Genomic DNA, 56,004 nt, shown 5'->3' with positions numbered 1-56,004 from the left:
TCATCAACCTCGCCTACGACTCGCTGATCCGCATCTCACCCGAGGGTGAGCTCATCCCGGACCTCGCGACCGAGTGGGAGTTCCTGGACGAAAGCAACCAGGAGCTCGAGCTCACTCTCCGCGAGGGAGTGACCTTCTCCGACGGCGAAGAGATGACCCCCGAGGGTGTCATCGCATCGCTGGAGTACGCTCGCGCGAGCGGCGTCAACGCTCCCACGTACTGGGACTCGCTCGAGTCCATCACGGTCAGCGGAGAGAACACGATCCTCTTCGAGAGCTCGGCTCCCAACCCCGCGCTGCCCGCCATGCTGAGCAACCGCGTCCTGCTCGGCTCGGTCATCAGCCCGGCTGGACTGGAAGACCCCGAGGCACTCAAGAGCAACACCTTCGGTGCCGGTCCTTACGTTCTCGACAGCGAGCGCACGGTCGCCAACGACACGTACGTCTACACGCCGAATGAGGAGTACTGGGACCAGGAACGCATCGCCTGGGACGAGGTCGTCATCAAGGTCGTCGCCAACTCCGCCGCTGCCCTTCAGGCAGTGCAGAACGGTGAGGCCGACCTGACGCGCGGTGACGCTGCGACCTACGAAGCGGCCACAGCAGCGGGCCTGCACGTCGAGCTGGTCGGTCTCGGTCTTCTGGGTGTCAACTTCGTCGACCGCGCGGGTGAGGTCGTTCCTGAGCTCGCCGACGTGCGCGTCCGCCAGGCGCTGAACTATGCCATCGACCGCGAGAGCATCGCAAAGGCAGCGTTCGGTGACACGGCCACGGCGGGCTCCCAGCTCGCGCTCTCGGACACGCTCGGGTTCGACGAAGAGGTCAACGAGGCCTACCCGTATGACCCGGACCGTGCGCGAGACCTGCTCGCCGACGCGGGCGTCGATGGACTGAGCTTCACCGTCGGCGTGGACCAGACCAGCCCCACGGCTGACATCCTCATGCAGGCCGTGGTCCAGAACTGGGCCGACATCGGGGTCGACGCGACCCTCGAGGTGTACTCCGACAAGGGCCAGGCCGTCGGCGACATCCTCGCCAAGAAGTTCCCGGTGACGTACTACGGTTACGGCCAGCTCACCCCGTTCACGGTGATGAACAGCTTCTACGGTGGCGTGAACCAGTACAACCCGTTCGAGGTCCGCGACCCCGAACTGGACGCACTGCGTCAGGCGTCTCTGGCAGCGCCGGTGGACGAACAGCAGGAAGCCATCGCCGACGTGTACCGCTACGCGACGGAGGAGCTCGCCTGGACGGGCAACATCCTGCACAGCTCCTACCCGTACATCTCGGACGACACGAAGATCACGGGAACCGCGCACGTGCCCACCGCGGGAACCGCGGACCTCGCGTGGTTCGTCGTTCCGGCGAGCTGACGACGGAGTAACCGGCGGGGCCGGGCGAGGAACTCGCCCGGCCCCGCTTTCACGCTTGGAGCCCCGCATGTTTACTGTTCTCAGCGCCCGACGGCTGCTGTTCGACGCGACCTTCGACCGGCTCGTCGATCTCGCCGTCCGTTACGACTACGCGGGCGTCGACCCCTCCGTGCATCTGCTCTCGTCGCTGACCGAGGGTGAGCGCGGTGGTGCCACAGAGGCCGTTCGCGAGGCCGGGCTGGCATGGGGCGTGGGAACCCTGCCGATCCGCGTGGGCGAGGGGTCCGACGGCGATTTCGCCGACCGGCTCGCGGGCTTCCGCAGCCTCGCCCCCCTGCTGTCGGAGGTGGGAGTGACAACCCTCGGAACCTGGTTCGCGCCTGCCGGAGACGTCCTGCCCTACGGGGAGAATTTCCGGTTGCACGTGGACCGTCTCAACCAGCTCGGTCGCATCCTCGAGGAGCACAGGCTTCGCCTGGCCCTGGAGTACGTCGGCCCGTCCACCTGGCGTCGCGGGAAGCGTTACGAGTTCGTCCATGACATGGGCGGGATGCGGGAACTGATCGGCGCGACACAACGGCCTACCGCCTTCGGCCTTCTGGTGGACGCGTTCCACTGGTTCACCGCCGGGGACACCGTGGCGGACATCCTCGCTTTGGACTCCGGTGAGGTCCTGGGCGTCGACCTGGACGATGCGCCGACGGGGGTGCCGGTCGCGGAGCAGCAGGACCTCGAGCGTGCACAGCCGGCGTCGACCGGTGTGATCGACACCGCGGGACTGGTGGGAGCGCTGCGCCGGATCGGCTACGACGGTCCGGTCATGGCGGAACCGTTCAGCACCGCCCTGGCCGCTCAGCCGGAGGAAGATCGCGTACGCGATGCCCGCGCCGGCCTGCGGCGTGCACTGGCGGGATGAGGCCTGTCCGCGGGGCCCGCGTGCTCCGTTCCGCTCCACGTCGATGGGGTACTATTCGGCGCACGCGCCAACCGCGCGGGGCGCCTGCTCTTTCGTGGGCGTCGGACATCCGCACCTGAAACCGCACATGGAGGAACGGCCGCCGTTGCGCAACACTGCGCTACGATCGGTGTGCGCGGGCACGTCCCGCGTCCGAGTTGGAGGTAGAGGGGCCCTTGAGCGACAGTCGCGCCGTCGGTGAGCGTCAGCCGAGTTTGCACGATATCGCCGCATCCGCGTCCGTCTCGGTGTCCACGGTCTCGAGGTATCTCGCCGGCCAGCTGGCACTGAAGGCCCAGACCGAGGCGAGGGTGCTGCAGGCCATCCGCGAACTCGGCTACACGAGGACCCCCCGGACCAGTCGCAACGCCGAATCGCGCCGTGGCGTCATCGGTCTCGTCGTGCCCCAGATCGGCAACTCCTACTTCGGCCGCATCGCCGACGCCGTCGTGAAGGTGGCCGAGCGCCAAGGCGCGTCGGTGCTCATCTGTTCGACGCTGAACCACGCGCGAAAGCAGCTCGACTACGTCGACACGCTGGCCGCGATCAACGTCGCGGGCATCATCTACGCGGGGAATTTCTCCTCCAACCGGCGGCTCGCGGAACTCATCGACGAGGGGCGGCCGGTCGTGGTGATCGACGAGGCCCTCGACGACGCGCCGCCCGTCGATTCCGTGCTGGTCGACGATTATGCCGGGGCCTACCAAGCGGTGACCTACCTCACGAATCTCGGTCACCGACGAGTAGCACTGGTCACCGGCCCCCAGCACCTCCGCTCCGTCCAGGAGCGCACTCGGGCATTCCGGGATGCACTCTCCCGCGCGGGTCTCCCCGTCGAGACCCAGCTGGTGCTGCACGGGACCTTCAACACGGAGTGGGGCGTCACAGCCCTCTCCCACCTGCTGGCCGCCGAGGAGCCGCCCACTGCGGTGTTCGCCGCCAGCGACACGATCGCGTTGGGCGTGATGAGCGCCGCGCGTTCGCTGGGGGTCCGGATCCCGGAAGATCTCTCCGTGGTCGGGTTCGACGACATCCCCGACGCCGCCCTGGTGACCCCGGGGCTGACGACGGTACGGACACCCGTCGACAGCATGGCTGCCAACGCCGTGGAGCTGCTGATGAACCGTATCGACGACGTGCAGCGCCCCGTCACCAATGCCGTGATCGGCGTGGCTCTGGTGCAGCGTGAATCGTGCATCGCGTTCGAAGCGACATGACCCCGACCGGCCGAGCGAGGCTGTTGTGTGCGGACGAAAATCATTGCGCAATGTTTTGACAACACTTGGGTTCTCGGCGAGACTGAGAGCACCAGAACCGGCGTCCTGGTCGACCCGTTGAGGTCGACCGCCCGGTCGGTGCGATCCCGCGGAACAGGAGTGGTTATGGCGTCATGGGGTTTCGAACTCAAGGAGATCGCTCTTCCGGCATTCGAGGCAGCGCGCGACGTGCCCACCGTCCCCGCCGCGACGTACGAACGGCGACTGTCGCGCGTGTACGAGGCGATGGAGCGCCGCGGCCTGGATGCCGTGGTCCTCTACGCCGACCGTGAGCACTTCGCGAACATGGCGTTTCTGACCGGATTCGACCCCCGATACGAGGAAGCGCTGCTGGTCCTCATCCCGGGGCGCACGCCGCGGCTGATCGTCGGCAACGAAGACGTCGCGTACGCAGACATCGTCCCCTACGAGATCGATGTCGTGCGGTTGGCGAAGCTGAGTCTGGTCGGCCAGCCCGACCCCGGCGACGTCACGATGAGCTCGCTGCTGCGCGATGCGGGGCTCGCGGACTCCGCCGTGCGGAACGTCGGGCTCGTGGGGTGGAAGTACTGGACGGGCGCGGAGGCGACCGGCTGGATCGACGTGCCGCACTTCGTCGTGACCGAGGTCGCAGCCTTCGTGGAGTCCTACGTCAACGCGACCGACATCTTCGTGGGTCTGGAAGACGGCATCCGGTACGACAACGACGTTCATCAGATCGCCTACTTCGAGTTCGCGGCCAGCCACGCCTCCCAGGCCGTCTCCCGCGTCATCCACGGCGTGCGTCCGGGCATGACCGAGTTGGAGGCCTCTCAGCTTCTCAACCCGGTGATGCTTCCGTTCAACTACCACCCCACGATGCTGGGCGGTCCGAACACGCGGTACGGGGTGGCCAGCCCCGGCGGGCGCGAACTGCAGGTCGGCGATCCGGTCGCCACGGGGCTGGGACTGTGGGGGAGCAATACCGCTCGCGCCGGGTTCCTGGTCGAGAGTGCGGATCAGCTGCCCGAAGGCGCCACCGATTATCTGGAGAAACTCGTCGTACCCTATTACGCGACGGCAGCCGCGTGGTACGAGACGATTCGCATCGGTCTCACCGCGGGGGAACTCTACGACGTCACGTACTCGCGGATCGGGGACCCGTTCTACGGGGTATACCTCAACCCCGGCCATTTCATCGGGCTCGACGAATGGCCCGGCTCGCCGGTGCGCTCGGGCTCGCAGGTCGCCTTCGCGTCGGGCTCCGCGGTGCAGCTCGACATCATCCCGATGCCCGCGCCCCCCTATCACACGGCCCAGATCGAGGACGGGATCGTGCTGGCCGACGCCGAGCTCCGCGCCCAGCTGGAGAGCACCTATCCCGGCACCTGGGCGCGCATCCAGGGGCGCCGTTCCATGCTCGCAGAGACGTTCGGGATCTCCCTGCACGACGAGGTCCTTCCCCTGTCGAACACCGCGGGCTGGCTCACGCCGTTCTGGCTCGCACCCCACCTCGCCATGGCCCGCAGCTGACGGAGGACGTGTCGATGCGAATCGCAATCGCCGGTATCGGCACCGAGTCGGACACGTTCTCCCTGGACCGGGCTGCCGAGCAGTACTTCCTGCAGCAGCGGGGCGCCGAGCTTCTCGAGCAGTACGAGTGGCCGGCGCGGCTCGGCGAGACCGTCGAGGGGGTCACCTGGATCCCTCTGCTTCGAGCGATGGCCGCTGCGGCGGGCCCGGTCGTGCCGGCCGTGTACGACTCGTTCGAAGAGGAGATCCTCGACGGTCTGCGCCACAACGGTCCCTTCGACGGCGTCTACCTCGATCTGCACGGAGCCATGACGGTCGACGGCCGCGACCGCGCCGAGGAGAACTTCGTCCGGAAGGTGCGCGAGATCGTCGGCCCGGACGCGATCCTGTCAGCGTCGATGGACCCCCACGGCAACATGTCCGAAGAGCTCGCCGGCTTGCTCGACCTGGCTGCGGTGCACCGGCACGCCCCCCACATCGACACGTGGGCCACCCGTGAGCGGGCGGTGCGCGTCCTCATCGAGACGATCCGGCACGGCCGGCCCCCGATCAAGGCGTGGGTGCGCGTGCCTGTTCTGCTCCCGGGGGAGCGGACGAGCACCGTTTACGAGCCGGCTGCGTCGGTGTTCGGGTCCCTCGTCCCCGCTATCGCGCGTCACGGGGTGGTCGACGCCGGGATCTGGGTCGGTTTCGTATGGGCGGATGAGGCACGGTGCACGGCATCCGTGCTCGTGACGGGCTACGACGAGGCTGCCGTCCTGGCCTGTGCGCGGGAACTCGCCGGGGAGTACTGGGACGCGCGGCGCGACTTCGGGATCGTCAGCGAGCGCTATGGCTCCTACGACGAGGCGATCGACTATCTGGTCCAGGAGAGTCCGCCCGCCCCGCTGTATATCAGCGACTCGGGGGACAACATCACCGCGGGGGCGTCCGGCGACGTGAGTTACGCGCTCGCGCGGACCGTCGAGCGCGACGATCTCGCCGCATCCGGCAAGCTCGTCCTGATCGCGGGGCTGTGGGACCCTGCCGCCGTCGACGCAGCGGAAGCCGTCGGCGTGGGCGGGACGATCGACCATCCGCTGGGCTCGATGGTCGATGACCGTTTCTCCGGTCCGGTACCCGGCCAGTGGCGGGTCGAGCGGTACATCGAGGGCGCGTTCGACGACGGCGTCGTGGGGGTGCTCCTGTCCCGGGGCAACGTGCACATCACGGCGCAGCGCTTCCGCAGCCCCTTCCTTCGTGCGACCGAGCCCGCCTTCGTGAAACGGCCGATGCAGGGCCAGGCATTCATCGAGCCCGGCGGCTACGACGCGGTTGTGGTGAAGAACGGCTACCTCTTCCCGGGGCAGACCCAGGATGCGGGCAGTCAGTTCATGGCGATCACCCCCGGCGCCACGGATCTGGACTTCACGCGGCTCGAATACACCCGCCTCGAGCACCCGATCTTTCCGTTCGACGAGGACTTCGAGGCGGATCTGACGCCACGGGTCGTCGCGCGCAGCGGCGCATGAGCCCGCGGGCGCAGGGTCTGCGATCACGGGGGTCGGTATGACAACGAGGACGATCCGCTGGGGTGTCCTCGGGACGGGGCTCATCGCCCACAAGCAGACCGCCGACCTGGTGGGCAACGGCTTCTCGGTGGCGGCCGTGGGGTCTCGAAGCGCCGACACCGCCGAATCCTTCGCGCGTGCCTACGACATACCGCGGGCGCATGCGAGTTATGCGGCGCTCCTCCAGGACGACATGGTCGACGTCGTCTACATCGCCACACCACCCGTGCAGCACTTCGATATCGCGCGGGCGGCGCTGGAGAGCGGCAAGCACGTCCTCCTGGAGAAGCCGTTCACGGTCAATGCGCGACAAGCGCGGCTGCTCGCCGCCATCGCCCTCGAGAACCGCGTCGTGCTGATGGAGGCGATGTGGACCCGATTCCTGCCCCATATGGTCCGCATCCGCGAGATCGTCCGCGCCGGGACGCTCGGTGAGATCCGCCTCGTCACCGCCGACGACGGTCGGCGCCTGCCTCAGGACCCCGGCTTCCGTCTGAACCAGCGCGCGGCCGCCGGTGGCTCGATCCTCGATCTGGGTGTTTACCCCGTGAACTTCGCGCACAGCATCCTGGGCGTACCCGCACGGATTCAGGCCACGGGGATCATCTCCGAGGAGGGGGTGGATCGCCACACCGCGGTACTGCTGTCGTTCGACAACGGCGCGGCGGCTCTGGGGCACTCGGCGATCGATGCCACCGGCCCCAACCGCGCCGCCATCGTCGGTACCCACGGGCGGATCGAGATCGACCCCGTCTGGTATGCCTCGACGTCCTTCCGGGTATGGGATGCGGACGGGTCGGTCGTGGAGGAATTCGAGAAGACTCTGAAACCCCGAGGGATGCAGTACCAGGCCTGGGAGATGGAGCGCCTCATCCAGGAGGGGCGGCTGGAGAGCGACGTGATGCCGCTCGGCGAGACCGTGGAGGTGATGGAGACGCTCGACTCCGTGCGTCGCATCGTGGGCGTGAGGTTCGACGCCGACGAACAGGCAGACCCTTCCACGACGGACATATGACGTCGCCGCGCGGGGACGGCCCTTCGCGGCGCGCGCGTCGAGCGGCTCTCTGGGACCTGGACGGCACGATCCTCGACACCGAGCATCACTGGGCGGCGGCCAAGGCCGATGTGGCGAGCGCCTTGGGGATCCCGTGGTCGGACGAGGACGCGCGGTGGTCGGTCGGTCGTCCGACGAACGCCTACGCCGCGCGGATGGCGGGTCGCGCGGGTGGGGGGTCGGTGCCGGAGATCGGCGCCATGATCTCCGCGCAGGTGGCCGCCCGACTCCAGCGCGAACCGGCCCTGCGTCCTGGAGCCGCCCGCCTCCTGGCCGAGTTGCGTGCGAACGGGTGGGCCTCCGCCCTCGTGACCATGGCGGGCCGGGCCGTGGCCGAAGCCGCCGAGTCCGTCATCGGCCACCGGTTCGACGCCATCATCGCCGGGGAGGACGTGGTCGAGTCGAAACCCCACCCCGAACCGTATCTCCGCGCCATGGAAGCACTCGGCCTGGGAGCGGATGACTGCGTGGCGATCGAGGATTCCGAACGCGGCGCCGCCAGCGCCGAAGCGGCGGGACTCGTGGTGGCGTGCGTGCCCTCCTCCCCTGACGCGATCCGTCCGCGGGAGGGGCGGCGGTTCTTCGGCAGCTTGGACGAGCTCTCCGTAGACACCTTGACCGAGCTGCGCCGGCCGCGCTGAGCGCCGCGCCGTCCGAGCCGGGCGGCGGGCCGCCGTGGGGTCGTGCGCGAGTCAGTCGGGAAACCCGGACGGCTCCTCGAACAGGCTGTCGAACAGCCGGTCGCGCTCTTGGATGCGGCGACGCAGCTCTGTCTGCGCGTCGGCGATCAGCGCCTCGTCGAGCGGGATGCTGTCGACCCTGCTTCGTCCGTGCTGCCGCGCAACGTACGCATCGAGCTCAGGACCAGACTCCCACGACGTGATGAGGCTGTAGCGCGGACCCTCCCCGCGGTGCCACACCGCGTGCCAGAAGCGCTGCGTGTCGACGATGACCCGCGAGCCGGCAGGGAGCGGAAGGCGCACCTCGGACGCGGGATCGAACCTGTCCTCCCGCAGGAGGAGGAGGGAATCAGGGTCGTCGGTGAGGTTGAAGTACCCGCGCACCACCCATCCCGTGCCCTCGGGATTCATTCGGTTGTTGTCATCGTGGTGCAGGTTCCACACCGCATCCGCGTAGGTGTTGGGCTGCAGCTCGACCACGCGGCAGCGTCCGACGTTGGCGCCTGGTTCCTTCGCCCGGGCAGTCAGGACCGGCGCCTTGGCCACCTGAGACGCGATCCACACGCCGTTCTTGTCGGTTCGCGGGGGAGTGTGGTTCCAGAATCCGTTGCACTCGATCTCCCCGGCATAACTCGTCAGGGGAGCGAATCGCGTGATGCCCGACGAGCGCCAGTTCACGTACTCCAGGCCCAACCACTCGGGCGGGTCGGCGGCCTGGTCGTACGCATCGAGAACCGCGTAGCCGGTGTGTTCGAGGATCGGCAGGGTGACGTACGCGGACATCCGCGTTATCCCCTGAGCGACCGCGCCACGGTGGCCAGCGCATCCCCCGAACGACGGAGCAGGGTCAGTTCGTCTTCGGAGAACGACGTCTCCCGGATCGGGACAGCACCGGATGCGCTGACGATCGACGGCACCGACAGTGCGACACCGTCGAGTCCGTGGAAGTCATTCAGAACGGTGCTCACGGGCAGAACCGCGTGCTCGTCGCGCAGGATCGCCTCGATGATCCGGGCGCTCGAGAGGCCGATCGCGTAGTTCGTGGCGCCCTTGCCCTGGATGACCTTGTACGCCGCATCCCGCACGTCGACGGCGATGCTGTCGAGCTCCTCCACGCTCATCCTCGGGTGGCCAGGCGCCTCCCAGTCGAGGATCGGGACAGTGCCGATCGTCGCGCGCGACCACAGGGGGAACTCCGTGTCCCCGTGCTCACCCACGATGTAGGCGTGCACGTTCGACGTGGACACGCCGGCGCGTTGCGCGAGCTTCCAACGAAGCCGCGACGTGTCGAGCACGGTTCCCGAGGAGAAGATGCGCTCAGGCGGCAGGTTGGTGGCCTCCCGTGCGAGCACGGTGAGCACATCGCACGGGTTGGTCACGATGACGTAGATCGCGTCGGGAGCGACCTCGAGCAGCTGCGGCAGCATCGTCTGGATGATCCGGGCGTTCACCTCGGCGAGCTCGATACGGGTCTGCCCGGGGTTCTGCTTCGCGCCGGCGGTGATCACGACGACATGCGAGCCGGCGGCAACCGAGATGTCGCTTCCGCCGACGATGTCGCTCGATCCGGTGAACTGTGTGCCGTGGGCGAGGTCGAGCACCTCGGCCTCCACCTTCGCGGTCGCGATGTCGTAGAGGGCGACGTGGCGGGCTGATCCGCGGATGAGCGCGGCGTACGCCACGCTCGACCCGACGCTGCCCGCACCCACGACGGTCACCTTGGAGTTCTCAATCACGCTCATGGTGTTCAGTCTCGCAGGGGCGTCGTCGCCCGGCTATGGGGTCCCGGGCGGGCGGCATGGCGGTGGGCGGATGCCCGCCGTACGATGCACGCGAGTGCGCCACCATCGGCGCGCGCGAGACGCCGACGTACGGGAGCGATGATGTGTCGCTGGCTGGCCTACTCGGGGGAGCCGCTGGAGCCGTCGGCCCTCGTCCTGGATCCGCAGCATTCGGTGGTCGCGATGTCGCTGAACTCATCGATGGGCACCGAGACCGTCAACGGCGACGGCTTCGGGCTGGGGTGGTATCCCGCGGATGCTGCGCGCCCGCCGCATCCGTCGCTCTTCCGGGGTATCGAGCCGGCGTGGCACGACGAGAACCTCCGCGAGATCTGCCGCTCGGTCCGCAGCCCGCTGTTCTTCGCGCATGTGCGAGCGGCCGCCGGTCCGCCCATCCAACGGACCAATTGCCACCCCTTCCGGCACGACAACCTGCTGTTCATGCACAACGGCTCGATCGCCGGCTTCCCGCTGTTCAAACGCGAACTCGTCCTCGCCATCGATCCCGTGCTCTACCCGCTGATCCTCGGAACCACCGACACGGAGGTACTGTTCCACCTCGCCCTGACCTATGGATTGGCCCACGACCCGATCGGTGCGATGGCCGAGGCGATCCGCACGGTGGAAGAGGCGGGACGTGCCGCCGGGGTGCCGTTTCCCCTGCGCGGCACCGTCGCGATCGCCGATGGCGAGAAGGTGTGGGCGTTCCGGTATTCCTCGAAGGGGCGGTCACCCACCCTGTTCCACTCTGCGGACATGCCGACGCTCCGCCGCATGTTCCCGGATCTCGAACGCCTTTCCCGGTTCGGCGACGAAGCCCGGATCATCGTCTCGGAGCCGCTCAACGATCTCCCCGGCGCCTTCTTGGAGGTGCCGGAGTCGACCGTCATCGTCGTCGACCGTTCCGGATATCACCGCGAGGAGTTCCTCCCCGCGTGAGCAGGATCGGTCGCCGAACAGCGCGGCAGATGCCGATTGGCGGGGCGGCGGCGCGTGACATAAACTCGTCGGCGGTGACGTGTCCGAGCGGCCGAAGGTGCAACTCTCGAAAAGTTGTGTAGGGTAACCCCCTACCGTGGGTTCAAATCCCACCGTCACCGCCATCGTCGAAGCCCCGCGAACCCTTGGAAACACTGGGATCGCGGGGCTTTCGTCTTGCCTCTTTCCGCTTCGTGGGAAAGATTTGGGAAAAACCGCTTCGCGGAGCGCCCAAAGAGTATCCGGCTGACCGGCCTCACAGACCGCGTGCCGCGTCCCCGGGCGAGCCTGGGGAAGGCATCGGAGGCAGTATCGCCGACGGACGTGTTGGTGCGCCCCGCTCCTGCTGTTCCTGGACGACGACGACCGCAGCATGGCGGGCGCTCGTGAGGGCCTGAGCCACGTAGTCGAGGTCATCGTCGAAGAGGTCGGCGTAGGTGTCGAGGGTCATGGCGGCCGATGCGTGCCCGAGCATGCGCTGAACGGCTTTGACGTTCGCTCCGGCGCTGATCGCAAGGCTCGCTGCCGTGTGGCGCAGGTCGTGCGGGGTGATACGAGGGAAAGTTGGGTCGACGCGCATTGCGCGGCGCACGGCAGCGGCAAACCATCCGTCGCGGGAGTTCGGCAGTCGTTGCGGCTCGGAGCCGTTCCCGAAGAGAAGATGCTCAGGGCGCTTGAGGTGCAGTTGCAGTCGGATGAGGTCCTCGAGAAACTCCGGGTACGGCACGGAGCGTGTGGCATGGGTCTTCGGGGTACCCGTCACGACCGCGCCGTTCACCATGACGGCGTTCTCCTGAACATTCACTCGACGACGACTCAGGTTGACGTCGGCAACTCGGAGGCCTGTCGCCTCGCCCCATCGCAGTCCCGTGTACGCCAAGAAGTAGACGACCGTCGGGTGCAGCGCCTGGCTTGCGAGCAGGTCCACCTGGCCATGGCTTAGGTACACCCGCCGCTTGGGGGTTTTCCTGGGCAGCCTGATCCCGCGTGCAGGATTGTCGGTGAGCCGGCGGTCACGCACCGCCACATCGAGGACGGCGGCGAGTACTCCGTAGGCGCGGATCGTGGTCGTCGCTTTGCGTCGGCCAGCGATCTCCGTCACCCACGCACGGATATCGCTATATCTGACGGCGTCGAGGCGTACGTCGGCCCATCGAGGACCAACGTGGGTGCGCCATGCGGATTGCAGGGCATGCATCGACGACGGTTTGAGGACGGCTGCCTGATCCAGCAGCCACGACTCGGCGAGTTCGCCGATGGTCACCCGGGAGTCTGCGGGGTCAACGAAGGCCTTCTTTGAGATGGAGACACTGACTTCAGCAAGGAAGTGCTGCGCATCGACTTTCGTGTGGAAGCCGCGCTTGTTGCCCTGTGAGCCATCTGGCTTTCGGTAGCGCACCAGGTAGCGCATGCCCTGCGTCGTCTTGTACTTGTGGACGCTTCCCACGGCTCGCCTTTCTGCCCGCCACCAGGCCGGTCTGAGTGGTTCTTTCAAATATCCACTCTTGACTAAGTGGATACGTGAGTTACACACTCATGTCAATACCTCCCTCCCCTGGTGAACAGGAGCACCTGATGGTGATGACGAATGGGCATGGGCCGCAGTTGGAACCCGGCGAGTATCTGACCCCGGAACAGGTCGCGGCGATCCTGCCGGGTCTGACGCTCAACTCGCTCGCGGTGCGACGACATCGGCACCAGGAGCCGACCTTCTGCCGCTTGGGCCGGACGATCCTGTATCCCCGGGACGGCATCGAGAAGTGGGTCGAAGCGGCGACGGTGGAGGCGCGTCATCGTGGGCGGTGATACCCCGCGTGTCGTCGCTATCGCGAACCAGAAGGGTGGCGTGGGAAAGACCACCGTGGCGATGCAACTAGCCGCGTCGCTGGCGCGCCGCTTCGCGGTGCTGCTCGTCGACGTGGACCCGCAGCAATCCGCCTCGTGGTGGGCCGAGAACGCCGGCGCAGCGTTGCCGTTCGACTACGCCGCGATCCCCGCGTACGAGGACGTCGCTCGTCTCCGTGGACTCGGCGCTCGATACGACATCGTCATCGCCGACACCCCCGGCAGCTTGGAGGACACCCGCACTCTTGAGACCGTCCTCAGCTCGGCGGACTTCGTCATCGTTCCCCTACCGCCCGAGCCGCTCGCAGTCGGCCCGACGGTGCGCACCATCGATCGGTTGGTCAGGCCGCGTGGTGTGCCGTACGCGGTGTTGATGAATCGGATCGATCCGCGCGTGCCACACCAGTTGCTGGATCTCGAGCGCCTCATCGATACCCGTCTCGAGTCGCCCCGCTTCGCGGCGTATCTCCGTCAGTATCTGCTGCACGCGCACGCATCCCTGAGCGGGGAAGTGATCACGGCGGTCCCGGATACACGTCGTACCTCGAAGGCGATCTCGGACGTCACCGCCGTCGCCTACGAGCTGGTGGGCCGGCTTGCTTCTACACGGATGGCGGGGTGACGTGTGATGGCTCGCATCGATCTAGCCAGCCAGTTCACCGACGTGCGCTCACGGGTCGCGACGCAACCGACGACCCCGACGAACGCGGACACGACCGATGGCCCGAGGTACCGGCTTCTCACCCGCAAGGAGACTCTCCTTCGCGCCGATCAGCTCACGAGTCTGGCTGCCCTGGCCCGGCACAGGATGAGGCAGCGACGTGTGCGGACGGAGCGCATCACCGAGAACACCCTCGTGCGCATCGCAGTCGACCTGCTCCTCGATAACCAGGATCTCCTCGATGGCTCCACCGAGGAGGAACTAGCCGACTCAATCCTCGGGAACGTCGCCCGCCTCGGCGACCGACACAGCAGCTCCACGCCGCTCCCGACATCGGACAGCTCGGAGGAGACCCCGGCAGTCCCGGACTACGGGGGTGCCGGACTTTCGGAGCCCGATCCTTCGCAACTGGCGAAGGGTCGGCGATCATGACGATCTCTGTCACGGTCTACTCGACTGGGCCACAGTGCAAACAGTGCTGGGCGACCTGCGTCGCCCTGGACCGCCTCGGTGTGAAAACAACGGTGGTCGATCTTTCGGACTCCGGAAGTGACGCAGCCCGGGAGTTCGTGACTTCGGACCTCGGGTACTCCCAGGCCCCCGTCGTGGTGGTCGATGGCGAGCCGGGGAACCACTGGAGCGGATTCCGGCCGGACCTGATCGAGAGACTCGCGGAACGCGCCGGCGGCCCGATACGGACCTCGCTTGCGGTACCGCGTCGAGCCGCCGACGGGTCGAGGGGGCTGAGATGACCCAGGCGGACAACTCTGCGGCGGACCGAGCAGAGGCGCAGGAACGGGAAAGGGAGTCGGCGCGTCGCTGGCGGGCCGCGAACCGGGAGAAGATCGCCGAGCAGAGGCGCGCTTATAGGGCGGAACACGGCGAGGATATCCGCGAGAAGCGTCGCGAGTACTACCAGAAGGTCGTGAAGCCGCGTGAGCGCAATCGAAGGAAGCGCTACGCGGCGTGGCGACGTCGTGTGCAGGCGGACCCCGACCGGGCACGGCAGCTCGCACGCGAGAACCAGCTTCGCTACGTAGAGCGCCAGCTGGCTGCTGATCCTGAGGGTTACCGTCGGAGGCGGAGGGAGCAAGCGCGGGCGTACTGGACGAAGAACCGCGAGAAGCTCAACGCGCAGAAGCGAGAGCGGTACCTCCGCGACCCGGAGCGGATGCGTGCGGCTTCCCGTGCCTACCTTGAGAGGAACCGGGACGCTGTGCGGCAGCAACGGCGCGAGTACTACCAAGCAAACCGGGAGAAGATCCTCGCCGCGAACCGCCGGTGGAAACAGCGCGAACGGCACCGTCGAGCCAATGGCCTCCCGCCGAACCGGCTGCACGAAGTCTCCGGTCCGGAGAGGCTACGGAACCGCGCCGCCGCGGACGCTTTCTTCTCGCGCCGCAGGACGGCGGAGGAGATCGAAAACCTCAAGCTCGGAGGGCCGACCCCGGAGCACCTTATCCAGGCATGGAACCAGGAATCAGAGCGGGCTCGCGCTGTGCATCGCCATCACGAGGACAAGGCGATCCAGGAGCGTGTTGTGCAGGAACGACAAGCGCTACGCGAGAAACAGGCGGTGGAGGAGGCTCGGATGGACGCCATCGCCCGCGTCATCAACGACCGACTCCGCACGCAGCCGTGTACCCGACAGGCGCCGCAGACACACCAATCGCCCCCTCCTCCGTCCGCCCTTCCACGACCCCGCGGCCTCTGACCGGCGAGCGGCCCTACGCTCAAACCAACACGAAGGAACCCTCATGATTGACCGTGCAATCACCGAAGCCGTCACGTACCGCGTCGCCGTCGCCGCGCTCTCGTACTACGACGGCAAGGAAGACACGCAGCCCGGCTACAGCTTGCGCGATGATGTTCGCTGGTGCCTCGAACCCCTCAAGGGTGAGGTCTCATCCGCCGCTGAGACCACCTTCACGTGGCTCGTCAGCAGCACCATCACCGACCCCACCGCCAACCGCGAACGCCTCTCCAACGGCCTCGCCGCAGTGAGCACCTAACCCGCCGCAAGCAATGCACGGGGGCTGCGCCGGCATTAACCGCGTAGTTCGGCGCTGCTCCCGCTAGAGGGTAACGTCAGGACCGTTGAGGCGGGCCGTGCCGGGCGCGTCATGATCGCGGTCGAGCTCGAGGATCAGTCGCTTGAGGTGCGCTCGTTCTACCCGAATTCGATCGCGCTGCACCGTCGCTGCCGTGGAGTCGGGTCGGATCGGCAGTTCGGGGAGCACTCGCTCCTGGGCCACGGCGTACAGCTGCTCGACCAGGACGATATCGTCTCGACTGATCGACTGGCGGGCAGACCTCACGTACTCCCCAATGCGCCGCAGCTCGCTGAGCCAGGTGATTCCTTGCATGCCGGACAACGGTGCATGGCGGGCGTCTCGCACCGCCGCCCACGTCTTACTCGAGGGGGGCCCGTCGTACATTGGCGCCCCGTCTCCGTCGAGCACCGTCACCCGGTCCAGAGTCGCGGTGGGGATGCCCCGCAGCGTCTCCATGATCGGATCCCACTGCTCGGCGACGCTCTGAGTGAGAGTGCTGTGCGCACCGAGGGCGCCACTACGTAGCTGTCGTGCCGAAGCCGTCAGAGCGCTGGTGCTGTCGCGTTCCACCGCCAGAACGACCCGCGTCGAGAAACCGGCAGCCTTGAACGCCTCCAGAGGCCCCTTGGGCGAACCGGCAACCTGTGGATCATCAACGATAAGGGGCAGCTTCTCGCGCTGCGCGTGAAGCAGCCCCGTCCGGAAGGTCTCGGCCGCTTCGGTCCGGCCGGCACCACCGAGAAGCGCTGCAAGGTCCTCCGTCTGGAGGATCGCCATCGGTTCTGACGACTCAGCAACGATCTGCGCCACTGCCCGTGCGGGTGCCGACCCAGGGCCGCCTATCAAGAGCACCGCATCCGGCGCTGGGGAGGGCGAGATGCTTTCGAACACGCCCGTGAGTGCAGTAGCGATCCGGGTCTCACCCGAGTCAGGTGGCAACGGGACGCTCATTCGAGCACCTCCCGTAGCAACTCCGCCAGCTCCCGGCTTCGCGCGTCCACCGCGGCACGGTCATATCCGTCCGTCGACATCGTCCGCCGACGCTCCGCCAACGCACGAGTCCGGTCCGAAAGGACGATGCGAGCGACGACGAGGTCGGAGAGTTGACGCATCTGCTCGTAGGCGACGACGTCACCAACCCGCCACTCCAACCCCGAATTCTCCGCCACGATCACCTCGTCGCCAGTCTAAGAGTGGCCACGTCGTTCCTTGGGTACGGGGTTGCCGCGATCTCTGCCTCTCGGGAGACGCACGAAGGCAGCGACAGCGACAAACGTGATCCGTTCGACCGCGAAACTGGTCAGGCTGGACGGGTTGCCACACCTCACGACCGAGACGAAACCCCCCGGCGCTGTTCTGACGGCCCACCACCACATCCGGGCGCCCCTCCCGGCGCGAAACGCCCTATGTCGAGGGCAAGCCCCACTCATCGATAGTCGGGTCATCGACAAGAGCAGCCTCGTCCGGCTCATCCTCTTCGCCATCTTCCAACGCGGACATGTCGAGCGGGGTCTGACCATTGTCGACCTCGTACGTCAGGAACTCGGTTATCCCCTCGCGCACGTTATCTGGGACATCGAGCACCAGCGGGATTGTGGTGACGAGCAGGTCGGCCATGCGGATCTTGCTCCGCGTTTGGCCGGTCCCCGAACGGCCCGGCAGATCGACGGTTACCCGACCGGTGCGTGAGCCTGCGATCGCTTGCGCGACCTCAGCGGAGCCGCCAAATGTCGCCCCAACTCCCCGCAGCCGTTCGGTGCTGATCGCGCCCTCGTCGTTCTTCACACTGACGTGATCGGGGCCGGAGTGAATGCTGACTTCCACTAGGTCTGTCCCCTCAGCGCGCTCAATGAAGGCATCTACGGACACCGCCGGGCCTTCCTCCTCCTCCACGTCGTCAAGGTCGGTCTTGGCACTGCCGATGATCGCGAAGACCGACGGCGCTTCGAATGAGACGTGACGGCCCCGCTTTGCCCAGCGATAGGTAGCACCGAGGAGCGAGCCGTCGATTCCGAGAGGGTCGGGTTTCACGATCGCCGCTCGCGCGGAGATCACATCGAGGTTGGCCTGGATCAGCCTCTCGATATTGGCCGGAGCCGACGCGAAGTCGAGGCGTTCAAGGTCCGCTAGTTTCAGGCCACGACCCACCCGACGCCAGAAGTCACGGTCATCGGTGCGCATGTACTTGACGAGGTAGTCGAGCGACTCGGAGTTGAGCCGACCGGACAAGTCCGCTCCCCCTGGGAACTGCGACAGCGACCCGTCGCTTCCCTCCCAGACTGCCTGCAGCACGCGGTTCATCCGCCACGCCTGCGGGCCGCCGAGGCGATCGCTGATTGCCGCGACAGCTTCCGCGGTGGGCCCGGGGCTCACTTGGGCTGCTGCGGTGAAGCCCTGTTGTACGACGCTTGCCAGCTCGACGGCATCGTCGCCGACGAAGGACCCGCGACCGCCCTGCGCGAGGGCGTTACTCAACATGTTGGCCGTGGAGTCGGACTTCTTCCGGTCTATGAGCCGCTCCAGCGCGGCGGGCTCGGTGAACATCGCTTCGCTGTTGCGGATCGCATCGTTGACCGCGGGACCGGCGCCCTCCGACTCGGCGCTCGTGAGTCCGAAGATCAGCGGGGCGGTCGAGTCGATGAGCGCAACGTCCTCCACGAGCGCCTCGAGGTCGTAGGTCAGACGGAGGTACACCCGCCTGCTGGTCTTATCCGGCCAGGTCATCACGAAGTCAGGGGCGAACGTGTGATTGAAGTAGTTGGTGGCCTTCACCAGGGCGGTGTCGTCCAGGGCTGCGAGTTCCTTCGCTACGGCGTCCTTGACGCGGAAGATCGACTCGCTGGGCGATGGATCGAAGAGTCCGTCGAGGATCTGAGCGGCGAACGCAGAGTGCGACACGTCAGTTCCCCTTCTCTGCTTCGTGGCGCTCGATGACGCCTCGATGCTCGCGCGTGATAACGAGCGTTTCCTGCTTCTCCGAGAGCACGATGAGCCACAGTCTGCTCGCAACCGCCGACACCACTTCGTCGTCCAGGAGAGCCTCGGCCTCCGCTTCGTCCTCCACGCCGAAGACACGCTCTCGATGCTTGACGACGTGCTTTCGAACGTACTCGGCGCTGGTCAGCTTGGGCCAGTCCGTGATCGAGTGTGGGCTCCACGCCAGCCACATGAAGTGGTCGCAGTAGCCTGGCTTGTCGAGGAACGCCACGTAGCACTGGGCGAGGAACTTCGAATAGTGCGTCGCGAGGTCGCTGGGGCCGTCATAGGCCTTCGACTCGGCGAAAAACATCTGCCCGTCGTATGTGTCGTAACGGAGGTAACCGGCGATGTCGAAGGAAAAGTTTTGGCCTCCGTGGGGCCACTTGAACGACAGCTTCGACACAGCTGGCGGGTCGGGGTTCACCCACTGGGCGTTGGCACGGGTGGTTGATTCCAGCCAGCGCTTCGCGCGCCGTGCGCCGTCAGCCCCCTTGGCCTGAGCCGACTCCCCCTCGATTCGGGTCATGGACCGTACACTAGCGAAGTCTCAAGACCACGCCGTGCAGCGGGGGGCGAACCAGCGCGGGGATTCCTCCGCACTGAAAACGGGAGCGAGACGTCCGCGTTACCCGCGCGTCGCCGTGTCACTACCCGCATCATTGGATCTCATTACTTGCCACTAGCGCGCCATCGAACCTGCCGCAGCGCCGCCCTACCCATGAGACCCGCGAAAGCCCCTGCGAGCGCGGTGCCGACAGCGACGATCACCGCAGCAACCGCGCTGTCCTCCGCCACCGCGAACAGGTAGGTCGTCATTCCGAGGATCACGATAAGAACCGTGATGCTCATAACAATCATCCACAGCACGTCAATCGGTGTTGGTCGCTTCGTGACGTTCCATACGGGGATATCGACCAACGGCGAGGTGACCGTGATCTCCGGCTCCCCGTTGGAGATGAAATCAAGGGAAAGCGCCGAACCTTTGCGAATCAGTTGGGGACCGATGTTGAACTCGGCCCAGTCGAAGCCATCTCCTGCTCCCCCGGTCAGCATGATCGCGCCTCGCGCGCCGCCTTCGCCGACAACGAAAGCGCCACCGGGCTCCACTCGGATATCAATTGCGCGGCCAGCGTCGAACGCGGTAGTCGCTATGTCGGCACGGCTTGCCGACGCCATGCGGAACTCGACGATGTGCGGGTCCGGAACGTCGATTCCGTTCACCTTGACTTCGAGCTTCGCTCTCGGGTCGGACTTCACAAGTCGGCGGCTGGTGACGGTGTACTCAAGGCGACGTTTTGGGTGGGCGCGGTAGTAGCCAACAACGCCGTAGGCAACGCCAATCAATCCGAGAACTCCCACGACCGCGGCAACGATCGCCCAGAACAGAACCCAGTCCCAGCCTCCAGCCGTCGCATCCACGGCCGCCGTCCAGATCACTCGCACACCCTACCGATGCGACTTGCCAGCCGAAACGCCTACGCCGCTCACGAATCGGCCGGTTCGTCGACTAGGCCCCGCGCCGAGCCCGGAGGGTTCCACGAACCGATCGACCAGCCGGTGACGTCTTCCATCGATCCGCGCCACAGCGGCAGCGAGAAGTACTCTTGCGCGCCTCCTACGGTGACCTGCACGTCACGCATGTGAATGTAGCCGCGCGGGCGAGTCGGAAGGTCGGCCTCATCGCGTTTCCGACGCTGTTCGAGGATCGTTTCGTTAATGAAGTTGAACACGCCGCCGACAGAACCCCCGAGATCCTCCCCCGCGGACTCGGTGAGTCCTTCAACCGTGGCCTCCACCCAGGCTTTGCGACTGATCGCGATACCGCTGACGATCGACCCGTTCAACTGGATTGTGAGCCCGATCGCGCCCGCGCCCTGGTCGTCTGAACCGACCATGAACGTCAGCAGGGTGTCGAGGTAGATGTCCTTGGATCGCACGTCATCGCGCGTGTACCCGTCGGGGTCGGTGGCCGGATCCCACCTTTCACGCGGTGCGTCCTCGTCGGCCTCGGTGCCGGTCCCGTCGGTGTGCTCAGTCATGGCTCCCCCCTCGTTTGTGATTTCACGGTAGCCGAGTGTGCCGACACGTCACCGCGACACACCCTGCTTGTCCTCCCCGGTCCGGTCGCAGTGGGCCGCGATCCCCCTTGGTTCACACGAGGTGGGTGTGTGGCCCGACGGCGTCGACCCGATCCCGAGCCACGCCCCGACATGGACCCGATGAGGAGCTATGGAATCACTTAGCCGCGGAGAGGCGGCGGATCCCCTGGCTTGGCGCGCTTTTCCTCGCGGATCTGCTTGAGAACCTTCTCCACGTCGGGCTTGGGCGCTGGCTTCGGGGCGGGCTTCCTGTCAGCGGATGCCATTACTCGCCCTTCGATTCCAGGTCATCGGAATGCGACAGATGCAGCATGACGTTGTCGACATTCGGGCGTGCCGCCGCGGGCTTCGGCTTGTCAGGTTTGGGTGGTTGCTGGGGCTTCGGGGTCATGCGATCGATCCTCGTCAGGGAGTGGAACTTGTGGTCGGCTCCGGAGTAGGTGCCGGGAGTGCGTCCGTCGTCGCCACGACGACCACGGATACGAGACTCGCGAGAAGCAGTACGAAGGCCGCGCGCGTCCATCTTGCACCTACTTTGTACTGCGCGTCACGGCTCGCAATCTCGCGGGCTTTGACTTCCAGAAGGTGGTCCTCTAACTCCTCGCCGGTGAGTTCGCTCACCCGCCACTCATCTACCATCTCCCGGCCTCCGGAAACCGTAAGGCGGCGCGGCCAGAGTGTGATCGTCGAGGCGAGCACGGTTAGGAACGTGAGGCTAAATGGGATGAGCCAGATGAGGCCCGAGTCGGCTCCGAGCACACCGACCGAGCTCGCGCTGCCGATGACACCAGCCGCGACGACGACGAATGACGCCTTGGTATTCAGTAGCCGACTTCGCTCGACGGCGGCTTCGCGAGTCCTGTCCAACTCCGCACTCAGGACCCGCACGCGCGTCGACAGATAATCCACGCTGACGTCCGGCTGCTTGCGTCTGAACACCCGCTCAGGATAGGGGCGTCCTCGGACACTACGCGCGCGGCGCTCCGTGGCATCTTCCTAGATATGAAGGGCCCCGGAGCCCTGAGGGTGGGTTCCGGGGTTCCAATTTGGTGCCGCCTTCGCATCAGGCGCGGTCAGTCCGCGTAGGCGGCCGTATGGTTCCGGCACGCCTGGCTCAGAAACTGTCGCTCACGCGGTGTCACGCACCTCTCCAACAGGTCGAGCGTCGTTTCGGTCGCGTCGAATCCGGTCGGACAGCGCGGAACGATGGTTCCGGGCGTACTGGTTCTGCGCTCCCTGCGCCTTCGCCATAGCCTCCGGGGTGCCGCTCGAACCGGTGCCGATCATGGCGAACTTAACGCCGGGGGCGTCGCGCACTATGCGGCTGTCTCGTTCGAACTAGCACCCGAACAAGATCAACGGGATGCAACAGACGCAATGCACGCAGGCACTTTCAGTGGGCGGGGGTCGTAGCCGGAGTTCGGTGGGTTGCGTAGGGTGCCCGCCATGCGCGGCGGACTCGAGCGGTGGAAGCGTGGGGTGGGCTCTCACGGGGTTCGACAGGCGATGGCGTACGCCTTCGAGGGAACGTGCGACTCGCACCTGAGTGGTGGCGCGTCCGCGGCGTCCGACTACGCCGAAGTGGATGGCCGGACGGTGACACGTTTCGCCCTTGACGAGGGTGGGCTCTTCGAAGACGAGCTCACCGCAGATGCTCTGTCAGCCTGGGTCGATGGGCGCGACCCAGCCACCGGCGAACAGCGCGGACGGGTGCTCGCCACCCCGGACGCGGACCTGGTGCTCGACGGCACGATCAATGCCCCGAAGTCGTTCAGCATCGCGGCGCTGCTGCATCCAGAGCTCGCAGCCGAATATGAGCGACTGCAGGACCGCCTCCGCGATCGTGTCATCCGCGCCTGGCACACGGAGCTGAACGCTCGACGCGGCGCTGGTGGGCGCATCCGAGAGCGTCTGGCGCGGATCGAGGTGGTTGAGCTGCGGCATCGGCGCTCACGTGCGCTCGATCCTCACCTCCACCGTCATCTCTGGTTGAGCGTGAAGGTGCGGGGCCTGGACGGACGGTGGTCCAACGTCGACTCCCGTGTTGCGATGCGGTTCCACACTGTCGTCAACGCGGAGGGCGAGATAGCAGCGCGCACGGACCCTGAGTGGGTGGCCGCCCTGGCCCGGCACGGGTACACCATAGGTGCAGACGGCGAGATCCTTCAGTTGCAGCACCTGGTGAAGCCGATGTCTCGCCGTTCGAATCAGATCGAAGCGAACCGGGCGATGCTTCTCGCTGAATGGCGTGCCGAACACGCCGGGGCCGAGCCCTCCCTCGACGTCCGCTGGTCCATCGACCGGCGCGCGTGGGCGTTGGGCAGACCCAACAAGCCGCGCCACTTGGAGGAGGACGACTGGGAGCGCCTGACGCGTGAGGAGATCGGCGAGATCGATCCGCGCGCCCTGTCACCCCACGGCCCGGTGCCCGCGCCCGCAACGCGGGTTGAGAAAGCGGATGTTGAGCTACTAGCGCTACGAGCAGTAGCGGACGCGGACGCCCGATCGCCCGCCAGCGGCGGACGGATCAGCGTCTTCGACCTTCGTGCCGGCGCCCTGCGCGCGGTGGCAGCATCGGGCGTCGTGGGTGATCGCAAGGCCTTGCAATCGCTGATCGATGAGGTGGAAGCGGCGGCCCACCTACACACGGAAGATCTGCTTCCCGAAGCAGGGGAACGTCCGGCACACGTGAAAGCGCTGATGGCGCAATCGACGGCTGACCTCAAGAGAGAGGTGGCGGAACGACTGGAAGCCTTGTCGACGGCCGGTCAGCGCCCGTCGACGTCGGTGATGGCGTTGGTCGCGAAGCGTGCGCTCGGTCCTGGACCGCAGCTTGGGAACCGGCAGCTGGATGCTGCGACCGCGATTGCGGGTACCGACCGGCTCGTGAGCGTCACTGGGCCGGCCGGGTCGGGGAAGACGTCCATGCTGCGGGTGGCGCAGTTCGCGCTCGCGGCGCAGAACCGACGGATGATCGTTGTTGCGCCGACGAAAAAGGCGGCAAGCGTGGCGTCCCGCGAGACGGGTGCCGCGGCATCGAGCCTGCATGCGCTGCTCTTTGACCACGGGTGGCGGTGGCGAAATGACGACGCGGGGCGGCAGGTATGGACCCGTCTCGCCGTGGGCGACGTGGATCCCGAGACCGGCTCCATCTACAGGGGTTCCCGGCTTCACCCGCTGCGCCTCGGTGACCGGGTCGTGGTGGACGAGGCAGGGATGGTCGACCTCGAGTGCGCCAACGCGCTTCTCGCGCTCGCAGCCGAGACCGGAGCCGGCATCGCTATGGTCGGCGACCACCTTCAGGCCGCCCCCGTCGGTCACGCCGGGGCGATGGCCGCGCTCACTCGACGCGCCACGAGCTTCGTCGAGCTCGACAGTGTGCACCGATTCCGCGATCCGGAGTATGGACAGCTCACCCTCCGCCTTCGCAACGCTTCAACGAAGGAGGACGCCTTCGCCGTTGCACGAGACCTCGATGACGGCCGACACCTGCGTCGTGCTGATGACAAGGATGCGGCTAGAGCGGCCATGCTCGACGGATACTTCGCTCGCACCGCGCTAGGCCAACGCGTCGCTCTGGTGGCAGGAACGAACGAAGAGGCGGACGCTCTCAACGAAAGCATCCAGCAACGACGCATCGCGAACGGGGAGCTCAATCCCGCCCGGTGGGTCCTGGGGGCACAGGACCAACGCATCCTGGTCGGTGAGATCGTGCAGACTCGGCGCAACGACCGCGCGGCCGGGGTGGAGAACCGTGCCCTCTGGAGGGTCGCAAATGCCAGCCGCAAGAGCGCTCAGCTTGTATCGCTGTTGGACCCGCGGGATTCGCGAACCATCACACTCGACTACGCCGGAGATCACCTGCAACTCGCGTACGCTTCCACGGTTCATGGCATCCAAGGGGAGACCACGGACGCGGCCATCGTCGGCCCCGACGTTGATGCCGCGGGGCTCTACGTCGGCATGACTCGCGGGCGACTGCACAACGAGGCAGTGGTGATCGCATCTACCCAGGCCGCGGCCCGCGCCCGTCTTGCGGAGGCGATGCGGCGCGGGTTGCCAGAAGTGGCCGTGGCCGATTCTGTCCGCGCGGCGCGCGACGATATGAAGCGAGCTGCTCAAGACCCCTCCGCCGACGGGCCTCTGACGCCGGGCGAACAGGAGCGGGGAGGTCGGGTCGAGCGTCTCCTCCTTCGACTCCAGGCTGACGCAGCTACGCAGCACGCTCGCGGGCACGCTTCGGGTGACGATGCGCGAGTCCATTCGCGAGTCCTAGACCGAATCCGCAGTGCGCTCGAGAACCGGCCACCTCGTCGTCCCCTCGGAAGCACACGTAGGGACGCGTCGAGAGTGCGTCTCGGCGGAGACGGTGGGGTTCCAGAGCAGACGTCTCGCAGGCCCGCCTTGTAACCTCGATCAACGGGGTCTGCATCGTCTAGGAAGACGGCCGGTTTGTCGCATCCCTCACAGCGGACGCCCACACCCATGTCTTGAACTGTTGGCCGGCGATGTTGAAGCGAATCGCTACCGCGTGATTTGTCCAGCTGCATGCCTCCGCGTCGACCAGCAGGGGTGAATCGCCGAACCGCACCCATGCACGCACCGGCTTGGGCCGAGGGTCACGGGTGAGGGGCTCCTGCTCGAGCTCCAACTCTTCGGAGCGCAGCGACTGTAAGGGGCCGGCGGTGGCGGCCACCCCCTGCGCGATCCGCTCATCCATGAGTCGGTCGAAGTGCTGCGAATAACGCTTGTTCGTCCCCACGACCGCCTCCCTCCGGCCACCAGTAACACTAGCCATGTTCGAATACTTGTTCTATTCTTCTATCTCATGACCGGAACGATGATCGAGCACGAAACCACGTTGTGGATGGTCAACGACGTTCCGGCACGGATGGTCTGCGCCGGCCGGCTGTGGCGCGTTACCGACACACCGACACCGCTGCGCGATTCCGTGTGGACCGCGTCCCTGGACGACCACCTCGGCCTCTACGGCTGGGGCTTCCAAGCAACGGACCTGGCGGGGGAATCGTTTGTGTTCGACGTGTACCGGGGCGAGCAGGGCTGGCACGTGCACCGCGCCTACGACTGACCTTGACGTGCAAGGTTGAGGCATGGAGTTCGACCACAGAACCCGCCTTTGAACCGCTCATGGGGCCGATCCCTGCCGACTCCTGAGTCCGTCCTGGAGGTGCTACTCGCTCAACAGTCGCTTCGTCGACCGTCGCTCGGCTGCGCGGAGGAATCGCGCGGCTGGCGGAAGAAGTGCCCCGGCATTGCGACGTCGCAGAGATCTATTCGCAGGCGACGCCGTCGCCGTCGCGGTCGAGCTTCCGGCTGTAGCCGGGATCACCCGCGCGTATGGGCGCCGCGCCGGCGGCTCGGACGGCGTCGCAGTTCTCGTAGTACGCGCTGACTGGGGCTGCCGGTGCCGGTGCGGGAGCGGCTGGGGCCGGTGCGGGCTGAACGGGTGCCGGTGCGGGTGCGACGGGTGCCGGTGCGGGTTGAACAGGTGCAGGAGCCGGAGCGGGTTCGATGGGAGCGGGCTCGGGAGAAGGCTCGGCTACCGGTGCCGGTGCCGCGAACGACGATGTCGGGACCGGCTCTTCACGACAGTCTTCAAGGACGCGCGCAATCGCGTCCTTCTCGGCCTGCGTGACCCAAAGCCCATAGGTCGCCTTCACCGCAACCTGACGTGCAACATACGAGCACCGGAAAGCGGTGTTGCTCGGAAGCCACGTGGCGGCGTCTCCGTCACCCTTCTGCGCGTTCGCCTTGCCGGCCACCGCCAGAAGATTGAGGGGATCGTTCGCCAGCGTCGCTCGCTGGTCGGGGGAGAGTTGTTGTGCGCCCTTCTGCCAGGCATCGCCCAGGGCGACAACATGGTCAATCTGGATCAGCTCGGACGTGCCTTCCCCGCGTACGAAGTTCAGCGACGCGCCCGTGAACGGGTCAGTCAGCGTGCCGCTGGTGACGCGACACCCGCCGGCTCGGACGACGTCGGCGAGGTCGCGGGCCAGGATGTCATTGCGGGTGTCGCACCCGTTGCGGTCGACGTCGAGCCACCTCGGTCCGAACTCATCGCGGTCGTATCCGGTCTTGGCGGCGCGGCCCTTCACCTCGAGGGTCGCAAGCACGGCCAGTGCCGTCTGTCCGGCGGTTGCGGATGCGTCTCTTACTGTCCCGGCTTCTCCGGCGAACGCGGCCAGTGCCGTCGCGTCGTCTTCGAACGCCGTGGGCGCAGGTGTTGCGGTGGGTGTCTGGGGCGAGGAAGAGCTAGCGACCGATACCGGTCGATCGTTGGCCGATTCCTGGTTCTGGGGGTACACCGCCGAGGAAATGCTGCCGGTGATGAAGAAGACCACCGCCGAGGCGATAGTGGCGACGATAGCGGTGTTCCTGGAACGGAAACGCAACCAGGTCGGCTTGTTCCTTACCAGCGCGACGATGCCGGTGATGAGGACAACCAGCGCAATGGCTGCGACCAAAGGCGAGAGGAAGATACCCGCAAGGGCGCCGACGATGGAGCCTACGATCCAGAGCCATGTGGGGATGCGCCGCCGGAGCCCAGGCTGCGCCGCAGGAGGGGGCGGCACGGTACCCACAGCCGGCGCAGGTGGCGCAGCGTGCTGCGTCCATTTCTGGCCGTCCCACCACCTTGTCCCGCCTGCGATCTGCGGGTCGTCGTACCAGCCCGGTCCCGGACCGGTCACGGGGTTACCTCCGCCAGCATCTCCGAGAGACCCGGGTACGATGCGTCCTCCGCGAGGACCCGTTCGTAGTCTTTTCGCGCCATCGCCTTCTTGCCCTCGGCGAGGTAAGTGTGTCCACGCGCTACCAGTGCGAGGTGCCGAAGCTCGGCTGCGCGGGACCGCACCCGCAGCGCCTCCTTCAGCGACTCCCGTGCAGCTTCGAAGTATCCCTGTTCTCTGAGCGCAGTACCCCGCTGGATGAGGAGGAAGGTCGCAGCAACGTCGTCGTTGGTCAGCCCATTCGTAAGATCGACGATGTCAGCCCACCGATTCATTTCGGCGTACAGCTCCGCGAGGGAGACTGCGGCGACCGTCGTCGGTTCCAGTTGCTCGACGAGCGCGATGGCTCGTTCGTGGTTCCCAGTCTCCTGCTCGAGTTCGGCCGCGAGAAGCCCGAGGGCCTGCCGGCCCCACGGCATTTCTGCTGTGACGCCTGTCGCGATCGGAACGCTGATGTTGGCGGGTTCGATGTACTTGCCGATGAACGCATCGGTGGTCGGGTCATAACCGGTATCGAACAGCCAACCGAGCAGGGTGCGCGTGCGCTCCGAATCATGCGCGGGGAGTGTCACGCGAAGGACCTCCACCATAGCCGCGGTAGATGCGGCCGGAGGGTGCTGCTGCCCGATGGCGTGGATGGCTGCTGCGTCCGGCTGGCCGGTGACGTGCTTGAACAGCTGCTTTTCCCAGGCTGGAGCTGTCAACCCCGGCTTCGCTCTCTTCGGCTTGGGGGGCTCCACCGGCTGAGCCTGCTGCCTTGGGCGGCTGGGGCGTTTACCGCCTCCCGAGGTGTACGACTTCGTGTGCGAGATTCCCGTGCCTGGTATGCCTATGGTTCGAGTTGCCCGGCCGCTGCTGTTGATGCTTACCCGCGCACCGCGCACTCCCGCCGACAGCCCGATGCTCTTGCTCGACACGTTCAGGCGCACGCCAGGCGCGATCTTGATGGACTTGCGGACTTTGAACCCCATAGTTCTGCCTCCCCCGAAGCAACGGAGGCAATCCTATTCATAGACAAGCGTTTTGTCGTTGCCCAAAGTAGGGGCACCGCAACGCCTTCCGTTCCGAACTTGCTGTGATGCGCGGCCTAACGGGTCGTCCCCGTGAGCTGCTCGACGTTTCGCGCGGCATCGCCCGTTCGTCCCCGCCGCCGCATCGGAGAACTGCTGAGCGGTCCGGCGGTCACTTCGTCGACCGGCAGCTCTTGACGGGCGCAAGAATCGCACCGCATGGCGGAAGGAGTGTCCGGTCATCGCGACATCGGCGGAGAAATCTACCACCATCGGGTCGACGAGAGTTAGATGGATCACGTCGCGACCGCTGCTGTTGAAGAGGTCGAGGGCTCCCGGCCCCAACCTCAGTCGGCAAGGGGCCGGCCCTTCGGGTGGGCTGAGTATCCGACCCAGCGCGCAGGAGGCCATAGCTCGGAGTGGCCGAGACCGGCCAACGATCCGCAGCTCACCGTCGATGGGGAGGCCGACCACCAGAGCCTCAGGACGTTGCCGCGGACCGATCACCGCGGCGCATACGACGTCGAGGGTGTCGCGGTGCTTCACCTTGACCCACTGCCGTTGACCGCCGCGGTATGCCTGGCCGGCTCCCTTAGCCACCAGGCCCTCGATCCCTGCCGCGGTCATGGACTCCAACAGCCGTCGCAGTTCGTGTCCAACCGCGCCCGTAAACGATCGGTTCAGCGACGGGTCGGTGGGCACATTCCAGCCCAAATGACGGCTAGTCCGCGCGCGGATCAGGCACGTCGGACTGACGATACTGTGAGGGATTCTCCTCGTTGCGCTCGGTGCGACGGCGACCGTTCATGGCGAGGAAGATGAGTGAGCTTGCTGGCACGGCGAGAAAGGCGATTCCGCTGACGAAAAGCGACCGGCGTGTCTGGCAAGCATCGTAAGGAGGATCCGACGTATCCGTTGAAATGATCCCATTGGCGACTCTCCTGTCGTCACCCGTGGGGAGGTCGCGTGGCCACCCCGCAGCCACCACCGATGAGCACACCGTCGTGTACCCGGGGTGGTTGTCGTCGTCGACAATCTGGTGCACCGTCGACGGGATGAGCGCCAGCACCGCCATCAGCACCACCGACGCAATGCCAACAGTCAGCCACGCGATTGATCGACGTCTACTCGCTCCCTCGTCCATTTGGCCAGTATCCCAAGCACTCGCCCGGAAACGATCGATTCCGGCACGCTCGCCGGTACGCCGGATCGGCCGTCCCAGAAACGTCGATCGTCTCGAAACCTCGTATCGGGACGATTGGTTTCGGTACGCAGTTTCGGTCCCCGCTGCTCTTGGCGGTGCAGGGCTGGCTGCACTCAGACGTCTTGTTCCTAACTCACTCGACGAAGGATGTCGTCGACCACAGCATCCAGGGGAGCCGTCGCGTCGATAGGGATACCGCCTGCGGGGATTTCCTCGCCGCTGAAATGCAACCGTTCGATCAGGTCTCGTTCGGCGTGGCGCCCGTGCGCGCCCCACTCGTCACCGGGACGGGCGTCCAGACGCCTGCGCAACGTCTCTATGTCGACCTGTAACACGAAGACGGCGTCGAAGAGATCCAAGAACTGTGCGATGTTCCTCGAGCCGCCACAAAAGAATGTCATGGGCTCCTTGTCATCCTCGACGAGAGATGTCACCTGCTCTACCCGCCACAGGTGATGGCTATGAGCGGCTACACCGGAAAGGCCTGCGATCGGCTCGCCCGTCTCGGGGTCGCCCTGATACGCCGGTCGCCGTTGATCGCTTGATACCCACGGTTCCGCAGTTCGTGGCACACGGATGTCTTGCCGGTACCTGAGCCGCCCTCGATGAGATAGTTCCGTCGTCCCACCCAGCGAGGCTAACTCCGAACCACCCCTCGAACCTCGACAAGTCGATGATGGGAACCGCGATCTTGTAGGTTCCCGCAATCGCTCGATACTGATCGATTCCGGCACGATGATCAGCCACCCTTCATCGGGCGTCCCAGAAAGGTGGGCCTATTCAAAACGTGGTTTCGGGAGGATCGGTTTCGGGCACATGTTCGGAACGGTGCGTCGCCCCCACTTAGAGCCGCTGCACCTCACCCTGTCCGCAGAAAACTGCCGTGAACTCGAGCGGCTAAATCGGACAATACTCAGTGTGACCACCCACGACGGCGAGATCATCCGCCGCTCTATCGAGCAGCCAGCGGCGTTCGCCGAACTGTACGACCGACACGAGCGCGTCATCTTTCGCTATGCAGCTCGCCGGCTGGGCGCGTCCGAGGCGGATGACATTGCCTCGGAGACGTTTCTTGTCGCGTTCACGCGCCGTCGAGATTTCACGGGGAGCGAGGACGCGCGACCGTGGTTGCTTGGAATCGCCACCACACTGATGCGGCAATACGCGCGGACAGAAGCGAAGGCGTGGCGAGGCATGCTCGTGTCGGACCTCGCCCGCACCGACATCGACCAGATTGACGCCGCCGACGCGCGCCTCGACGCGAAGCGCCTGATCCGCCGCCTCGGCAGAGCACTCGCCCGCCTCCCCACCGGCGACCGCGACACCCTCCTGCTGCACACGTTTGGGGAACTCGACTACGAGGGCATCAGCCAAGCGCTGAGCATCCCGGTCGGCACGGTCCGTTCACGACTGAACCGCGCGCGCCGCAAGCTGCGCGCCGCTATCGACCCGGCTTCCAGCCGAGAGAAGGAACAGAGCCATGGACGAAATCTCGCTCCTGCGCCGAGCGCGGACTGACATCCCCGAGCGCACTCCGGCCAGTGTTGCTCGCGGACGTGCGGCGCTGTTCGCCCAGATCGAAGCGGAAACTCCGTACGCGCCGTTCGCAGCCGTGGGGGACGACACATCCCTCACCCCTTTGCCGCTGCGCCGCCGTCGACGCCGCACCGTGGCGTGGACCGGGTTCTCCGCCCTGGCCGCGGGTGTCCTAACGGTCGCGCTCATCGGCAGCAACGTATTCGGAGTCGGAGGCTGGCACGGCGGCGCCGATCCGGCAGCTGCCGACGTGCTCAACGCCGCAGCTATCGCCACCCTTGAAGTGACCGACCCTCAGCTCGCTCCTGGCCAATACCTGCGCGTGCGCACCGACGCCGAATACATGACACAGGCATGGCTTGAGGAGGACGTGGATGCCGCCCGGGTGAACGGTGAGGTTCAGGACCTCAACACGGTCGAGGCTCAGTACTACATGCAGCGGGAGCAGTTGGAACTATTCCGTCCCGCAGATCCCAAGGACACCTGGTGGCAGATCCAATGCCGGAGAAGCGTGGCCGGAACTTTCGGCCCGAAATCCGAGCTGGCGGCGCAGCAGGACCCCTCGATGACGGAGGGGCCCGCCGGGCACCTCATAGAAATGCCCGGCGGGAGGGTCAAGTACGAATCGCCAGACGGAAAGGCCGAGTTCGGCAACCCGGTGGGTGGATTCACCGTTCCGGGCGGCGCAAGTGATGACTTCACGCAGCTTCCGTTGGAACCGGGCGAGCTGCTGGCGGAGATCTATCGTCTCAACGATGGATCGGGCCCCTCTCGCGACGGCCAGGCACTCGTGTGGATCGCGGACACGTTACGCGGGGGCGCGGTGCCCGCCGAATATCGCGCCGCCATGTATCAAGCGGCCGCGCTGATCCCTGGTGTGACCATCACCGACGGACAGGCAACCCTCAACGGAGCCACAGGCATCGCCATCGGGCGTGATGAAACGAGCAACGCCTTCCGGCAAGAGATCATCATCGACACCGCAACCGGACAATTCATCGGGGAGCGGCGGGTCGCCCTGGAAGGCTATGGCGGCGTTGCCGTGGCGGCTGGCACCACTGTTGGATGGACGGCTGTCACGACCGCGATCGTCGACGCCGCGCCAACTGATGTGTCCACCTGCGGCGCGTGATGGAGGGTGCGTCGGGTGGACATCGCCAAGAACGCGCACCCACCCGGTTTGTGGATTTCCGCAATCGCTCGAAACTGATCGGTTCCGGGACGGCGTAACCCGACCCCGGTCACAAGGTGCCGCAAACGTGGTTCGTATCGAAACCCGGTTACGGGACGTTTGATCTCGGCACAGGGTTTCGGGTCATTAGGTAGGCAGGAGCGCTTCCAACCACGTGTTGCGATGAGAGCGAACGTAGTTGTCCGCGGAAGACCAGTGATCGCCATGGCCGGCTGTGAACATCGATGCCCAAGGTTCCTTGCCGGAGTCGTGCGATGTGCGCAGCAGGTTGTACATCGCTGCCGTGCGCTCGGCCATTACGTCTGGAAGGAGGCGGCGCATACTGTCGTCCGCGCGATATCCATCAAGGAACGCCGCCAAGTCGTCAGCAGCAAGGCGCGCGTTGCGGGACGTGTCCGACAGGGTGAACGCCTGGGCGGAATATGCCAGGTCCCACACGCGAGTGCTGGGGGCGGCCGCGTCCCAATCGATGAACATCCAGCGCTCCCCGATGAGCAGGTTCCAAGGAGCGAGGTCGTTGTGACACACGAGCTCGCTGGCAGGCGCAGGTATTGCCGTCTCCCAAATTGCGTCTTCCGACGGTACGTAGGTCGCGCTCGCGTCGTGAATGGCTCGCACCATCCCGCCGACGCGGTGCAGTTCCGCTTGGGAAAGTGGATCAGCATTGACCGCGAGCGTCCCTGGCACGAACTCCTGCACGTGTCGCCCGTGCTCGTCCCTTCCCATCGGAGCCGGAGCATCCACGCCGGCCGACCGTAGCGCTTCTACGAAGGCGACAACGCTCGCCGTCGAAGCTGACCAGGGCTTGCGGACAGTCCCACCAATTCGGACGACCCCGCCGCTCGCGTTGCCGCCCTCTAAAGGCTCCTCGTGGTTCACGTGGCCCTCCCATCTGACGACACAGCTCAGTGTAGATTTCCGCAATCGCTCGAAACTCACGAGAAGATTCTGGCCTTCATGGACAGTTCAGGGCGCTGCGGCCATGTACAAGGTGAACGCTAGCGAAGGGGCGAAACCGATGTACGACGACCTGGACTCGAGAATCCGCGCGGCCGCACCGCACGTGTCTGGCGCTGTGGGCTTGGCTGAGCACCGTGCGCGCATACTTCGCGAGGCCCGCGCGGGTAGAGGACGCCGGCTCCGTATGGCGGTGGCGAGTGTGGTGGCCTCAGTTGTGCTGGTGGGTGGTGGCTCGGCGGCAATGGCGGGGTTCGGGGTGCAAACGCCATGGGGGTGGATAGCCGAGAACTCGTCGCAAGCGACTCAGATCGACGGAACGAGCTGTTTTCAGGGCATGCGGATTGAGCATGACGACACGGTGGTTGATGACTCTCCTATTGTTCGCGACGCCCGAGCCTTCCTGGCCTCGATCGATGTCTCGGCGCTCGACACCACCGCGAGGGAAGCCGAGCTGAAAGCGCGGGAGGCGAGCGGCGAGCTACCCGCCCGCAGCGATGCCGCACGGCAGCTCGATGCCGCGCTCGACACGATCAGTGTGCAGCTTTGGGCGCATCTTGACGCGCTCGGCTATCCGGACTCGGAGACCTACGGGAGCCCCATTTCTATCTACAGTCAAAGCGACGCATGCGGACGCTGAGGTCATCGCACGCGGTCGCGGAGTTTGAAGCGATCATCCGAGCGAATGAGGACGATCTGCTGCGCTACTTCCAACGCCGGGCACCTGACGGGGCTGATGCCGGCGAAGCGTTCGGAGAGCTGATGCTCGTGGCCTGGAAGTCTCGGCGCAGGTTACCCAGTGACCCGATGCTCGCGCGCATGTGGTTGTTCACCGCCGCTCGAAATGTCCTGCGTGACGCGCGCCGTTCCCTGGCGCGACGATCATTGGCGGTCCAGCGGCTCGCGGACGACATGCGTGTCTCAGCCCCCGAGTGGGACGAGTCGAGCCTGGATGTTCGCGATGCTATCGATCGGCTCTCGGAAGATGACGCCGAATTGGTACGACTCGTCTACTGGGACGGGCTCCGCTCCCACGAAGCTGCCGCCGTGCTGGGGATCAATCCTTCAACCGCGCGTTCGCGACTGTCGCGAGCAAAACAGGAACTCCGCATCGGTCTCTCGGCGGGGACGGTGACTACTCAGTCTTTGTAGGTCTCCACAAACGCTCGAAACTGATCGATTCTGGGACGTCTCCCGCGGAGCCTGCGGCGATGCACCAGAAAGGCGTGTCGTATCGAAACCTCCTATCCAGACGATCGGTTTCGTCCGCAGTTTCGGGACAGGGATCAGGTGCGACGGGCGATGATCAGGCCGTCCCAGCCTTTGATGCCGACGGTTTGTAGGGCCGTAGCCGTCAGATCGGCTCGTGCGGCGATGGCGCCGACGACGTCTCGCACACCGATCACGCGGGGATCGTCCGAGCCTGCATCAGCGACGGCACCGTCGCGCACGACGTTGTCGATGATGATGACCGCGCCGGGACCAGTGAGTTCGAGAGCAGCCTTCAAATAGAGAGGGTTGCTGGGCTTGTCAGCGTCGATGAACACCAGGTCGAATGGTTCGGTGCCGTCGGCGATGAGTCGTTCGGCGGAATCCGCGGCTGAGCCCTCGACAAGCTCGATCCGATCGGTGAGGCCCGCTCGTTGGAAGTTCTCTCGTGCAACCTCTGCGTTGGTTGGTTCGAGCTCGAAGGTCACGACCTTCCCTTCCGGACCAACAGCACGGGCGAACCAGATCGTCGAGTAGCCAGCGAGGGTGCCGAATTCGAGGACTCGTCGGGCGCCGGAGAGTTGGGCGATTAGCCCAAGGAGTGCACCCTGGTTAGCGGCAACCTCGGCGTTCGGCATCGTGGTGCGTTCGCCAGATTCGCGCGCAGATGCCAGCACGTCGTCCTCGCGCACAAGAGCGTCACTGAAGTAGTCGTCCACGGCCCGCCAGGCCGGGGCGGATGCGTAGCGGTTCGCGGGCGCTGTGGATTCGACATCGGTACTCGGCAGGTTGCTCATGCTCGTCATCCTTCCATCGGGGCCGGCCGGTCTTTGTAGGTTCCCGCAATCGCTCGAAATTGATGGTTTCTGGGACGGTGCTCCCAGATGTGCGCGCAAGGTCGACGTGCCGTGCCGAAACTCCGTGCCGAAACCCCTCACCGGCCGAAACGGCAGTGGAGCGTTTTCGGTCCTACACGAGCTTGCTGCCTGGTGGGCCAGCGTAGTTCGCTCTGGCCGTTCCGTGCCGGCCTTTCGCGGCATATCCTCCCTCGCTGCGCTCAGTCCGGTATTCCACGAGCCGTCACTGCACGACCGCCGTTCACTTCGAGGCTGGATATCAGGCAGCAGGGAGGTGTGACACGAACATCATCACGGGATTGTGAACTGCGGAACTGCGGAACTGCTGGAGTGGGGAACTTCGGGACACCGGAAGCGGGTGGGAGTAGCATCACTCCCACCCGCTTCTGACGTGATGGTTGGTTAGCGTGTGATTCCTGCGCCGGCGTACGAGGCCGGTGTGGCGGACGGCCCCGGGGCGTGTGCTGCGGGGCCGTCAGCTTTTGGGCTGCGCTCGATGGCGACGTCGGCGAACTTGAGCGACGCGCCCACGTTGTCCGCTACGACGTCGCGTGACTCTCGGGTCTGTCCTTCCTTGTCGACGTAGGTGCCGAAGCGGAGGTCGCCGGCGACGATCACGGAGTCTCCCTTGTGGAGGGATTCCGCGACGTGGGCGGCTTGTTTGTCGAAGACGACGACGCGGTGGAAGACGGTGCCGGCGTCTTCCCACAGCCCCGTGGATTGGTTGAGTCGTCGGTCGTTGACGGCGACGGTGAAGCGGGCGTACTCGTTGCCGCTGTCGCCTCGGCCGTGTTCGGGGTCCGCGGTGAGGTTGCCCTCGAGCGTGACCGGGATTCTGGTGGTCATGGTGTGGTTCTCTCTTTCTGGTGGGGAGCGCCCGGGTGGGTGCTCGGGTGAGCGTGGGCCTTTGTGGTCCACGCGGTCCATGCGGTCTCGTCGGTCGCGCCGTCCCAGGTGCGGGGTTTGGTGGGGCGGTGTTCGGTGGAGCAGCCGCCGCCGTAGGCGCGGGTGAGGCGGGGCGTGGCGACGGCGAGCCGTTCGTGCCAGCTGAGCGGGCCGAAGCCGGTATCGGAGGGGTCGAACGCGGCGACGTGGGCGGTGTGCAGGGCGGAGAGTTCTTCGACGAGTGCGTCGTGTTGCCACCAGCAGGGTGGGACGGTGGAGACGGGGATGTTGTAGCGGGTGGTCAACCACTCCACCCACGCCCGCAACGCCTCCCACGCCTCGGCCGCGTCCTCGTCCCGGAGCGTGCGCCAGTTGATCGTTCCGCCACCGATCAACCCCGAGTCACCGTCGCGGCGGGTCGGGTCGAGACCGAGCGATTTGAGCAGGAGCTGTTCGACCTCCGGGTCGTACTCGGGCGTGCTCACCGTGCGGCCTCCTCATGCCGGGTGAGGGCGGCCCGGACGCGACGGATAGCGACGAGGGAGGCGTCGCGGTGGGAACGGTTGTGCGCGAGGACGCGGTCGCGGTCGATGAGGCGGTGGACGAGTTCGTGGCAGAACGGGTGCAGCGCCGTCAGGTCGTCGTGGTGTTCTGCGGCGAGCCATCTGCCGTCGCGGACGTACACGCCGCGGTAAGAGAAATGGTGCAGCTCGAGGGTGCGGCGAGTACCAGGGCGGCCGCAGCCGGCGCAGGTCACGGGTGGTCCGTGGCGTTCTTCGGTGCGGAACCAGCGGTCGCGTCGGCGGAACCAGGCGGCGGACCGCAGGTATCCGGTTCGGTAGATGTTGCGGACAGTGCCGCGGCGGGCGTTGCTCACGACGCCTCCTCCGTGGGTGTGGCACGGGCGGCGAAGGTGGCGACCTGCTCACGTTCGGCGTCCTTCTTTCCGGCGCGGATCGCGGCGGCGTCGGAGCGGGCGTCCCACCCGTCGAGCTCGAGCAGCACGCCGCGTCGGTTGCGATAGGCGAGGAGCCCGGTGGTCGGCGGCATCCGTCGGATTTCGTCAACGCTCATCAGGGGCTGGCGCTCGATGTGTTCGCTGGTGTTGCGGCCGGCCTGCCGAGTGGACCAGGACTGTTGGGTGCGGCGTGTTTCGCGGTTGCCGAGGAGCGCCTCGATGTCACGGAGGTGGGCCACGTGGGACGCGCCGCCCAGGAGGACTTTTGCGGTTGCGGCGGCCCAGATGGTGTCGGCCTCGGCGCGGGACCAGGACGTTTCCGCTTGAGAGAGGGCCTGGAGGACGACGAAAGTGCAGATCCCGCGACCGCCACCATCCGCCATGGTGCGGGGGAGGTTCGCCCACCGGAACATGTTCGCGATCTCGTCCAAGATGAGCCCGAGCGGCAGGCGGAGGCGGGAGCCGGGCGAGGCGAGCGCCTTCGTGCGGGCGACGTCGACGACGTCGTCCAGGAGAGCGCCGAGGAACCCGCCCATCGCTGACGCACCGGATGCGGACCCGATCAGATACAGGGTGTTCTCACCGGTGAGGAACTCCGCTGGGTCGAAGGGACGGTCAGCGCGGGTGGGGCTGAGCGCGGCACGGATCTGGGGAACGGCGAGGGGGGCAACGGCGCCTTGCACGCCGAACCAGATGGAGGAGACGAGCTTCTCGTCGCCGGCGATGACGGCTTCCAGGCTGTCGCCCCAGCCGGGGGCGCCATCCGTACGGAGGATGTCCACCGCGGAGCGGGCGAGGGCTGGGCTGGATCCCCAGTCGTACAGGTCGGCGATGCTGCGCCCGCCGACGGCTGCGGCGTGCAGGAGCCGGCCGAGGACGACGGAGGATGCCTGCGCCCATTCGCCGTTGCTGGAGGAGGCGCCCAGCGCGGTGCCGGTGATGATGGCGTCGCCGCGTTGCATCGCGACCAGCGGGTCGGCGCACCCGGTGATGGGGGAGATGCGCAGCGGGTGGGCGATGCCGGTGAGGCCTTGCGGGTCGAACACGTGCACGTCGCCGCGTTGCGCGCGCATGCGCAAAGTGGCGGTGAGGTTGTCGTTCGTGGTGGAGGTGGTTACCAGGGGGCCTGACCAGTCGAGGATCGCGGAGATGAGGACCCGGTACCCCTTGCCCGAGCGGGGCGGGCCTTCCAGGGCGACGGAGTCTTCGATGGACACGTACACGGCGCGGCCGTGGGACCGCCCGATCCGCCACCCGACGTCGGTCGGGGCGGGGCGGGTGAGGTCGGGACGGAGGTGGGAGGCGCGGGCGAGGACGGCGCGCTTGGACAGGTGCGCTGCGATCTCGCTGCCGCTGGCGAACCCCGACCTGGTGCGGAGGTCGGCGATGAAATGCGCGTCGGACTGCAGATACCGGTTGTACGCAACCCAGGCGAACAGTGCCGCGCCGATGACCAGAAGGACGAGGATGGCGTCGATAAGGCGGATGCCAAGAGCCGGAACGGTACAGCCGGGAGTAACGGTGTAGGCGGCGGGGTCACCGGTGACGGCGAACCACAGTCCGCTGATCGGGCTGTTCGCGACCGGAGGCGCCCCGCACGCCGCGCCGATAAGCGTGTCGGCGACGACGGCGAACGCCATCGCCAACAGGATGACGCCCGTGAGGGCGGCAGGGAGCAGCGCGGAGCTGAGGCGGGCGGGCATCACCAGTCCTCCTCTTGCGGCTGATACCGGTGCGCCGACGCCCGAATCCGGAAGGCGAGCCCCGCCTCTCGTGCCGCATCCGTCCGCTCCGTCCAGCGTCGACGTGCTGCCACTACGCCGGCGGCCACGGGTGCGGTGATGAGGGAGATAAGGATGCTGTCGCCCACAAGCCCGGGAACGATCGCGGAGGCGGGAAGTCCCTGCTGCGCGGCGGCCAAGAGCAGCCACGGCCACAGCACCGCCGCACCCAGGACTCCGCCGGCGACGGCACCAACGACAACGTGAGCCCGGAGCGGCAGCCGTCGCCGTTTGACGGGGATGCCGAGCTCGAGGTCGCGCAGCACAGTGTCGCGCCGTCGCCGCAGGACATTGAGGAGCCAGTGGGTGGCGAGGGCAAGCGTGAGGCCGGCGAGCCCCGCCACGATCAGGGGCGCCCACTGGTCGAGCATGGTGAAGGTGTCGGCGAATGTGGTGTTCATGACGGCCCCGGTCACAGGTGGGTGGTGGTGGCTGCGGCGGCGGCGATCCACGCGTCGCGTGTCGCTGGGCGTAGCGCGTCAAAGCGCAGCGGCCCGCTCTTGAGGGCGGGGTCGAAGGGGACGTGGTGAACGGCGCGGACTCGGCCGGTGAACCCTTCGATGATGCGGTTCGCCTCTGCGGTCGCGTGCCGGTCGTCCTGGGTGACGATGACGGCGGCGTGTGTCGCGAGCGCGGCGGAGCGTTCGTCGCGGGCGGCGAGGGCTTCGAGGAGGAGGGCGGCGGACTCGGCGGATTCGGGGGAGGCGAGGGTGGGGATGACGAGTTGGTAGGAGGAGTCGATCATCCGTAGCCACCGGTCCGCGGATTCGTCGTTGCCGGAGTCGAAGATGACGAGCCGGTAGTAGCGGGCGGCGACCGTCATCAGTCGATCGAACTCGTCGGCTTCGATGCGCTGACGCACCGCGAGCAGTTCGGGGTTCGAGCGGAGGACGTCGTACCGGTCGGCGGTCTGGTGGTGCACGAACCCGGCGATGTCCGCGATCCCGGCCGCGGGCTCAAGGAGCCGACTGGTTTCGGGGAGCAGGTCTTGGACGGTGGCGTCGTGCGGGCCGGTGTCCGTGCGCCAGCCGAGGGTGCCGCGGGTGTCGTTGTTGTCCCAGGCCAGGACGGCGCCCCCGCCGTGACGGGCGAACACGGCGGCGAGCATGGCGGTGGTCATGGTCTTGCCGACGCCGCCTTTGCCGTTGACCACGGCGATCGTGCGGCATCCGGCCCAGTGCTGCGATACCGCCCGCACCGCCACCTCTCGCTTCACTTCACGTGCCGACGGCTTCACGGTGAAGCCGACCCGAGCGAGCGCCCCGCGCCATCCCATCTGTGCCTGCGGTGCTCGTTCAGGGCCGCTGATGAACGACGGGCGCCGCTCCGGCTCCGCGGCCGTGGCATCCGGCGCCTGGCTGGTCTCGTCGCCCATGCCTCCCGCAGTCTGTGACTCCGGGCGTTCCGGGATGTCGTGATTCCCGGGTTCGGTGGTTCGAGATTCGCGGCGGGTGGCGGGGTGGTCTGGGCGGGTGATGGTTCCGTTGGGGTTGACGAGGAGCCGGTGTTCGCCACGGTCGCCGGTGGTTTGCAGTTCGACGCTTTCGTGCAGTTCGGAGGCGATGGTGGCGGTGCGGGTGAGGACCCGGCCGCGGACGTCTTGCCCGGCGGTGGCGTCGATGAGTTCCCGGTCGCCGTGCGGGGTGATCAGGGTGGCGGTGGAGCCGTGAACGGTGGCGTGCACTTGTGGGTGGGGGCTGAGCAGGGTCATCCGATTTCCCTTTCTGCGGTGAGCCAGCCGGTCAGGCTCGACTCCGGTTCTTCCGTTGGGTTCGGCCACCACTCGTCGATCCGCAGCGGCTGCACCACGGCCGGGTCAAGGTCGATGTCGGTGTGGGGGAGGACGGCGTCGTCGGTTTTGAACAGGTCGTATTCGTAGTCGGTGGAGGTGGAGAAGCAGTCGACGAGGTAGGAGAACTGGCCGACGTAGGCGATGAACTCGCCCTTGCGGAGTTGCCGGGCCATGTCGACGTGCGCGGTAGGCAGGTTGAGGCGTTCGCGGAGGGCGGCTTGTTCTTGGTGGTTGACGCGGAAGATGAACTTGTTCTCGATGTCGCCGACCATCGAGTAGGCGAGGTGGCGTTCCTGGGAGCCGGCGGCACCGACGGCGTCGAGGTCGCCCATCTTGTGCAGGATGACGATGTTGCTGATTCCGTAGTGGCGGGACAGTTTCAGCCACTGCTGGTACATCTGCAGCGCCGCCAGCGAGGTCATGTCCCGCCAGCCTTCTTCGCGGATGACGTAGCGGGTGCGGTGCGCGTCCCGGTCCGAGATCACGGCCTGGATCCACGCGGTCGCGCACACCTGGGTCAGCTGGGCGACGAGTTCTCCGCGGGCGAAGAGCTCGGAGGTGTCGACGACGACGAGGGGGGAGTTCTCGTCGAACACGACGGTGGATTCGTCTTCGAAGAGCCCGGAGAGGTCGCCGTCCACGAAACGGCGCAGCACGTAGCGGGGTCCGGAGGAGGCGGGAATCAGGTCAGGGTCGTCGGTGTCGCCGCCGGCGATCCGGATCACCTCGGCGTACACGGCGCGGAGGGTGGGGTGGTCGCGAGTCGCGGTGATGGCGCGTTCGAGGGCGAGGTGGATGCACGCGTGTTCTGGTGCGGTGAGGGCTTTGCCGCCGAGCGCCATCTCGATCAGGGAGATGAGGGTGGCAATGCGGCGTTGACGGACCATCTGCTCGTGTTGTTCGTCGCTGGTGCCGGTTCGGCGGGGGCCGCGGGCGAGAGGGTTGAGGCGGGTGTGGGTGTCGTGGCCGAGCCGGATGACGGTGCCACCGACGGCGTCGGCAACCGCGACCCATTCGCCCTTGCTGTCGGAGGGAACGACGGCCTGGTGGCCGAACGCGAGGGAGCGGACGACGAGGGTCTTGATGGTGGCGGACTTGCCGGACCGGTAAGCGCCGAGCACGAGGATGTTGGTGGAGAACGCACCCCGCTCGGTGGCGTCGGCGTAGGTCTCCCAGGGGGAGAAGTGCCACAGCGCGTCCGCGTTCAGGTCGACCCCGACGATCGGGCCACGGTGTCCGAGCCCGGTGTCGGCCACGAACGGGTAGATCCCGGCGAGGTGCTGCGACGTCGCCTGATGCCCCGGCACCCGCATCGGTGCAAGGTTCCAGTAACCGCCGTTCCCGAGCCCGGGACCGAACGGTCCCGGCACCGCTGGCTCCGGCAGCCCCCGCTTGTCCCTGGTGTTCTGCTGAGTCGCGCCGTTGCGCAGGGCGGTGCGGATCTCTATCTCGCGGGCGCGACGGTCGGCGCGGGTCTGGTTCGCGGGGGCGATGTGGACGACTTTGCGGGTCATCACTTCATCCCCATCCCCAGCGGCAGGGCGTTCACGAGGAGGGCTTCGGCTTGCTGGCAGTACAAGATCTGCGCTTCCATGCCGACCTGGGACAGGGCGTTGCGGGCGCCGGCGATGGACTGCTCGAGCTGTTCCTCGTCGGGGGCGGTGATGGTGAGGTAGGCGCCATACCGAAACTCGCCGTGCCCGGCGACCAGCTCTTCTTCTTGGCGTTCCAGGGCGAGCCAGTCAGCTTCGTCGGCGGCGGAGCCGTCGGCGTTGCGGCGGGCGCGCATCTTCTGGTTTCCCCGCCACACCTTCTTCTCCTCCCGGATGCGCCGCAGCGCCTTCTCCACCGGGACCGGGGTGAGCACGATGGAAAAGATGTGGGTGACGGCTTCACCGGTGACCGGGTGGCGGGCGAACACGAGCGGGGAGATGAACCCGATAGGGGCGTCGGAGCGGGGCCATTCGTGGATCCACATGGTGGTGTGGACGCCGGAGTCGGTGATCACGATGCCGTTCTTCCCGCGCGGCTCTTCCAGATACATCGGCCCGATCGCCGACAGTGCCACCCCTTCGTGACCGGCGTCGCGGTTCTGCACGGTGGGAAGGAACTCGGGGTCGAACGCCGTGCGGGACAGCGCGGCGAGGTCCCGAGGGGTGAGCCAGCGGCGCACCGTGATCCGCGCGGTTCGCAGCGCGTCAGTGATGTTCTGGGCCTCGATCGCGGCGAGCCGCTGCACCGCTTCGGCGCCACCTCCCAGGGCCTTCAGCTGGGCGGAGAGGGCGGGAAGGTCGAGGGTGAGGGTGAGGAAGTTGCGGTGCGCGACCGCGAACCGCTCGGAGGTGTCCATCACTCGTCGGTAGTTATCGGCGACATCGGTGGCGGGGGCGCCGTTCAGGCGGGCGGTGATGTCGTCCAGGTGGGCGCGGGCGGCGCGGATGGTGGTGGGGGTGGTGCGCTCCTGCAGGGTGACGCGTTTGACGCCTGGGCGCTGCGTGAACGCTGCGAGCACGTTCGCCCACTGCTGCGCCAGGTCGCGGCGTTCGGGGATGTCCTTCATCAGGAAGCCCTGCACCTCGAGCTCGGCGGTGATGGACACGCTGCGTTCGTGCGGGCTGTAGGCGGAGGCCATGCCTTCGACATCCCAGATCTGCACGGACGCACGCGTCCCGGGGAGGTTGAGGGTGCCCTCCTTGACCGGGTGCTCTGGTCGATACTGCTGTGTCGTTGCGCCGGCCGCATGGCGGGCCTGCTTCGACAGCCACAGCGCGAATAGGCGGGGTGCGGACATTCCTTGCAGTTGCACCAGCGCGAGGATCCCGAAGGGCAGATAGACGGGGGCGGCGAACAGCAGCCCGGCGGGGCCGAACCGGTTGATGCCGATCAGCATGGTGGCAGCGGCAATCGTGACGCACGCGATCTGCCAGGCGTCCATGCCGAGGACGATGCCCTGACGTGACCGGCGGGGCAGGCGGACGGGGCGAGCCGGGTCGGTGGCGCTGGTGCTGGTCATGAGGACCTCCGGGTCGGAGTCGGGGCAGGCGAGGGCGCCGCAGCTGCGGGCGGTGATGCGGTACGAGGCGGTGAGCTCGCCGGCGCCGCGGGGGAGGGTTGCGCCGTCGGGCGGCCGGCGGGACTTTCGGTGCGACGTGAATTCGCTGCCGCAGCGGGTCGGGGGACCGTGCGCGCGGTCGCGGTGCGGGTGGTCGTTGCCGTGGTGGTGGTGGCGGCGCGGGTGGGGGTGGGGCGGTTTCCGGCGGGGGAGCTGCCCAGGCGGGAGGGGATGCGGGCGAGGGTGCGGCCGGCGTTCGTGGTGGAGCGGGCGGCGGTGCTGCCCATGCGGGACCCGATGGAGTCGACGGCCGCGCCGCCGACGAAGGAGAACAACCCGAACACGGCGAACGGGGCGAAGGCCACGAGCACGAGTCCGAGGATCAGCGGCCAGGACTGCGGGTCCCAGATGGTGGTGATCCCGGCGAGGCCGTTGACGATGAGAGCGAAGAACCCGATGGTCAGCGGTGTGGTGAGCAGTAGCGCGACGACGGCGGAAACGTATCGGATCACCCACTGGGGGCCGAGGGTGCGGACGGGAAAGAGCATCCAGGCGATGGGGGCGACGGCGATGAGCGCGGCGAGGGCGAGGTTGCGGAATGCGAACACGATCAGGAGCAGGAAGATCGCGACCATGAGGAGCCCGTGGATGACGAACGCGAAGAAGTAGTTGGCTTGACCGCCGGCCCACATCACCCCCTGCAGTGCGGAGAAAAGCCCCCCAGGTCCGTCGCGGTTGAGGATGTACCAGGACAGGTCGTCCACCGCGTTCAGGAGCAGGCCGGTCATCCAGAGCCCGAGCGGGACGGCGGGGATGGCGAGGAACGAGCGGATGATCGCGCCGAACAGCGCGTCGCGGTCGCGGGCGACGATGGCGGCGGTGATCGCCCAGATCATCGCGCCGAGCAGCACGATCAGGATCGCCCAGGCCCAGAACGACCATTCCCCGGTCGCCGCGGACCACAGGGCGGTGCTGGTGTCGAACTTCATCGCGGTGAGCACGGTGTGCATGGCCGTGGTGGACGCGATGGCGGCGCCGCGTCCGGCGTTCTCGAACGAGATGCAGACCACGTCGCCGACAGAGCACCCGTACTGCACAATGACCGGGTCGCCGCCAGCGGCGCGGAGGGCGTCGTGGTGGCCTTCGTAGGTGGTGCAGACGGTGGCGACGGTGCCGCCCATCGGGAGCCCGAGGAAGCAGGTGGCTGCGCGGACTTCTCGGGGGTCGGTAGGGGTGCAGGACACCTGGTTGCCTTCCGCGGTGCACTCCACCGGGTGGCTCGGGGCGGACCAGGACAGTCCGTCGACGGGGGCAGGGGATGCCGCTGCGAAGGCGTAGCCCGAGGTCGCGGCGGTCGCAGGGGGTGCCGCGCTGAGGAGGGCGGCGAGGCCGAGGGCTGCGGCGACCGTGAGGGTGCGCAGCGTGCGCATCAGAAGCCGAAGTCGAAGTTGATGAACCACTGGAAGATGCCGCTGACGGCGCCGAGGATGGCGGCGGCGAGGAAGATCCAGAGGATGTGTTCTCCGGCCCAGGAGCGGACGCGTTCGTTGCCGGCGCCGCGGAAGGCGAGCGAGCCGCCGGCGACGATGAGCATGGTGAGGACGACGAGCATTCCGGCGGCGAGGACATAGGACACGATCACTTGGAAGCCCCCGAAGAAGGGGGCGGAAAAGTCCGGAGTGATGTCCGGGACGTTCACCAGGTGCGAGAGGGGCATGTGATTCTCCTTCTATCCAGGGGGAGTGGTTAGGGCAGAGCCAGTCCGAGAGAGCTCATGAAGGGGGCGGGGTCGATCGAGGCGCCGTGGTCGATGACTTCGTAGTGCAGGTGGCAGCCGAAGGACTTTCCGGTATTGCCCTCCGCGCCAAGCGCCGTACCAGCGGTGACGGTGTCCCCCACCTGTACCCGGAGGGAGGTCCATTGCATGTGCCCGTAGAGGGTCACGAGGCGGTCGCCGTGGTCGATACGCACGGTGTTGCCGTATCCCTGGTAGCTCCCGGCGGTGATCACGGTGCCCGGCCCGGCGGCGTAGATGGTGCTGCCGCATCCTTGCGCCATGTCGTACCCCTGGTGGTTGACCGAGCAGTAGGCGCAACCGATGACGGGGTTGTGGCCGAAGCCCCGGCCCTTCCTGAACTCGCCGGAGAGCGGCATCCCCCATTCGCCGGACGCAGCGGGGGCCTCAGCGAGAGGCTGGTCGGGTGCGGGCGCCGGTACGCCGGCTCCGATGGCGGCGGCCAGCAAGACCACCGGAGTCAGGAGCATCCCGCTCGCACCGAGGACGACGACGGTGAGCGCGATGAGTACCCGCCGCCCGGTGCGGCTGCGAGCGACGGTGAACGCAGCGGTCGGGGCGGCGGGGCCGGGCATGTCAGTCGCTCAACGCCGCGTCGAAGTAGCGGATCAGTTTGCAGTCGCCGGCTGCTTGGGCCGATCCCTGTGTCGGAACGGACGCCTCGCCGCAGAGCACCTGGGCGCTGACGCGCACCTGCTCCTCGTAGCTCGACTCCGCACCGTCCTCCCCGGTCTGCGTGAACGTGAGGACGACATCGCTCGTACCGATGAACATATCGTCGCCGTCGTAGTCCGGAACAGGCGTGAAAGAGATCTCGCCCATAGTGCTTGCGATCACGCGGCCGTTCTGACGTGCCAGCGAGTCCCAGACCTGGTCCGGCAAGATCACGGCGTCTCGCATGGTGAGTTGGTAGCGAGCTGTTTGTGCCGCCTGTTCGTCGGGGTTTTGGAAGCGTGGGTCCGGGGTGAACCAGGTGTCGAGGTAGGTCACCCATTCATCGCGGCTAGCGCGGGTGGTGTCAACGGTGCCCGCAGCCTCAATAGCCGCCCTTAGATAAGACTCCGGGTCCGTCGTGATCGGCTCGGGCACCCACCCCGCCTCCGACGCGGCTGCATCCACCACCTCGCCGGTCGACGACGTGGATGATGTTGGACTGGCCGTCGGCGTGGGAGACGAGGAGGAGGTCGGCTGCGCGGTGCCGCCCTGCGACGTGACGGCAGCGAGCACACCCACAACAATCGCGGCCGCAAGAACCGCTCCGCCGATGACCGCCCACAGAAGGCCCCGACTTTGCGCGCGCTGCTTGGCCATCACACGTACCGCCCTTTCGCGTGCCGGGCCTCGCCAACGCTGGCGGGTCGGAGAAGCGCGGCTTCAACGTGACGGCATCGTAAACCCGCTGCCTCCCCTCGCGCAGACGCACCTGTGGACAGATCGCCCAAGCCAGCCCTCAATGGGAAGCCCCCAATCATGCAGCCATATTCGCGTGCTAGCCGCCTTATACATCTACGGCCCGGAATCCGTCTGTAGCCCGTTCGGGGGACGCGGGAGCCCGCCGTGACATCGCCGCCGCGGCCACCGTCGCGGGCTCTCTCGAAGACCATGAGTGAATAATACAAATACTCACTGTAAGAGGGAAGGGCGAATTAGCCTCCCGCGAACGACGAGGAAGTTGGGCATGATGTGTTGATGCCCAAGAAAGCGCGTCCGGCCTCTAGCGCAGAGCTCGAGGACCCGGTCGAGGCGCTCGGATCGATGCTTCGGGCGGGCATCATCGGCTACCTCCGCTCGAGCGGGCCGGCAGGCCGAGCGGAGATCGCACGCGCCCTCGAACTCCGACCGGTCACTGTCGCGAAAGCGCTGTCGTCATTGCACTCAGCGGGATTGTTGATCGCGGACCCACCGCTCGACCAAGTCCGCCAGGGGCAGCGCGTCACCTACAGCGTGAACAACCCCGCCGTCAGCGAGATGTATCTGCAGCTCGGGCAAGCCATCGGCGAGGTCTAGAGCATCCGGAACTACAAATGACACTCGTCCACCCGTTCACTCTCGTCTTGCGCTCCCAATCGCGAACAGCAGACGTCATCGGCTCGCGGTGGTGAAAGCCCAAGCTCGATCCTACGAAGCGCGCGAATTCTGCACTGACATAGCATCCATTATCGGCTGACAGCGTACAGGCGGGTGTGGAAGCGGCTGACTCATCGCCTCCGGCGTTCGGTCGTCCAAGCGACGCTGGCGATGAATGTAGCTGACAACACGGCAAACCCGATCAGAAGCGTGATCCTCAAAGCATCTGGTCCGGCTACCACCACGGTGGCTGCAGCCAGCAAAGCCATTAGTACCGAGCCAACGGCGAGGATCCACAGCGCACGTTTCGGAAGGGGGACGACCCACCATGGGCGGTCGCTCTTTGGTGATTTCGGCATTTTCTAAGAGCCTTCCCAAGACCTGAAAGCAGCTAACCAGGGATCATCCTGACCGCGGGCTAACAACTCCTACCTGTGCTCACCAGGCTAAGTGCTATCAGACCGGCTGACGTTGCAGCCCGGGGACCCCCGCTCCGGGTGAGCAGCGATTGACGCTCCTGCTGACAGAACGGCCATTATCGGATAAAGCCCAGGTCACGCGCTCTCTAGAAGGACCTCTAAGGCTCCCGCTTGGCGCGCTTCTTCGGTTCTACGTGGGGCCAGCCGCGTCGGATGCGGGCCTCGGTGTGAAGGGTGATCGGAGCAATTGTGAGCACGTGCTCGACCATCGTCTGCAGGAAGATCGCCGGGTCCAGGTCGTCGGGAACCTTGTCTCTCAGCACGCGCACTGACGGCAGCGTCGTGAGTTGCCCGTCGAGTTCGTCGACGGGCGTGTCGGGAACCGGTTCATCTCGGTCGGCGGCACCACTGACGGCGAGCGGATCAGTCGCTTCTTCGTCCTCGCTCGGCGGCTCGCCCCCGTACTCCAGCATGAGCATGCATACGCCGTCGTAGGCGTCGTCCTCACGGCCGAGCTTCTGCAGAAGGTCAGTGATCCAGCGAGCGGTGCTGGGTTCCGTCTCGAGCACGGTCGAACGGATTCCGAACACGAACCCGAGGGCGGCTAGTGGGTGGCGGCCGCGAAGGTTCTTCGCGTCCCCGTAAGATTCCTCGACGCGGTTGGCTGCGTTCTTTCCGAAGGAGCTGTCCATACGTTTGGAGGAGATCAGCACCTGCGGGCCTGTGTCCCATGCGGACATGACTACGTCGACCTGTTTGACGTAGTTCTTGCCCAGGATGTTAGCGTCGGCGCCCACGATGCCCGACGGAGGACTGCCGCCTTCAATCCGTTCACGAAGTGGCTTGCTGTCCCGCGCTGGGAGCGCGTTCAACAGATCCGTGATGGGGGTCGGCACAACCCGCGGGGCTCTTGCGCGAGGCCAGACGGAATCCGGGTCAAACCCTGCGCGGCGAAGTTCGTAAGCGATCCATACGTCGAGCGCGCGTGCCGCCACACCTGACTGGGTCTTTCCGTCCGGAACAATGGCGAGAGCGGCACCGAGAAGGTCCTCGAGCACATCGATGTCGGGTCTGTACTTCTCGTTCTGCCACGGGGAGCTGTATACCCCGTCGGGCGCGGCCCGCTCCACGATGCGGTCGTACAACGCCCACGCCTTGGCGGTGGCGCTTGGTTCAGCCACTCTTGCCTCGCACCATTCGGCGTTTCATCCAGTCCCCATGGTCCGCTCGAACAGCGTCGAGCTGGGTAGTCGTGAGCTTGCCATCCAGGAGAACACCGTCGACGAGCGTGACGGCCGCAAGAAGGTTCTTGTTCTGGAGGAGCCGCTGCACGGACGGTTTCAGCGCAACGAGTTCCGAACGATGCTGCTGGAGCAGCGCAGCGGATGGCATCCACCAGCGGTCAGCTTCCCGAGGCTCGATCTTGAGAATGCCGCCACCGTACGAGCGGCCGGCGAGCTCGGCTCCGAGCAAAGTTACGGAGTTCAGCGATGCAAGTGGCAGTACGTCGCCAGCGAGGTCGCGGACCCCGTCGCGCAAGTAGACACCGTGCACACTATTCAGGTGCCGGGCTCCCGCGGTGTTGGTGGTTAGGCGTGGGGTATCGGCGTTCATATAGGTCAGGAGCAGATCCGCGGGCTTGAGCAGGGGGACGCGCCACCAAGGTGACCTCACTCGGCATTTGTATGCTTGGTCGACGCCGGTGTCGACACCCTTCGAGATGTAATCGAGCGTGGCTGCGGCCGGGCGGTCCGACGGGTACAGCAGCCAGGTCGAGTGGCCATCTGATCCGAGTCGGGCCATCGCGGAGTTGGTGAGTGCGAGCCCGCGGAGGTGGCTGCTGCCGGGCGGGCTGATTCTGATCAGATCTCGTCGCGGTATGCCGAGGTCGCGGACTCGTCTGGGTGAGAGTGCGAAGAATCGGTTGCCTCCCGTGACAGCCCCGAGGCTCGTTTCGCCATGGTCATTCAGCGGAACGAAGGTGCCGTTGCCTACAACGTCGGCTATTGCGTCGATGCTCGCGGGGCGCAGCGGCTGAGGGTGCCAGCGGTCCCCGGTGTTCAGCGGCGTCCACGTGGTGCCCTCGTGAAGTTCGCTTAGGGTTTCCGCGTTCCGCGTCTGTCGAAGGGTTGCCTCGCCCGCTGGAGGACCGCCCCACCCCTCTGCTTTGACGAGTACGGTGTCTGCTTCTGCGTCTGGGAACACCTGTTCCTCAAAGGTGACGAGTTCGACAGTCGCGAATCGCTCCAGCAGGAATCGCCGTACTGGCGCTGCGTAGTTCACGCTCAGAAGTTCTGCCGGCAGCACCATTCCCAGTCGCCCACCCGGCTTCAGGTACGCCGCTGCGTGGATCACGAACGCCGCCCAGGACGATGCGAGACCGGTGAGAGCGACCCCTTGCTGCAGGGCTGCGAATCGCGCGCGGTCGCGCTGGCCGCCGGTCCAATCCTGGTAGCGGATGAAGGGAGGGTTACCGATGACCGCGTCATACCGGGGGCTCGCTTCAGTACGGAAGAAATCGCTGACCCGGATGCGAGCCGTGCCCCCGGACTGCTGGATCAGATCGCGCGCGATCTGGGCACTGGCGCTGTGAAGCTCGATGCCGTGAACCAGCGGCGCGGTGGCACCCAACGCGCGGAGCCGCTCGACAGCCGCGATCAGGAAAGCGGCCTCTCCCGCCGACGGCTCCAGCACCGAATCCGACGCCTCGCGAAGCGCCCATTCTGCGAGGTGTGCGGTGATGCCGTCGGGGGTGAAAAACGCCCCGCGGGCCTTCCTCGCCTCAGCAAGATCTGCCGTGTAAGGAGGTTTCGTGTACACAACATCAGACTATGCGGATGGGTGCCGACACACCGGGAACCACGCAGCCTCTCCGAGGCCATCTAGATGTGACCCGCCTGCTCGCCGATCAGCGCGAGTGTCTGTGGGTGCAGCGCTGGCGCACACGATACCGCCGTGTTCTCGTCGGTCTTGAGAAGCACCCCGACCGCCGACCCGACGGCCATCCCACAGTCTGACCTGAGCGCGGGGACCCTGGGCGATGCCGGTCTGGGCGCAGCCACCGGCGCGGCCCGAGCTACCAGTGGAGGAAGGCGCCGTCTGAACTGGAGCGTGGCTGGTCGTCCTCTCCCTGACAGAACGGCCATTATCGGAGAAAAGCCCAGATCGAGAGCACTATTTGTCGATGCGCCCGCTCGCCTCCTTGCGAGTGCTGCGGGTGGCACGGTCGGTCAGTTCTGCATGTGGACCTGTTGCTCCTTGATGAGGGGATAGTCGGCGAGGGTGCTGCCGTCGAGGTCTTCGTTGTGCATGTCGACGCCGGTCACCTGGCTGTTCTCGTACGTCGTGTAGTAGTAGATGCCTTTGTCGGTGTTGCAGCACGAGGAGTAGATGGTGATCTCGAACTTGCCGGGCGACACCTCGACGCATCCTCGCTGTTGAGCGACGGAGCCCAGGATCTGGAAGAACTGGCTGATCGATTCCGACTCGGAATCCCCCGAGACCGAATTCAGCTTCGTGAAGGCGGCCTTGACGAAACGCGACGACGACGACAGGTCGCCGGGCAGGCCGATCGCTCCCATTCCCCGGCTGTAGACATCGAACTCCAGTTCGTCGGAGAAGTGCGCCTCCGGCGGGTTCTTGGACAGGTGCATGAAGTTGTTCAGGTTGAACGACTGGATGTCGAACGTGGGGTTGTTGGTGAGGACACCGATGGGGTTGTCGTACACCTTCAGGCCCTCCTTCACGCTTTCCACCGTGAGGGAGCGATTGCGGTCGGAGATGATCCAGTGCAGGGGCGACAGTGGGAAGGTCTCGCTGAAATTGATCTCCACGAGGCTCAGCCCGGCTAGAGCCGTCTTCACCTCGTCGACGGTCTCGAACTGCCCGAGGACCCACGGGATGAACTCGAACGGGGTGATGTTGGTCTTGTCCTGCGCCTCGGGTTTGTAGTCGGCGTTGTCCGGGAAGTTCAGCCCGGCCATGCTCAGGCCCTTCTCGTTCGTCGCGTCGTAATACAGCGGGTACCCGTCCGCGATGGTGGCCATCCCGATGATCGCGTGGTGGGTCGGGAGCGCGGCCGCTTTACGGAATTCGAAGGGGAAGTTCCGCGGCGTCACGGTGACCGTCTCGTTGTAGGAGAACTCCAGATCGAGATTGCGCCCGAAGTAGTGATCCCGGGTGGTGTAGTTCGCTCCTGTGCACATGCGTGGGCCTCCAATGGCGTCGTTCGCTCAATGGCGCCACCGTACGTCCGTGGATGCTGCCGGGCCACGGCCAAACGACCCATAGATGAACCACGCTGCCTGGCGCGCCCCGGCCTCGGTTCCGCCCGTCTGCGCGGGACGCTCCGCTCCGCGGCGCCTCTCCGGCAGGGCTTCCCCACCGGAGGACGTACGTCCCTGGTACGGGCTTCCCGCGTTCTCACTGACAGAACGGCCATTATCGGTGTTGCTGCGCCGTGGCATTCGCGCTAGGCGCCACAGCGTATTAGGTGCCGCGGCGACGTTTGCCGGCCGTAGAAGAGCAGTTTCCGCCGACACCGACCCCAACGTCGCGCGGGCGATCAGATCGCAGATGCGAAAGAGACGACTACAAGAACCACAAGCGTCAGGACAGCGATTGCACCCCAAGCCCAGGGTGCATTCCGGCCTCGGGTTCGTGCTGGAACGTCAGGAACGTTGGCGCCCAGCGCAGAAAGCTGAGCCAGAATCTGGATCCTTTCGCTCTCAATTTCCTCCTCCTGCGTGTGCGTCGCATGACCGATAAACGAGGTGGAGGTCAACTCCGATCCGAATAGCCTCGCTTGTTTATCGTCGAGCTCGCTTAGGCGGGCCCGCAGTCGCTCTTCGTCGCTCGGCTCAGACGACGTTGATCCAGAACTAACCGGTTCATTCGTCACGTTCGGGGCTGCTATCTCTTGATCGGCGACGCGCTTGTGATTGCCCGCGCGCAATCCGTCCCGTTCGGGTCTTTAGCGCCTCCCGCGCATCACAGAAATGAGACGCCAGCGCCAGATAGCGAGCGAAACGGCTATGACCGTCCATGGTATGAGAAAAAGTAGAGGAAATAGGAGAGTCTCTGGCTTCGTAGTCACCATGACCACGAGCCCGGCTGCTAGGACGAGTGTCCACAGCATGCTGATTTGCGCGTTCCGTACTAGTAGGCGCGCTGCCTTGGCAGCGTCAGGATTGTTCTCAGTCATAGAAGCAATGATCGATCGCTTGGGCGACAGTCCAGGTTGTAAGGGCGACTTCGAGGGCAGCGACGGCCCCGAGCCACGCGGCGGCAACGTACGAAGCCCCTCCAGTCTCGGGGCCCGCCGCGACCGCCGCGAACGTTCCCACAATGGAATTGATGGTCAGAGAGATGCCGACCAACGACGCGATCGCCAGCCCGCCACATAGAGCGTCGAAGGCCAAGCCCGTTGGGTCTTTGCCGTTGATCGGATTGCATGCAGCGTAACCGTACGGGTTCTTCTCTTGGCCGCTTGGGTCCATCTGTGTGAAGCGGCCCAGGCTGGTGTCGTAGTAGCGGGCTCCGAGTTGGTAGATGCCGTTGCCTACGGCGTCCCCGGCAGGTGTTCGGGCGAAGTTATCAACGGTCGACCCGGTGGTGCGCTGCCTCATTCCCAACGCGCCGTTGTTGAATGTGACGCTGCCTTGGGAAAGGCGATCTGTGTTGCCGGTGCCGAAGTAGCTTCTGTTGTTGCCGCCGAGCGCGGTCAGTTGGCCGCGGTCTCCGAACGTGCCTGTTGTGCCGGTGAGGCCGTTGCGGGTCTGATTGCCTGCGGCGTCGTAGGTCCAGGTGGTGGTTTGCCCGGTCGCTGACGTGACTTGGTTGACCGCGTTGTATGCGTAGTCGATCGTTCCGGCGGTCGCCCCGGTGGTTCCAGCCCGAACCTGTCTGGTCCGGTTGCCGTTGTTGTCGTAGGTGTATGCCCAGGAAGCGGTATTGGTGGCGCCCGATTTTTCCTGCGCGAGGGTGAGGCGGTTACGGGAGTCGTAGGTGTAGCTGGTTGCCGCGCCCGCGGTGATTCCTTGCTCCTTGTGTGCTGTCCGGGCCTGTACGTTGACGCGGTCTCCGGTGGCGCCGGTGGGTGTGTAGGCGTAGCCGATGTCGACGGCGGTGCTCCTCCTGCGGCTTTCGCGGTGATGCGGGTGGGCCGGCCGGAGTTGTCACGGGCGGTGACGGTGGTCGCACCACCTGGGAGGATGCGTTTGGGTTTCGGCGCCGCTGGCGTCGTACTCGAAGGTGATGCACTCGGCAGGGCAGGTGTGACCCGAACCGGTTCATCCGCGTCGTTAGGGCTACTGACCGCGAGCGGGTCAGTCGTTTCTTCGTCCTCGCTCGGCGACTCACCCCCGTACTCCATCCTGCCTCCGGACATCCGGGGTGACTGGCTTCCGGAACCCTGGTTAGGGCGCTCTTCCCAAGGTCTGAGCAAGCCACGACGCGGTCGATTCGTGAGCAAGCTCCCGGGCAAGGGTGAGGAAAGCTCGGCTCCTGCGATGCGAGGGCTCGAAAGGTCAGCTGCCGCGTAACGACAACGAAGTCGCTGCCGCGCGGACCGTGGAAATCGGATCCCGCAAGAGTTCAAATCCCACCGTCACCGCCATTTTCCCCAGATCAGCGCCTGTTTTGAGGGCGCTGATCTGCGTTTGAGCAAGATCGAGCAGATATGGCTGCGTGGACCGCGCCCCGCCGCACACCTTGGGTGGTGCGGTGGAGGAGCTGCGCTGGCCAGGACTCGCAGAATCACAGGAAGTCGGCCGGGGCAGACGGGTCGTCGCGCGACTACTTACCGTGGGAATGGCACTTTGTTCAGCACATCATCGCTGTCGGCGGTCCATCAGCTGCGCCGCACGGTCGGCGCTGAAACGCCCGGCGTGGATCGCGTTTCCTGAGATGGCCATCGGCCTCGGCTCGCTCCATCGAGCCTCGGATCCGTATGTCTTCGCTGGGGGCCGGGGCGGGACATTCGACAGGGGGCACACCGTGAGCGGCACGCGCTCGGCGGCCAGTCGGGACAGGAGCGCAGGCTCCTCGACCGCGCGGATGCCTTGATGGATGCTTTCGACGCGGAGGAGATCGGGCGCCCGCGCGACGAGGCAGAGGCCGAGTTCTCTCCGGCACGTACGAACACGTCATTGAACGACGACGGCGGGTAGCCGACTTGGGCGGAATCGAGACCGACGCCGAGGAGATCGTGCGCGATGGGCGACGGTGTCGAGCGTCGCGCGCGCCGACTCGACGCTCTGGTCGCGGAGGGAGCAAATGTTAGCCCCAGATCATCCCCGCATAGTTCGGTCCGCCGAGCGTTCCGAGCAAGATCACGCGGGTCCGGGCCCCCGGTTCCTTCCCGCTGGCGTTTGCGGTCGGGCTGCTCTCCGCATCGGGGGATGCGCCCAAGAACGTGCACGCGCTCAGCGCCAGCGCCGCGGCTCCCGTCACGGCCGCCATTTGAAGCGCCCGCCGCGGCTGATGGGTTCCATCGTCTGCTCTCCTTCGAGCTCGGCGCCTTGAATCGTGGGTTGTGGCAGCGCGGGCAGCAGGCCGGCCCGCGCTCGTCTCTGCCGTTCGTCCCACCTCGATCGGGATCCATCCGCTTCGGTACGACTCGGACGCGGGGTGTGCGGTCGTAGCTCGATAAACCTTGCAATGTTAATTCCGGCGTCGACGCTGTTGGCCACCGCCCTAGTACCGATGAGTCGCGAAGAACACACCCGCGACCTGCGGGGGTTTCGCCTGTCACCCTTCCGAGAC

General features: G+C 66.3%; 55 protein-coding genes, 1 tRNA gene and 2 pseudogenes (1 of these 58 running past the window's edge). 22 read left to right on the top strand and 36 right to left on the bottom strand.

The features are described 5' to 3' along the window. The 7 genes from AC4FS1_RS10595 to AC4FS1_RS10565 form a co-directional block, all read left to right on the top strand. Nucleotides 1-1,373: the 3' portion of an ABC transporter substrate-binding protein gene (locus tag AC4FS1_RS10595; protein WP_491154838.1), read on the top strand. The gene continues 232 nt to the left of window position 1, outside the view; 1,373 of the gene's 1,605 nt are visible here — the last part of the coding sequence; its start codon lies off the left edge, out of view; its stop codon occupies nt 1,371-1,373. Nucleotides 1,374-1,440: 67 nt separating this feature from the next. Next, entirely contained in the window at nt 1,441-2,289 is an 849-nt protein-coding gene (locus AC4FS1_RS10590; RefSeq protein ID WP_491154836.1) for a sugar phosphate isomerase/epimerase family protein, read from the top strand. A 215-nt stretch (nt 2,290-2,504) separates the two neighbouring features. Next, nucleotides 2,505-3,545, top strand: coding sequence for a LacI family DNA-binding transcriptional regulator (locus AC4FS1_RS10585; protein WP_491154835.1), 1,041 nt, complete (start codon nt 2,505-2,507; stop codon nt 3,543-3,545). Nucleotides 3,546-3,710: 165 nt separating this feature from the next. Then, entirely contained in the window at nt 3,711-5,096 is a 1,386-nt protein-coding gene (locus tag AC4FS1_RS10580) for an aminopeptidase P family N-terminal domain-containing protein (RefSeq protein WP_491154834.1), read from the top strand. 14 nt (nt 5,097-5,110) lie between these two features. Beyond that, nucleotides 5,111-6,607 (top strand): M81 family metallopeptidase, encoded by a 1,497-nt coding sequence (locus AC4FS1_RS10575; protein ID WP_491154832.1) that lies wholly within the window; start codon nt 5,111-5,113, stop codon nt 6,605-6,607. A 37-nt stretch (nt 6,608-6,644) separates the two neighbouring features. Continuing rightward, nucleotides 6,645-7,661 (top strand): Gfo/Idh/MocA family protein, encoded by a 1,017-nt coding sequence (locus AC4FS1_RS10570; protein WP_491154830.1) that lies wholly within the window; start codon nt 6,645-6,647, stop codon nt 7,659-7,661. Continuing rightward, nucleotides 7,658-8,341: an HAD family hydrolase gene (locus tag AC4FS1_RS10565; protein WP_491154828.1), complete on the top strand. Its 684-nt coding sequence runs from the start codon at nt 7,658-7,660 to the stop codon at nt 8,339-8,341. The genes AC4FS1_RS10570 and AC4FS1_RS10565 overlap by 4 nt, the downstream gene beginning before the upstream one ends. Nucleotides 8,342-8,392: 51 nt before the next feature. Here AC4FS1_RS10565 and AC4FS1_RS10560 read toward each other — a convergent pair whose 3' ends face one another. Both AC4FS1_RS10560 and AC4FS1_RS10555 read right to left on the bottom strand, forming a co-directional pair. After that, nucleotides 8,393-9,163 carry a hypothetical protein gene (locus tag AC4FS1_RS10560; RefSeq protein WP_491154826.1) on the bottom strand — a complete coding sequence of 257 codons (771 nt, stop codon included), beginning with the start codon at nt 9,161-9,163 and terminating at the stop codon, nt 8,393-8,395. Between the two features lie 5 nt (nt 9,164-9,168). Continuing rightward, a complete protein-coding gene (locus tag AC4FS1_RS10555) occupies nt 9,169-10,122 on the bottom strand; it encodes an L-lactate dehydrogenase (protein ID WP_491154825.1) in 954 nt (317 codons plus the stop codon). A 138-nt stretch (nt 10,123-10,260) separates the two neighbouring features. Here AC4FS1_RS10555 and AC4FS1_RS10550 point away from each other — a divergent pair, with 138 nt between their 5' ends. After that, nucleotides 10,261-11,100, top strand: coding sequence for a class II glutamine amidotransferase (locus AC4FS1_RS10550; protein WP_491154823.1), 840 nt, complete (start codon nt 10,261-10,263; stop codon nt 11,098-11,100). 73 nt (nt 11,101-11,173) lie between these two features. Next, nucleotides 11,174-11,264: transfer RNA gene (locus tag AC4FS1_RS10545), tRNA-Ser, on the top strand. A gap of 131 nt (nt 11,265-11,395) precedes the next feature. On the opposite strand, the gene AC4FS1_RS10540 is transcribed toward AC4FS1_RS10545, so the two are convergent. Continuing rightward, the gene (locus tag AC4FS1_RS10540) at nt 11,396-12,550 is read right to left on the bottom strand and encodes a tyrosine-type recombinase/integrase (protein WP_491154821.1); all 1,155 of its coding nucleotides are present in this window, start codon (nt 12,548-12,550) and stop codon (nt 11,396-11,398) included. 164 nt (nt 12,551-12,714) lie between these two features. On the opposite strand from AC4FS1_RS10540, the gene AC4FS1_RS10535 reads away from it, so the two are divergent. The 6 genes and pseudogenes from AC4FS1_RS10535 to AC4FS1_RS10510 all read left to right on the top strand — a co-directional run bounded on the left by AC4FS1_RS10535 (nt 12,715) and on the right by AC4FS1_RS10510 (nt 15,657). After that, on the top strand, nt 12,715-12,945 hold the full coding sequence (locus AC4FS1_RS10535) for a hypothetical protein (protein WP_491154820.1): 231 nt from the start codon (nt 12,715-12,717) through the stop codon (nt 12,943-12,945). A 7-nt stretch (nt 12,946-12,952) separates the two neighbouring features. Next, a pseudogene (locus AC4FS1_RS10530) lies at nt 12,953-13,606 on the top strand (ParA family protein); the annotation flags it as partial. A 6-nt stretch (nt 13,607-13,612) separates the two neighbouring features. Then, nucleotides 13,613-14,077: a hypothetical protein gene (locus AC4FS1_RS10525; protein ID WP_491154818.1), complete on the top strand. Its 465-nt coding sequence runs from the start codon at nt 13,613-13,615 to the stop codon at nt 14,075-14,077. A 2-nt stretch (nt 14,078-14,079) separates the two neighbouring features. After that, nucleotides 14,080-14,397, top strand: coding sequence for a glutaredoxin family protein (locus AC4FS1_RS10520; RefSeq protein WP_491155702.1), 318 nt, complete (start codon nt 14,080-14,082; stop codon nt 14,395-14,397). Beyond that, complete coding sequence (locus AC4FS1_RS10515) at nt 14,394-15,359, top strand: hypothetical protein (RefSeq protein WP_491154817.1); 966 nt, start codon at nt 14,394-14,396, stop codon at nt 15,357-15,359. Before AC4FS1_RS10520 ends, AC4FS1_RS10515 begins: the two co-directional genes overlap by 4 nt. Before the next feature lie 43 nt (nt 15,360-15,402). Beyond that, nucleotides 15,403-15,657: a hypothetical protein gene (locus AC4FS1_RS10510; protein ID WP_484507977.1), complete on the top strand. Its 255-nt coding sequence runs from the start codon at nt 15,403-15,405 to the stop codon at nt 15,655-15,657. A gap of 63 nt (nt 15,658-15,720) precedes the next feature. Here AC4FS1_RS10510 and AC4FS1_RS10505 read toward each other — a convergent pair whose 3' ends face one another. The 8 genes from AC4FS1_RS10505 to AC4FS1_RS10470 form a co-directional block, all read right to left on the bottom strand. Continuing rightward, entirely contained in the window at nt 15,721-16,476 is a 756-nt protein-coding gene (locus AC4FS1_RS10505) for a hypothetical protein (RefSeq protein ID WP_491154815.1), read from the bottom strand. A gap of 170 nt (nt 16,477-16,646) precedes the next feature. Next, nucleotides 16,647-16,868, bottom strand: coding sequence for a hypothetical protein (locus AC4FS1_RS10500; RefSeq protein ID WP_491154813.1), 222 nt, complete (start codon nt 16,866-16,868; stop codon nt 16,647-16,649). 235 nt (nt 16,869-17,103) lie between these two features. Beyond that, nucleotides 17,104-18,471, bottom strand: a complete 1,368-nt coding sequence (locus tag AC4FS1_RS10495; RefSeq protein ID WP_491154811.1) for a hypothetical protein — start codon at nt 18,469-18,471, stop codon at nt 17,104-17,106. Nucleotides 18,472-18,598: 127 nt separating this feature from the next. Then, nucleotides 18,599-19,204, bottom strand: coding sequence for a hypothetical protein (locus AC4FS1_RS10490; protein ID WP_491154809.1), 606 nt, complete (start codon nt 19,202-19,204; stop codon nt 18,599-18,601). A 143-nt stretch (nt 19,205-19,347) separates the two neighbouring features. After that, on the bottom strand, nt 19,348-20,115 hold the full coding sequence (locus tag AC4FS1_RS10485; RefSeq protein ID WP_491154807.1) for a hypothetical protein: 768 nt from the start codon (nt 20,113-20,115) through the stop codon (nt 19,348-19,350). A gap of 47 nt (nt 20,116-20,162) precedes the next feature. After that, nucleotides 20,163-20,717 carry a GvpU-like protein gene (locus AC4FS1_RS10480; protein WP_491154805.1) on the bottom strand — a complete coding sequence of 185 codons (555 nt, stop codon included), beginning with the start codon at nt 20,715-20,717 and terminating at the stop codon, nt 20,163-20,165. Nucleotides 20,718-21,042: 325 nt separating this feature from the next. Then, nucleotides 21,043-21,168, bottom strand: coding sequence for a hypothetical protein (locus tag AC4FS1_RS10475; RefSeq protein ID WP_491154804.1), 126 nt, complete (start codon nt 21,166-21,168; stop codon nt 21,043-21,045). Between the two features lie 14 nt (nt 21,169-21,182). After that, nucleotides 21,183-21,716 carry a hypothetical protein gene (locus AC4FS1_RS10470; RefSeq protein ID WP_491154802.1) on the bottom strand — a complete coding sequence of 178 codons (534 nt, stop codon included), beginning with the start codon at nt 21,714-21,716 and terminating at the stop codon, nt 21,183-21,185. A gap of 507 nt (nt 21,717-22,223) precedes the next feature. Between AC4FS1_RS10470 and AC4FS1_RS10465 the strand changes: the two genes are divergently transcribed. Next, on the top strand, nt 22,224-25,187 hold the full coding sequence (locus AC4FS1_RS10465) for an AAA family ATPase (RefSeq protein WP_491154801.1): 2,964 nt from the start codon (nt 22,224-22,226) through the stop codon (nt 25,185-25,187). Nucleotides 25,188-25,212: 25 nt separating this feature from the next. Here AC4FS1_RS10465 and AC4FS1_RS10460 read toward each other — a convergent pair whose 3' ends face one another. Further along, on the bottom strand, nt 25,213-25,539 hold the full coding sequence (locus AC4FS1_RS10460; RefSeq protein WP_491154800.1) for a hypothetical protein: 327 nt from the start codon (nt 25,537-25,539) through the stop codon (nt 25,213-25,215). 66 nt (nt 25,540-25,605) lie between these two features. On the opposite strand from AC4FS1_RS10460, the gene AC4FS1_RS10455 reads away from it, so the two are divergent. Next, a complete protein-coding gene (locus AC4FS1_RS10455; RefSeq protein WP_491154798.1) occupies nt 25,606-25,866 on the top strand; it encodes a hypothetical protein in 261 nt (86 codons plus the stop codon). Nucleotides 25,867-26,068: 202 nt separating this feature from the next. Here AC4FS1_RS10455 and AC4FS1_RS10450 read toward each other — a convergent pair whose 3' ends face one another. The 4 genes from AC4FS1_RS10450 to AC4FS1_RS10435 all read right to left on the bottom strand — a co-directional run bounded on the left by AC4FS1_RS10450 (nt 26,069) and on the right by AC4FS1_RS10435 (nt 30,174). Beyond that, nucleotides 26,069-27,487 (bottom strand): GmrSD restriction endonuclease domain-containing protein, encoded by a 1,419-nt coding sequence (locus tag AC4FS1_RS10450; protein WP_491154797.1) that lies wholly within the window; start codon nt 27,485-27,487, stop codon nt 26,069-26,071. Then, the gene (locus tag AC4FS1_RS10445) at nt 27,484-28,497 is read right to left on the bottom strand and encodes a DUF4236 domain-containing protein (RefSeq protein ID WP_491154795.1); all 1,014 of its coding nucleotides are present in this window, start codon (nt 28,495-28,497) and stop codon (nt 27,484-27,486) included. The genes AC4FS1_RS10450 and AC4FS1_RS10445 overlap by 4 nt, the downstream gene beginning before the upstream one ends. A 760-nt stretch (nt 28,498-29,257) precedes the next feature. Then, nucleotides 29,258-29,680, bottom strand: coding sequence for a hypothetical protein (locus tag AC4FS1_RS10440; protein ID WP_491154794.1), 423 nt, complete (start codon nt 29,678-29,680; stop codon nt 29,258-29,260). A gap of 188 nt (nt 29,681-29,868) precedes the next feature. Further along, nucleotides 29,869-30,174, bottom strand: coding sequence for a hypothetical protein (locus AC4FS1_RS10435; RefSeq protein WP_491154793.1), 306 nt, complete (start codon nt 30,172-30,174; stop codon nt 29,869-29,871). A gap of 484 nt (nt 30,175-30,658) precedes the next feature. Between AC4FS1_RS10435 and AC4FS1_RS10430 the strand changes: the two genes are divergently transcribed. After that, the gene (locus tag AC4FS1_RS10430; protein ID WP_491154791.1) at nt 30,659-31,258 is read left to right on the top strand and encodes an RNA polymerase sigma factor; all 600 of its coding nucleotides are present in this window, start codon (nt 30,659-30,661) and stop codon (nt 31,256-31,258) included. Continuing rightward, nucleotides 31,221-32,408, top strand: a complete 1,188-nt coding sequence (locus tag AC4FS1_RS10425; protein WP_491154789.1) for a CU044_5270 family protein — start codon at nt 31,221-31,223, stop codon at nt 32,406-32,408. The genes AC4FS1_RS10430 and AC4FS1_RS10425 overlap by 38 nt, the downstream gene beginning before the upstream one ends. 186 nt (nt 32,409-32,594) lie before the next feature. On the opposite strand, the gene AC4FS1_RS10420 is transcribed toward AC4FS1_RS10425, so the two are convergent. Continuing rightward, a complete protein-coding gene (locus AC4FS1_RS10420; protein ID WP_491154787.1) occupies nt 32,595-33,347 on the bottom strand; it encodes a phosphotransferase in 753 nt (250 codons plus the stop codon). Between the two features lie 139 nt (nt 33,348-33,486). Here AC4FS1_RS10420 and AC4FS1_RS10415 point away from each other — a divergent pair, with 139 nt between their 5' ends. Together AC4FS1_RS10415 and AC4FS1_RS10410 are read left to right on the top strand one after the other, a co-directional pair. Beyond that, nucleotides 33,487-34,065, top strand: coding sequence for a hypothetical protein (locus AC4FS1_RS10415; protein WP_491154786.1), 579 nt, complete (start codon nt 33,487-33,489; stop codon nt 34,063-34,065). Continuing rightward, the gene (locus AC4FS1_RS10410) at nt 34,053-34,577 is read left to right on the top strand and encodes an RNA polymerase sigma factor (protein ID WP_491154784.1); all 525 of its coding nucleotides are present in this window, start codon (nt 34,053-34,055) and stop codon (nt 34,575-34,577) included. The genes AC4FS1_RS10415 and AC4FS1_RS10410 overlap by 13 nt, the downstream gene beginning before the upstream one ends. 134 nt (nt 34,578-34,711) lie before the next feature. On the opposite strand, the gene AC4FS1_RS10405 is transcribed toward AC4FS1_RS10410, so the two are convergent. The 13 genes from AC4FS1_RS10405 to AC4FS1_RS10345 all read right to left on the bottom strand — a co-directional run bounded on the left by AC4FS1_RS10405 (nt 34,712) and on the right by AC4FS1_RS10345 (nt 47,065). Beyond that, nucleotides 34,712-35,431 (bottom strand): O-methyltransferase, encoded by a 720-nt coding sequence (locus AC4FS1_RS10405; protein WP_491154782.1) that lies wholly within the window; start codon nt 35,429-35,431, stop codon nt 34,712-34,714. Nucleotides 35,432-35,893: 462 nt separating this feature from the next. Continuing rightward, the gene (locus AC4FS1_RS10400; RefSeq protein WP_491154780.1) at nt 35,894-36,337 is read right to left on the bottom strand and encodes a single-stranded DNA-binding protein; all 444 of its coding nucleotides are present in this window, start codon (nt 36,335-36,337) and stop codon (nt 35,894-35,896) included. Then, entirely contained in the window at nt 36,334-36,861 is a 528-nt protein-coding gene (locus AC4FS1_RS10395) for a hypothetical protein (protein ID WP_491154778.1), read from the bottom strand. The genes AC4FS1_RS10400 and AC4FS1_RS10395 overlap by 4 nt, the downstream gene beginning before the upstream one ends. Beyond that, a complete protein-coding gene (locus AC4FS1_RS10390) occupies nt 36,858-37,253 on the bottom strand; it encodes a hypothetical protein (protein WP_491154777.1) in 396 nt (131 codons plus the stop codon). The genes AC4FS1_RS10395 and AC4FS1_RS10390 overlap by 4 nt, the downstream gene beginning before the upstream one ends. Then, nucleotides 37,250-39,037 (bottom strand): type IV secretory system conjugative DNA transfer family protein, encoded by a 1,788-nt coding sequence (locus tag AC4FS1_RS10385; RefSeq protein ID WP_491154775.1) that lies wholly within the window; start codon nt 39,035-39,037, stop codon nt 37,250-37,252. The genes AC4FS1_RS10390 and AC4FS1_RS10385 overlap by 4 nt, the downstream gene beginning before the upstream one ends. Further along, on the bottom strand, nt 39,037-39,516 hold the full coding sequence (locus AC4FS1_RS10380; protein ID WP_491154773.1) for a hypothetical protein: 480 nt from the start codon (nt 39,514-39,516) through the stop codon (nt 39,037-39,039). The genes AC4FS1_RS10385 and AC4FS1_RS10380 overlap by 1 nt, the downstream gene beginning before the upstream one ends. A gap of 11 nt (nt 39,517-39,527) precedes the next feature. Next, nucleotides 39,528-40,826: a MinD/ParA family ATP-binding protein gene (locus tag AC4FS1_RS10375; RefSeq protein ID WP_491154771.1), complete on the bottom strand. Its 1,299-nt coding sequence runs from the start codon at nt 40,824-40,826 to the stop codon at nt 39,528-39,530. Further along, entirely contained in the window at nt 40,823-42,421 is a 1,599-nt protein-coding gene (locus AC4FS1_RS10370) for a hypothetical protein (protein ID WP_491154768.1), read from the bottom strand. Before AC4FS1_RS10370 ends, AC4FS1_RS10375 begins: the two co-directional genes overlap by 4 nt. Further along, nucleotides 42,421-43,920, bottom strand: coding sequence for an SCO6880 family protein (locus AC4FS1_RS10365; RefSeq protein WP_491154766.1), 1,500 nt, complete (start codon nt 43,918-43,920; stop codon nt 42,421-42,423). Before AC4FS1_RS10365 ends, AC4FS1_RS10370 begins: the two co-directional genes overlap by 1 nt. Beyond that, a complete protein-coding gene (locus tag AC4FS1_RS10360) occupies nt 43,917-45,389 on the bottom strand; it encodes a hypothetical protein (protein ID WP_491154764.1) in 1,473 nt (490 codons plus the stop codon). Before AC4FS1_RS10360 ends, AC4FS1_RS10365 begins: the two co-directional genes overlap by 4 nt. Then, complete coding sequence (locus AC4FS1_RS10355) at nt 45,389-45,676, bottom strand: hypothetical protein (RefSeq protein WP_491154762.1); 288 nt, start codon at nt 45,674-45,676, stop codon at nt 45,389-45,391. The genes AC4FS1_RS10360 and AC4FS1_RS10355 overlap by 1 nt, the downstream gene beginning before the upstream one ends. A 29-nt stretch (nt 45,677-45,705) precedes the next feature. Then, the gene (locus AC4FS1_RS10350) at nt 45,706-46,329 is read right to left on the bottom strand and encodes a M23 family metallopeptidase (RefSeq protein ID WP_491154761.1); all 624 of its coding nucleotides are present in this window, start codon (nt 46,327-46,329) and stop codon (nt 45,706-45,708) included. Between the two features lies 1 nt (nt 46,330). Continuing rightward, nucleotides 46,331-47,065 carry a hypothetical protein gene (locus AC4FS1_RS10345; protein WP_491154759.1) on the bottom strand — a complete coding sequence of 245 codons (735 nt, stop codon included), beginning with the start codon at nt 47,063-47,065 and terminating at the stop codon, nt 46,331-46,333. A gap of 378 nt (nt 47,066-47,443) precedes the next feature. On the opposite strand from AC4FS1_RS10345, the gene AC4FS1_RS10340 reads away from it, so the two are divergent. After that, entirely contained in the window at nt 47,444-47,761 is a 318-nt protein-coding gene (locus AC4FS1_RS10340) for a hypothetical protein (protein WP_491154757.1), read from the top strand. A gap of 637 nt (nt 47,762-48,398) precedes the next feature. Here AC4FS1_RS10340 and AC4FS1_RS10335 read toward each other — a convergent pair. From AC4FS1_RS10335 to AC4FS1_RS10310, 6 genes and pseudogenes are all read right to left on the bottom strand, one after another. Then, nucleotides 48,399-49,370 (bottom strand): hypothetical protein, encoded by a 972-nt coding sequence (locus AC4FS1_RS10335; protein WP_491154756.1) that lies wholly within the window; start codon nt 49,368-49,370, stop codon nt 48,399-48,401. 43 nt (nt 49,371-49,413) lie between these two features. Further along, a complete protein-coding gene (locus AC4FS1_RS10330; protein ID WP_491154755.1) occupies nt 49,414-51,060 on the bottom strand; it encodes an HsdM family class I SAM-dependent methyltransferase in 1,647 nt (548 codons plus the stop codon). Between the two features lie 410 nt (nt 51,061-51,470). Then, a complete protein-coding gene (gene bsh / locus AC4FS1_RS10325; RefSeq protein ID WP_491154753.1) occupies nt 51,471-52,445 on the bottom strand; it encodes a choloylglycine hydrolase in 975 nt (324 codons plus the stop codon). Nucleotides 52,446-53,435: 990 nt separating this feature from the next. Further along, nucleotides 53,436-53,867, bottom strand: a complete 432-nt coding sequence (locus AC4FS1_RS10320; protein ID WP_491154752.1) for an RHS repeat-associated core domain-containing protein — start codon at nt 53,865-53,867, stop codon at nt 53,436-53,438. A gap of 99 nt (nt 53,868-53,966) precedes the next feature. Beyond that, nucleotides 53,967-54,275 (bottom strand): annotated as a pseudogene (locus tag AC4FS1_RS10315) (hypothetical protein); the annotation flags it as partial. A gap of 795 nt (nt 54,276-55,070) precedes the next feature. Further along, on the bottom strand, nt 55,071-55,298 hold the full coding sequence (locus AC4FS1_RS10310; RefSeq protein ID WP_491155700.1) for a hypothetical protein: 228 nt from the start codon (nt 55,296-55,298) through the stop codon (nt 55,071-55,073). Between the last annotated feature and the right edge of the window lie 706 nt (nt 55,299-56,004).

This window comes from Microbacterium sp. Z12_35 (assembly GCF_058310475.1).
This window is presented reverse-complemented; position numbering and strand designations above follow the sequence as displayed.

Coding starts and splice junctions, on each gene's coding strand:
- AC4FS1_RS10590 (WP_491154836.1), top strand. CDS start 1,441: ATGTTTACTGTTCTCAGCGCCCGACGGCTGCTGTTCGACGCGACCTTC.
- AC4FS1_RS10580 (WP_491154834.1), top strand. CDS start 3,711: ATGGCGTCATGGGGTTTCGAACTCAAGGAGATCGCTCTTCCGGCATTC.
- AC4FS1_RS10575 (WP_491154832.1), top strand. CDS start 5,111: ATGCGAATCGCAATCGCCGGTATCGGCACCGAGTCGGACACGTTCTCC.
- AC4FS1_RS10570 (WP_491154830.1), top strand. CDS start 6,645: ATGACAACGAGGACGATCCGCTGGGGTGTCCTCGGGACGGGGCTCATC.
- AC4FS1_RS10565 (WP_491154828.1), top strand. CDS start 7,658: ATGACGTCGCCGCGCGGGGACGGCCCTTCGCGGCGCGCGCGTCGAGCG.
- AC4FS1_RS10560 (WP_491154826.1), bottom strand. CDS start 9,163: ATGTCCGCGTACGTCACCCTGCCGATCCTCGAACACACCGGCTACGCG.
- AC4FS1_RS10555 (WP_491154825.1), bottom strand. CDS start 10,122: ATGAGCGTGATTGAGAACTCCAAGGTGACCGTCGTGGGTGCGGGCAGC.
- AC4FS1_RS10550 (WP_491154823.1), top strand. CDS start 10,261: ATGATGTGTCGCTGGCTGGCCTACTCGGGGGAGCCGCTGGAGCCGTCG.
- AC4FS1_RS10540 (WP_491154821.1), bottom strand. CDS start 12,550: ATGCGCTACCTGGTGCGCTACCGAAAGCCAGATGGCTCACAGGGCAAC.
- AC4FS1_RS10535 (WP_491154820.1), top strand. CDS start 12,715: ATGGTGATGACGAATGGGCATGGGCCGCAGTTGGAACCCGGCGAGTAT.
- AC4FS1_RS10525 (WP_491154818.1), top strand. CDS start 13,613: ATGGCTCGCATCGATCTAGCCAGCCAGTTCACCGACGTGCGCTCACGG.
- AC4FS1_RS10515 (WP_491154817.1), top strand. CDS start 14,394: ATGACCCAGGCGGACAACTCTGCGGCGGACCGAGCAGAGGCGCAGGAA.
- AC4FS1_RS10510 (WP_484507977.1), top strand. CDS start 15,403: ATGATTGACCGTGCAATCACCGAAGCCGTCACGTACCGCGTCGCCGTC.
- AC4FS1_RS10505 (WP_491154815.1), bottom strand. CDS start 16,476: ATGGCGATCCTCCAGACGGAGGACCTTGCAGCGCTTCTCGGTGGTGCC.
- AC4FS1_RS10490 (WP_491154809.1), bottom strand. CDS start 19,204: ATGACCCGAATCGAGGGGGAGTCGGCTCAGGCCAAGGGGGCTGACGGC.
- AC4FS1_RS10480 (WP_491154805.1), bottom strand. CDS start 20,717: ATGACTGAGCACACCGACGGGACCGGCACCGAGGCCGACGAGGACGCA.
- AC4FS1_RS10475 (WP_491154804.1), bottom strand. CDS start 21,168: ATGACCCCGAAGCCCCAGCAACCACCCAAACCTGACAAGCCGAAGCCC.
- AC4FS1_RS10465 (WP_491154801.1), top strand. CDS start 22,224: ATGCGCGGCGGACTCGAGCGGTGGAAGCGTGGGGTGGGCTCTCACGGG.
- AC4FS1_RS10455 (WP_491154798.1), top strand. CDS start 25,606: ATGACCGGAACGATGATCGAGCACGAAACCACGTTGTGGATGGTCAAC.
- AC4FS1_RS10445 (WP_491154795.1), bottom strand. CDS start 28,497: ATGGGGTTCAAAGTCCGCAAGTCCATCAAGATCGCGCCTGGCGTGCGC.
- AC4FS1_RS10440 (WP_491154794.1), bottom strand. CDS start 29,680: ATGGACGAGGGAGCGAGTAGACGTCGATCAATCGCGTGGCTGACTGTT.
- AC4FS1_RS10425 (WP_491154789.1), top strand. CDS start 31,221: ATGGACGAAATCTCGCTCCTGCGCCGAGCGCGGACTGACATCCCCGAG.
- AC4FS1_RS10415 (WP_491154786.1), top strand. CDS start 33,487: ATGTACGACGACCTGGACTCGAGAATCCGCGCGGCCGCACCGCACGTG.
- AC4FS1_RS10410 (WP_491154784.1), top strand. CDS start 34,053: ATGCGGACGCTGAGGTCATCGCACGCGGTCGCGGAGTTTGAAGCGATC.
- AC4FS1_RS10405 (WP_491154782.1), bottom strand. CDS start 35,431: ATGAGCAACCTGCCGAGTACCGATGTCGAATCCACAGCGCCCGCGAAC.
- AC4FS1_RS10400 (WP_491154780.1), bottom strand. CDS start 36,337: ATGACCACCAGAATCCCGGTCACGCTCGAGGGCAACCTCACCGCGGAC.
- AC4FS1_RS10385 (WP_491154775.1), bottom strand. CDS start 39,037: ATGCCCGCCCGCCTCAGCTCCGCGCTGCTCCCTGCCGCCCTCACGGGC.
- AC4FS1_RS10380 (WP_491154773.1), bottom strand. CDS start 39,516: ATGAACACCACATTCGCCGACACCTTCACCATGCTCGACCAGTGGGCG.
- AC4FS1_RS10375 (WP_491154771.1), bottom strand. CDS start 40,826: ATGACCCTGCTCAGCCCCCACCCACAAGTGCACGCCACCGTTCACGGC.
- AC4FS1_RS10370 (WP_491154768.1), bottom strand. CDS start 42,421: ATGACCCGCAAAGTCGTCCACATCGCCCCCGCGAACCAGACCCGCGCC.
- AC4FS1_RS10365 (WP_491154766.1), bottom strand. CDS start 43,920: ATGACCAGCACCAGCGCCACCGACCCGGCTCGCCCCGTCCGCCTGCCC.
- AC4FS1_RS10360 (WP_491154764.1), bottom strand. CDS start 45,389: ATGCGCACGCTGCGCACCCTCACGGTCGCCGCAGCCCTCGGCCTCGCC.
- AC4FS1_RS10355 (WP_491154762.1), bottom strand. CDS start 45,676: ATGCCCCTCTCGCACCTGGTGAACGTCCCGGACATCACTCCGGACTTT.
- AC4FS1_RS10350 (WP_491154761.1), bottom strand. CDS start 46,329: ATGCCCGGCCCCGCCGCCCCGACCGCTGCGTTCACCGTCGCTCGCAGC.
- AC4FS1_RS10345 (WP_491154759.1), bottom strand. CDS start 47,065: ATGGCCAAGCAGCGCGCGCAAAGTCGGGGCCTTCTGTGGGCGGTCATC.
- AC4FS1_RS10340 (WP_491154757.1), top strand. CDS start 47,444: ATGCCCAAGAAAGCGCGTCCGGCCTCTAGCGCAGAGCTCGAGGACCCG.
- bsh (WP_491154753.1), bottom strand. CDS start 52,445: ATGTGCACAGGAGCGAACTACACCACCCGGGATCACTACTTCGGGCGC.
- AC4FS1_RS10320 (WP_491154752.1), bottom strand. CDS start 53,867: ATGAGGCAGCGCACCACCGGGTCGACCGTTGATAACTTCGCCCGAACA.